Source organism: Duganella sp. GW821-FHT07F09 (assembly GCF_059418705.1).
On the sequence record NZ_JBWKQJ010000012.1, the window covers coordinates 112924 to 170594 of the forward strand.

General features: G+C 65.8%; 47 protein-coding genes (2 of these 47 only partly in view). 16 read left to right on the forward strand and 31 right to left on the reverse strand.

Annotated elements, in window-relative coordinates:
* From crtY to AC07P1_RS27450, 5 genes are all read right to left on the reverse strand, one after another.
* Nucleotides 1-47, reverse strand: the beginning of a protein-coding gene (gene crtY, locus AC07P1_RS27430; protein ID WP_494698812.1) for a lycopene beta-cyclase CrtY. Its footprint begins 1129 nt before the window's first position; the window shows 47 of its 1176 coding nt (coding positions 1-47); its start codon is at nucleotides 45-47; its stop codon lies off the left edge, out of view.
* Nucleotides 44-1378, reverse strand: a complete 1335-nt coding sequence (locus AC07P1_RS27435; protein ID WP_494698813.1) for a glycosyltransferase — start codon at nucleotides 1376-1378, stop codon at nucleotides 44-46. The genes crtY and AC07P1_RS27435 overlap by 4 nt, the downstream gene beginning before the upstream one ends.
* 25 nt (nucleotides 1379-1403) lie before the next feature.
* The gene (locus AC07P1_RS27440; RefSeq protein ID WP_494698814.1) at nucleotides 1404-2354 is read right to left on the reverse strand and encodes a polyprenyl synthetase family protein; all 951 of its coding nucleotides are present in this window, start codon (nucleotides 2352-2354) and stop codon (nucleotides 1404-1406) included.
* Nucleotides 2355-2487: 133 nt separating this feature from the next.
* Complete coding sequence (locus AC07P1_RS27445) at nucleotides 2488-3861, reverse strand: MFS transporter (protein ID WP_494698947.1); 1374 nt, start codon at nucleotides 3859-3861, stop codon at nucleotides 2488-2490.
* 193 nt (nucleotides 3862-4054) lie between these two features.
* Nucleotides 4055-5395 (reverse strand): GH1 family beta-glucosidase, encoded by a 1341-nt coding sequence (locus tag AC07P1_RS27450; RefSeq protein WP_494698815.1) that lies wholly within the window; start codon nucleotides 5393-5395, stop codon nucleotides 4055-4057.
* 237 nt (nucleotides 5396-5632) lie between these two features.
* Here AC07P1_RS27450 and trmB point away from each other — a divergent pair, with 237 nt between their 5' ends.
* Complete coding sequence (gene trmB, locus AC07P1_RS27455; RefSeq protein WP_209725888.1) at nucleotides 5633-6313, forward strand: tRNA (guanosine(46)-N7)-methyltransferase TrmB; 681 nt, start codon at nucleotides 5633-5635, stop codon at nucleotides 6311-6313.
* Between the two features lie 9 nt (nucleotides 6314-6322).
* On the opposite strand, the gene AC07P1_RS27460 is transcribed toward trmB, so the two are convergent.
* Genes AC07P1_RS27460 through AC07P1_RS27475 form a run of 4 tightly spaced genes read right to left on the reverse strand, consistent with a single transcriptional unit; the run spans nucleotide 6323 to nucleotide 9990 of the window.
* Nucleotides 6323-6724 carry a hypothetical protein gene (locus AC07P1_RS27460; protein ID WP_494698816.1) on the reverse strand — a complete coding sequence of 134 codons (402 nt, stop codon included), beginning with the start codon at nucleotides 6722-6724 and terminating at the stop codon, nucleotides 6323-6325.
* A complete protein-coding gene (locus AC07P1_RS27465; RefSeq protein WP_494698817.1) occupies nucleotides 6724-7233 on the reverse strand; it encodes a hypothetical protein in 510 nt (169 codons plus the stop codon). Before AC07P1_RS27465 ends, AC07P1_RS27460 begins: the two co-directional genes overlap by 1 nt.
* Before the next feature lie 39 nt (nucleotides 7234-7272).
* On the reverse strand, nucleotides 7273-9081 hold the full coding sequence (locus tag AC07P1_RS27470) for an amidohydrolase (protein WP_494698818.1): 1809 nt from the start codon (nucleotides 9079-9081) through the stop codon (nucleotides 7273-7275).
* Nucleotides 9082-9093: 12 nt separating this feature from the next.
* A complete protein-coding gene (locus AC07P1_RS27475) occupies nucleotides 9094-9990 on the reverse strand; it encodes a DMT family transporter (RefSeq protein WP_494698819.1) in 897 nt (298 codons plus the stop codon).
* Nucleotides 9991-10094: 104 nt separating this feature from the next.
* Here AC07P1_RS27475 and AC07P1_RS27480 point away from each other — a divergent pair, with 104 nt between their 5' ends.
* Nucleotides 10095-11051 (forward strand): AraC family transcriptional regulator, encoded by a 957-nt coding sequence (locus AC07P1_RS27480; RefSeq protein ID WP_494698820.1) that lies wholly within the window; start codon nucleotides 10095-10097, stop codon nucleotides 11049-11051.
* A gap of 94 nt (nucleotides 11052-11145) precedes the next feature.
* On the opposite strand, the gene AC07P1_RS27485 is transcribed toward AC07P1_RS27480, so the two are convergent.
* From AC07P1_RS27485 to AC07P1_RS27505, 5 genes are all read right to left on the reverse strand, one after another.
* Nucleotides 11146-11661, reverse strand: coding sequence for a DUF1993 family protein (locus AC07P1_RS27485; RefSeq protein ID WP_494698821.1), 516 nt, complete (start codon nucleotides 11659-11661; stop codon nucleotides 11146-11148).
* Nucleotides 11662-11664: 3 nt separating this feature from the next.
* Nucleotides 11665-13488, reverse strand: a complete 1824-nt coding sequence (recQ, locus tag AC07P1_RS27490; protein WP_494698822.1) for a DNA helicase RecQ — start codon at nucleotides 13486-13488, stop codon at nucleotides 11665-11667.
* 25 nt (nucleotides 13489-13513) lie between these two features.
* The gene (locus tag AC07P1_RS27495; RefSeq protein WP_494698823.1) at nucleotides 13514-14353 is read right to left on the reverse strand and encodes an undecaprenyl-diphosphate phosphatase; all 840 of its coding nucleotides are present in this window, start codon (nucleotides 14351-14353) and stop codon (nucleotides 13514-13516) included.
* A 252-nt stretch (nucleotides 14354-14605) separates the two neighbouring features.
* Entirely contained in the window at nucleotides 14606-15343 is a 738-nt protein-coding gene (locus AC07P1_RS27500; RefSeq protein ID WP_494698824.1) for a substrate-binding periplasmic protein, read from the reverse strand.
* A gap of 55 nt (nucleotides 15344-15398) precedes the next feature.
* Nucleotides 15399-16295, reverse strand: a complete 897-nt coding sequence (locus tag AC07P1_RS27505; RefSeq protein WP_494698825.1) for a LysR substrate-binding domain-containing protein — start codon at nucleotides 16293-16295, stop codon at nucleotides 15399-15401.
* Nucleotides 16296-16449: 154 nt separating this feature from the next.
* Here AC07P1_RS27505 and AC07P1_RS27510 point away from each other — a divergent pair, with 154 nt between their 5' ends.
* Nucleotides 16450-16596 (forward strand): hypothetical protein, encoded by a 147-nt coding sequence (locus AC07P1_RS27510; RefSeq protein ID WP_494698826.1) that lies wholly within the window; start codon nucleotides 16450-16452, stop codon nucleotides 16594-16596.
* Here AC07P1_RS27510 and AC07P1_RS27515 read toward each other — a convergent pair.
* From AC07P1_RS27515 to AC07P1_RS27535, 5 genes are all read right to left on the reverse strand, one after another.
* A complete protein-coding gene (locus AC07P1_RS27515) occupies nucleotides 16593-18992 on the reverse strand; it encodes a sensor domain-containing protein (RefSeq protein WP_494698827.1) in 2400 nt (799 codons plus the stop codon). The genes AC07P1_RS27510 and AC07P1_RS27515 overlap by 4 nt on opposite strands.
* 108 nt (nucleotides 18993-19100) lie before the next feature.
* The gene (locus AC07P1_RS27520; RefSeq protein ID WP_494698828.1) at nucleotides 19101-19382 is read right to left on the reverse strand and encodes a YkgJ family cysteine cluster protein; all 282 of its coding nucleotides are present in this window, start codon (nucleotides 19380-19382) and stop codon (nucleotides 19101-19103) included.
* Nucleotides 19383-19394: 12 nt separating this feature from the next.
* Entirely contained in the window at nucleotides 19395-20180 is a 786-nt protein-coding gene (locus AC07P1_RS27525) for an alpha/beta fold hydrolase (RefSeq protein ID WP_494698829.1), read from the reverse strand.
* The gene (locus AC07P1_RS27530) at nucleotides 20177-21193 is read right to left on the reverse strand and encodes a M14 family zinc carboxypeptidase (RefSeq protein WP_494698830.1); all 1017 of its coding nucleotides are present in this window, start codon (nucleotides 21191-21193) and stop codon (nucleotides 20177-20179) included. The genes AC07P1_RS27525 and AC07P1_RS27530 overlap by 4 nt, the downstream gene beginning before the upstream one ends.
* 78 nt (nucleotides 21194-21271) lie before the next feature.
* Complete coding sequence (locus AC07P1_RS27535) at nucleotides 21272-22195, reverse strand: LysR family transcriptional regulator (RefSeq protein ID WP_494698831.1); 924 nt, start codon at nucleotides 22193-22195, stop codon at nucleotides 21272-21274.
* Nucleotides 22196-22288: 93 nt separating this feature from the next.
* On the opposite strand from AC07P1_RS27535, the gene AC07P1_RS27540 reads away from it, so the two are divergent.
* Together AC07P1_RS27540 and AC07P1_RS27545 are read left to right on the forward strand one after the other, a co-directional pair.
* The gene (locus AC07P1_RS27540; RefSeq protein WP_494698832.1) at nucleotides 22289-22729 is read left to right on the forward strand and encodes an ester cyclase; all 441 of its coding nucleotides are present in this window, start codon (nucleotides 22289-22291) and stop codon (nucleotides 22727-22729) included.
* Nucleotides 22730-22845: 116 nt separating this feature from the next.
* Nucleotides 22846-24246: a glycoside hydrolase family 88/105 protein gene (locus tag AC07P1_RS27545; protein WP_494698833.1), complete on the forward strand. Its 1401-nt coding sequence runs from the start codon at nucleotides 22846-22848 to the stop codon at nucleotides 24244-24246.
* Between the two features lie 58 nt (nucleotides 24247-24304).
* On the opposite strand, the gene AC07P1_RS27550 is transcribed toward AC07P1_RS27545, so the two are convergent.
* Nucleotides 24305-24637, reverse strand: a complete 333-nt coding sequence (locus AC07P1_RS27550) for a CzcE family metal-binding protein (RefSeq protein ID WP_494698834.1) — start codon at nucleotides 24635-24637, stop codon at nucleotides 24305-24307.
* Between the two features lie 270 nt (nucleotides 24638-24907).
* Here AC07P1_RS27550 and AC07P1_RS27555 point away from each other — a divergent pair, with 270 nt between their 5' ends.
* Complete coding sequence (locus AC07P1_RS27555) at nucleotides 24908-25909, forward strand: hypothetical protein (protein WP_494698835.1); 1002 nt, start codon at nucleotides 24908-24910, stop codon at nucleotides 25907-25909.
* 33 nt (nucleotides 25910-25942) lie between these two features.
* On the opposite strand, the gene AC07P1_RS27560 is transcribed toward AC07P1_RS27555, so the two are convergent.
* Nucleotides 25943-26899, reverse strand: coding sequence for a LacI family DNA-binding transcriptional regulator (locus AC07P1_RS27560; RefSeq protein ID WP_494698948.1), 957 nt, complete (start codon nucleotides 26897-26899; stop codon nucleotides 25943-25945).
* Nucleotides 26900-27191: 292 nt separating this feature from the next.
* Here AC07P1_RS27560 and AC07P1_RS27565 point away from each other — a divergent pair, with 292 nt between their 5' ends.
* The 7 genes from AC07P1_RS27565 (at nucleotide 27192) to AC07P1_RS27595 (ending at nucleotide 38060) form a co-directional block, all read left to right on the forward strand.
* Entirely contained in the window at nucleotides 27192-29723 is a 2532-nt protein-coding gene (locus tag AC07P1_RS27565; RefSeq protein ID WP_494698836.1) for a TonB-dependent receptor, read from the forward strand.
* A 90-nt stretch (nucleotides 29724-29813) separates the two neighbouring features.
* On the forward strand, nucleotides 29814-31835 hold the full coding sequence (locus AC07P1_RS27570; RefSeq protein ID WP_494698837.1) for a kojibiose hydrolase: 2022 nt from the start codon (nucleotides 29814-29816) through the stop codon (nucleotides 31833-31835).
* A 54-nt stretch (nucleotides 31836-31889) separates the two neighbouring features.
* The gene (locus tag AC07P1_RS27575) at nucleotides 31890-33875 is read left to right on the forward strand and encodes a hypothetical protein (RefSeq protein WP_494698838.1); all 1986 of its coding nucleotides are present in this window, start codon (nucleotides 31890-31892) and stop codon (nucleotides 33873-33875) included.
* A 62-nt stretch (nucleotides 33876-33937) separates the two neighbouring features.
* On the forward strand, nucleotides 33938-35173 hold the full coding sequence (locus tag AC07P1_RS27580; RefSeq protein ID WP_494698839.1) for an ABC transporter substrate-binding protein: 1236 nt from the start codon (nucleotides 33938-33940) through the stop codon (nucleotides 35171-35173).
* Nucleotides 35170-36099 carry a carbohydrate ABC transporter permease gene (locus AC07P1_RS27585; protein ID WP_494698840.1) on the forward strand — a complete coding sequence of 310 codons (930 nt, stop codon included), beginning with the start codon at nucleotides 35170-35172 and terminating at the stop codon, nucleotides 36097-36099. Before AC07P1_RS27580 ends, AC07P1_RS27585 begins: the two co-directional genes overlap by 4 nt.
* Nucleotides 36096-36935 (forward strand): carbohydrate ABC transporter permease, encoded by an 840-nt coding sequence (locus AC07P1_RS27590; RefSeq protein WP_494698841.1) that lies wholly within the window; start codon nucleotides 36096-36098, stop codon nucleotides 36933-36935. The genes AC07P1_RS27585 and AC07P1_RS27590 overlap by 4 nt, the downstream gene beginning before the upstream one ends.
* A 12-nt stretch (nucleotides 36936-36947) precedes the next feature.
* Nucleotides 36948-38060 carry an ABC transporter ATP-binding protein gene (locus AC07P1_RS27595; RefSeq protein ID WP_494698842.1) on the forward strand — a complete coding sequence of 371 codons (1113 nt, stop codon included), beginning with the start codon at nucleotides 36948-36950 and terminating at the stop codon, nucleotides 38058-38060.
* Nucleotides 38061-38773: 713 nt separating this feature from the next.
* Here the strand turns inward: AC07P1_RS27595 and AC07P1_RS27600 are convergent.
* The 3 genes from AC07P1_RS27600 to AC07P1_RS27610 all read right to left on the reverse strand — a co-directional run bounded on the left by AC07P1_RS27600 (nucleotide 38774) and on the right by AC07P1_RS27610 (nucleotide 42696).
* Nucleotides 38774-40816, reverse strand: coding sequence for a diguanylate cyclase (locus AC07P1_RS27600; RefSeq protein ID WP_494698843.1), 2043 nt, complete (start codon nucleotides 40814-40816; stop codon nucleotides 38774-38776).
* 167 nt (nucleotides 40817-40983) lie between these two features.
* The gene (locus AC07P1_RS27605) at nucleotides 40984-42330 is read right to left on the reverse strand and encodes a type II toxin-antitoxin system HipA family toxin (protein WP_494698844.1); all 1347 of its coding nucleotides are present in this window, start codon (nucleotides 42328-42330) and stop codon (nucleotides 40984-40986) included.
* Between the two features lie 3 nt (nucleotides 42331-42333).
* Nucleotides 42334-42696 carry a helix-turn-helix transcriptional regulator gene (locus AC07P1_RS27610; protein ID WP_494698845.1) on the reverse strand — a complete coding sequence of 121 codons (363 nt, stop codon included), beginning with the start codon at nucleotides 42694-42696 and terminating at the stop codon, nucleotides 42334-42336.
* Nucleotides 42697-42967: 271 nt separating this feature from the next.
* On the opposite strand from AC07P1_RS27610, the gene AC07P1_RS27615 reads away from it, so the two are divergent.
* Both AC07P1_RS27615 and AC07P1_RS27620 read left to right on the forward strand, forming a co-directional pair.
* Nucleotides 42968-44923: a sialate O-acetylesterase gene (locus AC07P1_RS27615; protein ID WP_494698846.1), complete on the forward strand. Its 1956-nt coding sequence runs from the start codon at nucleotides 42968-42970 to the stop codon at nucleotides 44921-44923.
* Between the two features lie 44 nt (nucleotides 44924-44967).
* Entirely contained in the window at nucleotides 44968-47448 is a 2481-nt protein-coding gene (locus AC07P1_RS27620; protein ID WP_494698847.1) for a glycoside hydrolase family 95 protein, read from the forward strand.
* 9 nt (nucleotides 47449-47457) lie between these two features.
* On the opposite strand, the gene AC07P1_RS27625 is transcribed toward AC07P1_RS27620, so the two are convergent.
* The 4 genes from AC07P1_RS27625 to AC07P1_RS27640 form a co-directional block, all read right to left on the reverse strand.
* Nucleotides 47458-48084: a LuxR C-terminal-related transcriptional regulator gene (locus AC07P1_RS27625; protein WP_494698848.1), complete on the reverse strand. Its 627-nt coding sequence runs from the start codon at nucleotides 48082-48084 to the stop codon at nucleotides 47458-47460.
* A 45-nt stretch (nucleotides 48085-48129) separates the two neighbouring features.
* Nucleotides 48130-49548: an alginate export family protein gene (locus AC07P1_RS27630; RefSeq protein ID WP_494698849.1), complete on the reverse strand. Its 1419-nt coding sequence runs from the start codon at nucleotides 49546-49548 to the stop codon at nucleotides 48130-48132.
* A complete protein-coding gene (locus tag AC07P1_RS27635; RefSeq protein ID WP_494698850.1) occupies nucleotides 49545-51353 on the reverse strand; it encodes an amidohydrolase in 1809 nt (602 codons plus the stop codon). Before AC07P1_RS27635 ends, AC07P1_RS27630 begins: the two co-directional genes overlap by 4 nt.
* Before the next feature lie 176 nt (nucleotides 51354-51529).
* Nucleotides 51530-52420, reverse strand: coding sequence for a LysR family transcriptional regulator (locus tag AC07P1_RS27640; protein ID WP_494698851.1), 891 nt, complete (start codon nucleotides 52418-52420; stop codon nucleotides 51530-51532).
* Nucleotides 52421-52591: 171 nt separating this feature from the next.
* Here AC07P1_RS27640 and AC07P1_RS27645 point away from each other — a divergent pair, with 171 nt between their 5' ends.
* A complete protein-coding gene (locus AC07P1_RS27645) occupies nucleotides 52592-53467 on the forward strand; it encodes a helix-turn-helix transcriptional regulator (protein ID WP_494698852.1) in 876 nt (291 codons plus the stop codon).
* On the opposite strand, the gene AC07P1_RS27650 is transcribed toward AC07P1_RS27645, so the two are convergent.
* The 3 genes from AC07P1_RS27650 to AC07P1_RS27660 all read right to left on the reverse strand — a co-directional run.
* Nucleotides 53464-54501: a LacI family DNA-binding transcriptional regulator gene (locus AC07P1_RS27650; protein ID WP_494698853.1), complete on the reverse strand. Its 1038-nt coding sequence runs from the start codon at nucleotides 54499-54501 to the stop codon at nucleotides 53464-53466. The genes AC07P1_RS27645 and AC07P1_RS27650 overlap by 4 nt on opposite strands.
* 18 nt (nucleotides 54502-54519) lie before the next feature.
* On the reverse strand, nucleotides 54520-55536 hold the full coding sequence (locus AC07P1_RS27655; RefSeq protein WP_494698854.1) for a LacI family DNA-binding transcriptional regulator: 1017 nt from the start codon (nucleotides 55534-55536) through the stop codon (nucleotides 54520-54522).
* 140 nt (nucleotides 55537-55676) lie between these two features.
* A protein-coding gene (locus AC07P1_RS27660) for a glycoside hydrolase family 3 C-terminal domain-containing protein (RefSeq protein WP_494698855.1) crosses the window boundary here: on the reverse strand, nucleotides 55677-57671 show its 3' portion. Its footprint extends 207 nt past the window's final position; the window shows 1995 of its 2202 coding nt (coding positions 208-2202); its start codon lies off the right edge, out of view; its stop codon occupies nucleotides 55677-55679.

Genomic DNA, 57671 nt, shown 5'->3' on the forward strand with positions numbered 1-57671 from the left:
GCCAGGCCGCCGCCGGCCAGGATCACGTCGTACGGCACGGTGCTCATGCGAGGCCGCTCGCTGCCCGGCGGGCGTGGCTGTCATCGTGCCGGTTCAGGTTCAGCGCCGTTTCGACGATGTCGGCGGCGCGTGGCGTGCCGCCGGCTTGCGCCAGTTGGTCCGAGAGTACGGCAAGCCGCCGCCCGTACTCCGGTTCATCGAGCAGCCGCCGCAAGTGCCTGCCCAGTTGGGCCGCGCCGGCGAAGCGGGGCGACGCGCGCAGGCCGATGCCGGCATGACAGATCCGCGACGCCACGCCCGGCTGGTCGAAGGCGATCGCCAGCGCCAGTATCGGCGTGCGCGCGGCAATCGCGTCCATCGCCGTGTTCAGTCCCGCATGGGAGACCACGGCGTCCGCGCGCGCCAGCACCGCCTGCTGGGGTGCGAATGCGCAGACAGTCGTCGCTCCCTTGGGCCCGGCCCGTTCGACGGCCTGCGCCTGTTGCGGATTCAGCCCTCCGCAATGGGCGACCAGCAGTTGGACGTTCAGACCCCGGCATGCTTGCGCAATGCGCTTGAACAGCACGAAGCGCTGGCCTTGCAGTGTGCCCAGCGAGGCGAAGATGAAAGGGCGGTCATCGGCGATGGTCGGCATGGGATCGATGCGCGGGCCTGACGGCGACGGAATACCGGGAGCGACGTGTCGCAACGGGCCGACATGGTGGAAATTCGCTGGCAAGTGAAGGCGCGGAAAATCGAAGGCCGCCACGGTCTGGCTGATCTGCGCCAGCGGCGACAGGCACTCGTGCAGCATGCCGCGCGCCGGAATGCCCAGGGCGCGCGCCTGCCGCTCGATCACCTTGCGGTGCGGCGACATGAGCCAGTCGTACACGCGGGTGCTGCCTTCGACCATCTTCAACGAGCGCTCGTCGATGCCGAATGCGAACGGCATCACCGGCAGCGGGACGCCTGCTTCGCGGTTGACCGGCAGCGCGCAAGCCACCGATACGAACGGCAGCTCCAGCGCCTCGGCCACCAGTCCGGCCGCCGCCTCCATCTGGTCGCCGAGCAGGGCGTCGATGCGCAGCGCTTCGATCGCGGCGGGCAGTTCGCGGCACAGCATGTCGGTGGTGTCGGCCATGTCGACGATGACCTTGCGCAGTCCCAGCGGGCTGCCCGGATTGGCCGCCAGCCGCAGCGAGGCGGCCAAAGATCCTGGCGGATAGCGCCCCGCGCCGAGCGCGTGGAAGCCGATGCGGGCGTCCGGTATCCACTCGGCGGCGTCGGGCCGGTGCAGGAAGGTGACCTGGTGTCCGCGCTCGATCAACGCCAGCGCCAGCGCCGCCAGGGCGTTGAAATGGCTGTAGAAGGCCGGGGCGACCACGCCGAAATGGGCCATGCGATGTCCTCTCGACGGACGCGCGCTATGGCGCGTGCAGATCGACGACCGGGCCGGCCTTGCGGAACAGGTTCCCGACCAGAAGGCGTGTGCGTTGCTTGCTGCCGATGGCGTCGGTCAGGTAGCCGTCGGCGTCGCGCAGATGCGCGGCCAGGCGGCGTTGGGTTTTTTCCATGCCCAGGGTGGCGGTGATGGTCGCCTTGCCGGCGTCCTTGCCGACATCCTTGCCGGTCAGCGCGCAGTCGTTGCCGGGGACGTCCAGCAGGTCGTCCTTGATCTGGAACGCATGGCCGGCGGCCATGGCGAAGGAGCGCAGCGCTTGCAGCACCCGCTCGTCGGCCTGGGCGATGATGCCGGCCATCTCCACGGAAAGGCCAAGCAGCACGCCGGTTTTCAGTTCGTTGGTGGTGGCGATGTCGTCGACCGAGCGTTGATGGCCGCCGTGCAGATCCTCGAATTGCCCCCGCACCAGGCCCTGGGTGCCGACCGTCTCGGCCAGCGCGCTCACCAGCCGCGTGCGGATCAATGGCGAGATGTCCTTGGTCTGGGCAAGAATGTGGAAAGCGCGGCTGAGCAGGGCGACCGACGCCAGGATGGCGACGTTCTCGCCGAACTGGATGTGCACGGTGGGCTTGCCGCGCCGCAGCCTGGCGTCGTCCATGCAAGGCATATCGTCGAGGATCAGGGAGGCGGCGTGCACCAGTTCGACCGCGCAGGCGGCGTCGAGCAACGCCGGCGACGAGCAGCCGAGGTCGCGCGCGACGAGCATCAGCAACAAAGGACGCATGCGCTTGCCGGTGCTCAGCGCCGCCGCGCGCATGGCGGCCGTCAGCGGGTCGTGCTGCCCGCCGCCGTCTGCCAGAAAGTAACGGATGCGCTCCTCAAGCTCGCGGCGCAGGTCATCGATCTCCGCTTCCGATGGATCGCCGGGGAGTTCCCGCTTGATGCCGTTGAACCGCAGTGTTTCCGTAACCATGCGCAAGTCCCTGTGCCGATTGCATAATGAATTCCCTTGCGGGCCATCATACCGGCGCAAACTTCAACAAACAGGACTTGAATCAATCGTGCGCGTGCCAGCACACACAATAGCGGTTCATCTTTTGGACAGCCTACTCCTTGTTGTGGAACGGCGCGAACCACGTGACCAGGAAAGATGGAATCGTCGCCGCCATCACCAGCCAGAAGTAGTGTACATAACCGAGCGCCTGCTGCAGGTGGCCGCTGACGACGCCGGTGACCAGCATGCACAGGCCCATCAGGCCGGTGCCGAAGGCGTAGTGGGTGGTGGTGTATTTGCCCGGCGCGAGTTGCTGCATCAGGTAGATCATGAAGCCGACCGAGCCGAAGCCGAAGAAGAACTTCTCGATCGCCACGCCGGCGCTGATCAGCCACAGGTTTTCCGGCTGGTAAATGCCCATCAGCAAGAACGTGACGTTCGGAATGTTGACCGCGCAGCACAGCACGAACAAGGTGGAAGGCAGGCCGCGCCGCGCGACATAGATGCCGCCCAGCAAGGAACCCAGCAGCACGGCGATCAGGCCGTAGGTGCCGTAGATCAGGCCCAGCATTTCGTTCGACAAGCCCAGGCCGCCCTTGGCCACCGGATCGACCATGAAGAACGGGCCGATTTTCTCCAGCAGGCCGATACTGAGGCGGAACACGAACGCGAAGCCGACCATCAGCCAGACGTCGCGCTTCTGGAAGAAGGTGACGAAGGAGTCGCGCAGGATGAAGGCCGCCTCGCCTACCGACTTGGGCGCGTTTTCGGCCTTGGCGCCGTCCGGCATCACGCGCAGGTGCCACAGCGCGGTGACCACGGTGATGGCGGCGGCGATGAAGAAGATGATGCGCCACGAGTCGATCCACGCCGGCCCGAACACGCCGGCCTCGTGGTGGAAGTAGTGGGTGTGCAGCCAGCCGCTCAGGTACACCATGCCGCCCGAGGCGACGATGGGGCCGACGTTCCAGCTCAGGCTCTGGATGCCGCAGAACAGCGACTGCGTCTTCGAGTCGAGCGAGGTGACGTAGACGCCGTCGGAGGCGATGTCCTGGGTGGCGCCGACCAGCGACAGTATCCCGAACAGGAACACCATGATGACCAGGTAGTTCGGCAGCGACATCGCCAGCGCGACGGCGCCGAAGCCGATGCCGACGATCAGCTGCGCGCACAGGACGAAGAACTTCTTGGTGCGGTACATTTCAACGAAGGGGGCGAACAGCGGCTTGATGGTGTAGGCCAGGATCAGATAGCTGGCGTATTGCGCGGCGTCGCCGTTGTCCATGCCGAGATTCTTGAACATGATGGACGTGACGCTGGTGAGCATCATGTACGTCAGCGCCATCGAGAAGTAGCCGGTGGGGACCCACAGCATCGGCGTGCCGCGCGCGAACATGGCGCTCAGTAGCGATTTCTGCTCGCCGTTGTCGGGGGGCGCCGGCGGCTTCTGATGCTCTTGCGGCGTGGCGGAAGGTGCGGTCTGCATGGTGTCGTCCTCGTTGTTCTCTGTGGAGTGTAGCACTTGGCTCTGCGGCCAATGGGTAATGCCAGTTCTTGAACGAGCCTGATCACGTAGGGCGGATTAGCGCAGCGTAATCCGCCAGGCTCCGTCGGCGGCTCATGGCGGATTACGCGCTGCGCGCTAATCCGCCCTACGAAAAGCAGGGTATGGCTCTGGTCTAAGCTGCGTGGGCGGCCTGCGGGGCGCGCTGTTGGACCAGGTAATCGCGGTACCACAAGGCGCTGTGCTTCAGGGTGCGCTTCTGCGTCGCGTAGTCGACATGGACGATGCCGAAACGCTTGGCGTAGCCCGAGTTCCATTCGAAGTTATCCAGCAAACTCCAAAGGAAGTAGCCTTGCACGTTCACGCCTTGCAGGCGCGCGTCGTTGAGCGCCTTCAGGTGGCGCTGCACGAAATCGATGCGCGCCTCGTCCGGCACTTCGCCGTCGACGACGGTGTCCGGATTGGCCATGCCGTTCTCGGTGATGTAGATCGGCGGCAGTTCGTATTCGTCGTGGAGCTTGAGCAGCAGTTCGGTCAGGCCGTCCGGGTAGATTTCCCAGCCCATGTCGGTCTTGCCCAGTTTCGCTTCCGGCTGGCGCGGCGGCACTTCGGCGCTGCAGTAGGAGCGGAAGTAGTAGTTCACGCCCAGGAAGTCGATGCGGTGCTGGATGTCCTTGAAGTCGTTCTCGTGGATCTCCGGGCCGTTGTCGCCATAGGTGTCGAGCGCCAGTTGCGGGTACTTGCCCTTGAAGATAGGGTCCATGAACCACTGCACCGAGCGGGCGTATTCGAATTCCGCCATCGCGATGTCGGCGGCGCTGTCGGTGGCCGGATCGGCGGTCCATTGATTGAGTACGATGCCCAGCTTGGCCGAGCTGCCGACCGCGCGCATCGCCTGCATCGCCAGTCCGTGCGACAGCAGCAGGTGGTGCGAGACCTGCACCGATTTTTTCAGGTCGGTCACGCCGGGCGCGAATTGCGAATTACCGTAGCCCAGGTTGGCCGTGCACCATGGCTCGTTGTGCGTCGCAATCGTTTTCAGGCGATTGCCGAAACGGCGCGCCACTTCGGCCGCGTAGTCGGCGAAGCGGTAGGCGGTGTCGCGGTTGAGCCAGCCGCCTTCGTCTTCCAGGCCCTGCGGCAGGTCCCAGTGGTACAAGGTCACGTGGGCGGCGATGCCCTTGCTTTCCAGTTCGGTCAGCAGGCGGTCGTAGAAGGCGAAGCCGGCCTCGTTCCATGCGCCCTTGCCGGTCGGCTGCACGCGCGACCAGGCCATCGAGAAGCGGTAGGCGTCCACGCCCAGGCTGGCCATGATGGCCACGTCTTCCGGGTAGCGGTTGTAGTGGTCGCAGGCGACGTCGCCGTTGGTGCCGTCGATGATCTTGCCGGGCGTGTGACTGAAAGTATCCCAGATCGACGGACCTTTGCCGTCGGCGGTCGCGCCGCCTTCAATCTGGAATGCGCTGGTGGCGATGCCCCAGGTAAACGAGGGTGGGAATTGCGTGAAATCGGTCATTTTTGTCGTTCTAGCAGGTTGAATACGGGGCGGGGAGGGCATTTCGACGTTTGAAAACGATTTCACGCCTCTTTTCACGATTAGACCTCAAGTCACTGTGAGTGTCAATCATTTGCTGATGGCGGCCCGCAGGGGCGTTCGCAGCGCACTGATATAATGTCGCCTCGTTATTTATCAGCTTATCCACCAGCTTCCATCATGTCTTCCGAAACCCCCAAAGACGGCCCGGCGCGGCCGATGCTCTACGACCCCACCGAACACCGCATCCGCAGCTTCGTCACCCGCGCCGGCCGCTTGTCGACCGCGCAGGCGCGCGCGCTGGAGGAGCAGGGGCCGAAGTTCATGATCGGCTACACCAAGGCGCCGCTCGACTACGAACAGGCCTTCGGCCGCAAGGCGCCGGTGGTGCTGGAAATCGGCTTTGGCATGGGCGGCACGACCGCGCACATCGCCGCCGCGATGCCGGAGAAGGACTTCATCGGGGTCGAAGTGCACACGCCCGGCGTGGGCAGCCTGCTCAAGCTGATCGACGAGCAGGGACTGACCAATCTGAAGGCCATCCAGCACGACGCGGTCGAGGTGCTGAACCAGATGATCCCGGACGGCTCGCTGCACGGCGTGCATATCTTCTTCCCGGACCCGTGGCACAAGGCGCGCCACAACAAGCGCCGCCTGATCCAGGCGCCGTTCGTCAAGCTGCTGGTGCAAAAGCTGGCCGTGGGCGGCTACCTGCACTGCGCGACCGACTGGGAGGACTACGCGGTGCAGATGCTGGAAGTGCTGGGCGCCGAAGAGGGCCTGCAAAACACCGCCGACGGCTACGCGCCGCAGCCGGCCTACCGTCCGCTGACCAAGTTTGAAAACCGCGGCCTGAAACTGGGCCACGGCGTGTGGGACCTGGTCTTCACCAAGAAGTAGTTATTTGGACTATTTGGATTGCCGGGCCAGCGCCGCATTGAAGCGCTCGATCACATCGTCCGGCACCATCTTGCTGCACCAGAGGCGGCGTTCGTACTCGCCTTTGTAGATCACGTCCGACATTTTTCCCTTGTCGCCGCGCCCCGGCATATCGACCCAGCTCATCATGCAGGCCGGCTCGCGGTTCTCCTTAAGCAGCACGAGCTGGCGCTTGGCCGGCGTGCGGCGGATTTCGTAGGCGATGCTGGCGGCGGCCAGCGCCTCGGTCACCGGCTTGGCCGCGTCGCCGGCCAATTGGCCTTGCTGGTTGGTGTAGTGGATCCCCGCCCGTTCGCTGTAGTGCACGATCAAGGTCTGGCCGGCGGCCGCGCCGCCCGCCATCGCCAATACCAGTGCGGCCAGTGCCTTCATCACGCCTCCAGCGTCTCCATATCCAGCACCACGACATACGACAGGCGGCCATTTTTCCACACACCGCCGCCCCGCACCTGCGCGTCGCAGGTGGTGATCCGGTCGGCGACTTCTTCTCGCTTCAGGTTGGCGCGGAACGCCAGCGATGCCTTCGGCGACAGGTAGCCGGCCATGCGGCCGGCCAGGAAGACGGCGACGGCGGCGCTTTCATACGGATTGGCGTCGTCGGGCACCAACGTGGCCAGATACGGCACTTTGGCCGGCTGATCGCCATGGTCGCCGGCCAATTCCTTCAGCGTGTTCTGATAGCGCGACTCGTTGACCACTTCGACCAGGAAGCGGCCATCGTCGGACCAGTGCAGCGCCGCCGGCGTGTCCGGCAGTTCCGGCTCGTACGGCGTGGCTGGGCGCGGTGGCAGCACCATCGGCTTGGCGGGATTGGTCTTGATGATCGCGTAGATCACCAGCGCGGTGGCGACGATGATCAACAGGGAGATGGCGAATTGCATGGCGGGTCTGTTCAAGTGCTGGCGTGTGAGGCCGACATCTTAACGCATGCCCTTGGCCTGATACACAATTTTGCCCCCGACGACGGTTTGCAGCACCTTGACGTTGGCGATGTCTTCTTCCGGAATGGTGAAAAAATTCCGGTCCAGGACGATCAGGTCGGCCAGCTTGCCCACTTCCAGGGAACCGGTCAGCGCCTCCTGGCGCAGCGTGTACGCCGCGTTCATCGTGATGGCGCGCAGCGCGGCGGCGCGCGGCATGCCGGGTTGCCTGCCTAGCCGGCCGGCGTATTCCTTGCCGGCGTCCGGCGCGGCGGTGCGGGTCACGCCCACCTTGAGCGCGAACCATTCGTCCAGCGGATCGACCGGCCAGTCGCTGCCATAGGCGATGCGGGCGCCAGCGTCGAGCAGCAGCGCCTGCGGCTGGACGGTGGCGTAGCGCGCCGGTCCCATATAGTCCTTCAATGCGCCGACGGTGTCGGGCGCCGGCTTGGCCCACTGGAACGACAGCACCGGCGTCACATCGAGCTTGGCGAAGCGCGGATAGTCGGCCGGGTCGACGATTTCATCGTGCGCCAGCGCCGGACGCACGTCCTTGCCGGCCGGCGTGGTGCGCAGGTATTCGATCGCGTCCAGCGTTTCGCGCACGGCGCGGTCGCCGTCGACGTGGATGTGCGGATCGATTTTGGCGTTGGCCAGTTCGGTCAGCGTGGTCCGCAGCGCCTCTTGCGTGAAGTAGGTGGCCGGGCCGTTGCTGGCGCCGGGCTGCCAGTCCGGCTTGTCGGCCGTGCCCTTGTTGACCAGATACGGTTCCAGCATGGCGCCGGTGAAGGCGGGCGCCGAGATCACGCCGTCCATGAACAGTTTGGCGTGGCGCACCTGCATCGATGGCGCGACCGTGGTCGGACCCTGGTCGAATTGTTTTTGCTGCTTTAGCAGGTCGGCGACAGCGCTTTGCGGCGTCGCGCCCTTGTCCAGATCGACCAGCACCGCGAAGTGGGCGCGCGCGGTCAGCTTGCCCTGCTTGTGCAGGTCGGTGAAGGCGGTCATCGTCTCCGGATCGGTGTAGGCGTCGAGGAAGGAGGTGATGCCTTGCTTGCGCATCGCCGCCAGCGCGGCGGTGGACGCGGCCAGGTTCTCGGCCACGGTCAGCGGCGGCAGCAGGTTCATCGCCATGTCCTGGGCGGCGTCCTCCAGCAGCCCGGTGGCGTCGCCGCCGGCGTCGCGGGTGATTTTTCCGCCGGCGGGGTCTTTGGTGTCGCGCGTGATGCCGGCCAGTTTGATAGCCTTGGAGTTCAGCTGCACCGAATGGCCGAAGGACGAGCGCACGAGGACGGGGCGGTCGGTTTTCAACGCGTCCAGCGTGGCGGCGGTCGTTTCCACGCCCTCCGGCAGCATCCCTTGCTGGAACCAGTTGACCACCACCAGCCAGCGGTCAGGCCCGGCGGGCTTTCCGCTGCGCTTGTCCTTGTCGATGCACGCCTGGATGCGCGACTGGAACTGGGCGACGGTCAGGGCCTGGTAATCGAGGCTGCAATTGAGCAGGCGGCTGCCGCCCGATTGCGGATGCATATGGCCGTCGATCAGGCCTGGCATCAGCATGCGCCCTTTGAGGTCGATGACTTTGGTGGCTATACCGGTAAGAGGTTTGACGCCGGCATTGTCGCCGACGTAGACAATGCGGCCGGCGCGCACGGCGAGCGCCTGCCGGACGTTGTCCTTGGCGTCGACCGTGTAGACGTAGCCGTTGCGGTAGACGGTATCGGCCGGTGGTTCGGCACCATGCGCCGCGATATGCGCCGAAACAGCGGCCAGTATTGCCAGTCCTGCGAAATAAGCCCTGCTGGTCATGCGTCCCCCGGGTTATGCGGCCTCCATCAGTTTGGTGCGCGGCGCCAGCGGCAGAAACGCCAGCAGATTCCCCGCCAACACCAGCGCCAGCCCGCTCAAGGCCAGCGGCGTCCAGTGGTAGCCCTCGTAAATGGTCGAAATGGTCAGTGCCACGATGGGGAATAATACCGTGGAATAGGCCGCGCGGTCCGGTCCTATTCGGCCGACCAGCAGCAAATACGCGGTGAAGCCGATCACCGAGCCGGGAATGGCGAGATACAACAGCGCGCCCAGATAACGCGGCGAAGGATCGAGTGCGAAGGACATGCCCATCGCCAGGGCGGCCACGCCCAGGGTGGTCGATCCAATCAGCATGGCCCAGGTGTTGGTCAGCGCCGGCGCCAGGCCCAGCGACTGCATGCGACTCGACAGCAGGTTCCCGCACGAGAAGCACAAGGTGCCGGCCAGGGTCAGCGCGAGGCCGAACAGCACCTTGCTGTCGTTCCAGTGGCCTGCCATCTGCGGCGCGAACAGCAACACGATGCCGCACAGGCCGAGCAGGGCGCCCATCATCACCTGGCGGCGGATCGGCCGGCCGAGAAAGATGCGGCCGTTGATGGCGTTCCACAGCGGCGCCGTGGAGAAGATTACCGCTTCCAGACCGCTGGTGACCCATTGGCTGGCGTAGTAAAAGCACAGAAAGTTCAGGCAGAACAGCGTGATGCCCTGCGCGAACAGGTAGGGCCAGGCCTGGCGCGGCGGCCACCAGGGTTTGCGGGTGACCAGCAGGAAGGCCATCAGCACGGCGGCCGCCAGCCAGAATCGATAGGCGATCGATACCGGCGCCGGCACCACGCCCAGTTGGAAGGTGATGGCGATCCAGGTGGTACCCCAGATCAGGACAGTCAGAAGGTAGAGGAAGATATTCATGCCGTCAGCATGCCGGAGCGGCGGCGCCGGCGGCTTGTCTGAAATTGCGCATTTCGCTGCGGGGCCGAGGCGGTGCCACCTGCCCGTGCTAGACTTTACGCATCATGCCAGCACGTTCCTCTCCCAAACCGCAAGCTCCCGCGCCCGACGGGCTGATTTCGCACGCCGTGTTCCGGACGATGTCGGAGACGGACGCGCAGCTGGAGCGCTTCGCCTGGTTGGGCGACGACCTGGCGGTCGCCATCTGGCGGCGCGACACCGAGATCGCCGAGACCAGCTACAACAAGCCGGGCCACCACACGCTGTCGTACTACATGGGCGGCGGTTATCGGACCGAGCGCGGGGAGTTGCCGGGGCTTTATGGCGCGCCGGAGCGGCTTTGCACGCTGCCCGACTGGCACGAGTCGAGCTGGATGGTGCGCGGGCCGCTGCGGTTTTTGCACGTCTATTTTTTGCCCGCGCATTTCACGCGGCGCGCGGTGGTGGAACTGGACCGCGAGCCGCGCGAACTGACGCTGGCCGACCGCACTTATTTCGAGCATGAGCGCATCGGCGCGTTGTGCGCGGGGCTGGCGGAAATGTCTTGGGAGGGGCCGGACGCGCAGCTGCGCGCCAACGAGGTGACGCATGAGACCTTGAGCCATCTGCTGCTGTCGCAATCGATGCCGGCGCCTGCGCAGCGGGTGCGTGGCGGGCTGGCGCCGGTGGTGCGGCGCCGTTTGGCCGACTATATCGAGGCCAATCTGGCGCGGCAGATTTCGTTGGGGACGTTGGCGCGGCTGGCGTGCATGTCGGAGTATCACCTGGCGCGCATGTTCAGGATTTCGTTTGGCATGCCGCCGTCGGCGTGGGTGGCGGAGCGGCGGATCGAGCACGCGCGGCGGTTGTTGAAGACCACCAGCCAGCCCTTGCAGCAGATCGCGGACGCCTGCGGGTATGCGGATTTAAGCCATTTCAGTCACCGCTTCCGCGACAGCGTCGGCGCGCCGCCGAGCCGGTATCGAAGTATCGTGGCGGGAGACGTTGTGACGGGGAGCCGAGATCACCACGGCTCCACGTAGGGCGGATTAGCGCAGCGTAATCGGCCATGCATGCGCAGCCGGCGGCTTACAAATGGCCGATTACGGCGTTCCGCCTAATCCGCCCTACGTGTTATCACGGCAATGCCGGCTTCTCGAACGAAAATCCCGGCGCGTAAATATGATACCCGTCGAAATCGCCCTTGCCGATCGCCACCCCGCGGCTGCGCGCGATCGCGTACACCATGCTCAGGTGGAAATAGAAATTCGGCAGGATATACAAGTTCAGATACTCGTCGGCCGGCAGCGCCAGGTCGGCGAAGCCCGCGCGGTCGTGGCAGATCCGGTCGGCCGGTCCGTTGAATTGCGACGGCGGGATGTCGGCGATGAAGCGCATCGTCTCGACCACCTGCCACTGCAACCCCGCGAACGAGATCTCGTCGCCATTGAAGCTGACCACCGGCACACCGGCCAGCGGACAGCAGCCGCGTAGCGCGAAGTTGGCGGTAGCCCTCACATGCTGCGCGAACGGCAGCATGTCCTCGTGCAGGCGCGCCGCCAACAGTCCGGCGCCGTCTTCGGCCGCCTCGATCTTGCCCAACATCCCGCACAACTGCGCGAGCGAACGATGAAACACCGCGGACGGATGCATGCCTTACTCCATTTCGCTGATCATGGCGACGATCTCGTCGCCGTAGGAGGCCAGCTTCTTTTCGCCGACGCCGGAGATGCCGCGCAGGTCCGACAAGGTGGTCGGCCGCGCCTTGGCGATCTCGCGCAAGGTCGCGTCGTTGAAGATGATATACGCCGCCACGTCGTGCGCGCGCGCCGTCTCCACCCGCCACCAGCGCAGCTTGTCGAAGATCGCCTGCTCGCCGGTCGACAGGTCGCTCTCCACATAACCCTTGGAGGCGCGGCTGGCGCTTTTCTGCTTGACCGGTTTCTGGTACTGCCGCAGCTGCACCTTTTGCCCGCCCTTGAGCACCGGCCGCGCGGCGTCGGTCAGCTTGAGCGAGCTGTATGACTCGTGGTCGACCGTCACCAGTCCCAGCGCGATGGCCTGGCGCAGGATCGCGCGCCATTCCTGCTCGCTGCGGTCGGCGCCGATGCCGAACACCGACAGCGAATCGTGGTGCCAGGTCTTGATGCGTTCCGTCTCGACCCCGCGCAGCACCTCGATCACGTGGCCGGCGGCGAAGCGCTGGTCGACGCGGTACACCGCCGACAGCAGTTTTTGCACCGGCACGGTGCCGTCGAAGGACACCGGCGGAATCAAACAGGTGTCGCAGTTGCCGCACGGCCCGGAGCGCTCGCCGAAGTAGTCGAGCAGGCGCACGCGCCGGCAGCTCAAGGTCTCGCACAGTCCCAGCATCGCGTCGAGTTTGTTGCCCAGCACGCGCTTGAAGGTTTCGTCGGCTTCCGATTCGTCGATCATGCGTCGCTGCAGCACCACATCCTGCAAGCCGTAGGCCATCCAGGCGTTGGCGGGGGCGCCGTCACGGCCGGCGCGGCCGGTCTCCTGGTAGTAGCCTTCGATGCTTTTCGGCAGATCGAGGTGGCAGACGAAACGCACGTCCGGCTTGTCGATGCCCATGCCGAAGGCGATCGTCGCGCACATGACGATGTTTTCCTCGCGCAAGAACTTGGCCTGGTTGGCGGCGCGCTTGGCGTGGTCCATGCCGGCGTGGTAAGCCATCGCGCGCACGCCGTTTTCGTTGAGGAACTCCGCGGTCTCCTCGACCTTTTTGCGCGACAGGCAGTAGACGATGCCGCAGTCGCCGCCGTGCTCGGTGGTGATGAAGTCGAGCAATTGCTTGCGGCCGTTGGCCTTTTCAACGATCTGGTAACGGATGTTGGGGCGGTCGAACGACGAGACGAATTGCATCGCGTCGCCCAGTTGCAGGCGGTGGACGATCTCGGCGCGGGTTTGCGGGTCGGCGGTGGCCGTCAGCGCGATGCGCGGCACGTTGGGGAATTGCTCGTGCAGCACCGACAGCTTGATGTACTCGGGCCGGAAATCGTGGCCCCACTGCGAGACGCAATGCGCCTCGTCGATGGCGAACAGCGCGATCTTGGAGGCCTGGAACAAATTGAGGCAGCGGTCCGTCATCAGCCGCTCGGGGGCGACGTAGACCAGGTCGATCTCGCCGGTGCGCACCAGGCGTTCGATGCGCTGGGCTTCCTCGTAGGTCTGGGTGGAGTTCAGGAAGGCGGCGCGTACGCCGACCTCGGCCAGCGCGTCGACCTGGTCCTGCATCAGCGCGATGAGCGGCGAGATGACCACGCCGACGCCGTCGCGCACCAGGGCGGGAATTTGGTAGCACAGCGACTTGCCGCCGCCGGTGGGCATCAGCACCAGCGCGTCGCCGCCGCCGCTGACGTGGCCGACGATCTCGGCCTGCTGGCCGCGGAAAGCCGGATAGCCGAACACGGTTTGCAGCAGGTCGAGGGCGCGTTCGTTATTTTCCTGGTGATTCATGATGCCACTGCAACTACTCAAAAAGTTAGTCCTTCCAGACGATCACGCCAGTGTAACCTGTGATGAGCACCAGCAGGCCAAAAGCGATGCGATACCACGCAAATATCGTGAAAGTATGGGTGGCGATATAGCGCAGCAGCCAGCGCACGCAGAAGAAAGCGGAAATAAAGGCCGCCACGGTGCCGAGGGTAAACATCGGCAGGTCCGACACCGACAGCAGCGCGCGCGCCTTGTACAGCGAGTAGGCGGAGGCGATCAGCAAGGTCGGAATGCCGAGCAGGAAGGAAAACTCCGTGGCCACCTGGCGCGACAGGCCGAACATCATGCCGCCGATGATGGTGGAGCCGGAGCGGCTGGTGCCCGGAATCAGCGCGAACGCTTGGGCGATGCCCATTTTTAAGGCATCGAGCGGCGTCATGTCCTCGACCGAGTGCACGCGCACGCTGACCGGATTGGCGGCCGCGTGGCGCTCGACGAACAGGATGATGATGCCGCCGACGATCAGCGCGATGGCCACCGGCACCGGCTTGAACAGGTAGGTCTTGAGCAGGTTGCCGAAGATCAGGCCCAGCACGGCCAGCGGCAGGAAGGCGATGCCGATGTTGAGGACGAAGCGCTGCTGGGCGCGGTCGGAGGTCACGCCGGCGAAGGCCTTGGCGATGCGGGCGCGGTATTCCCAGCAGACGGCGAAGATGGCGCCGGCCTGGATCACGATTTCAAAAACATTCATCTGTTCTTCCATGCCCTGAAAGCCCAGCAGGTGCTCGGTGAGGATCAGGTGGCCGGTGGAGGAGATCGGCAGGAATTCCGTGAAACCTTCGACCAGGCCCATGATGATGGCTTTTAGTGCGAGAACAATATCCATGTAATTAAGTAGTTACGCGAGGGAGTTTGAGGGAAAGACGCGATGTTTGTGCCGCCGGGGTCGAAGCTTACCATGTTCGGCGTTGTCTTTTCGTAATCTAACTCAACCGTAATACGAAATTGTGCGGTGCGCAATAAAAAAGCCCGCCGGGCGCATGGCTGGCGGGCTGCCATTCCGTAAACGGCCGTTCGAAGGGGCTTGGGGGGCGTGTTGCGGCGCATCGCGAAGATGCCCGCGAGATAACATTCGGGGTCAGCGCAGCCGCAGCAGCCGCGTCATTTCGCCGTTTTTCTCCAGCGCGTCGAGGGCGGCGCTGACCTGTTCCACGGTGACGTGGCCCTTGCGCGAGACGGCGCAACCGCTCTTGACCTCGCTAACGACCAGCAGGTTGTAGCCGGCCGCCAGCTCGCCTTGGGGGAATTGCTTGTCGATCGACTGGCCCGTGGTCAGGAAATAGTCGAAGCGCCCGGCCTGCCACTTGCGCACCGTCAGGTTGAGCGACGGCGCGTCGTCGCGCACGAAGTCGGCGCCGAGCTTTTGTTCGATGTCCGGGTAGTGGAAGCCGAGCACGGTGCCGACGGTTTTGCCGCGCACGGCCTCGATCGAGGCCGGCGCCGGCACCCGTTTCGAGGCGATCAGCACTTCCGAGGTGGGGATGAAGGTGCGGCTCCAGGCGACGTCGCCCTGGAACCAGGCCGGCAGGTAGCCGCACACGATGTCGCCTTCGCCCGATTCGAGCGCGCTCATCATGCGTTTGCGCGGCAGCCCGATGAAACGCACCTCCATGCGCAGCTGCCTGGCCAGCGCCTTGCCCAATCCCTCCTGGAAGCCGGCCTTGCGGGGAGGATCGGCGCGCCCCGGCGTGTCCTCGATCTTCTGCACGAAGCGCAGCGTCGGCTTCGACGGCTCCGCCGCCATCGCCGTCAACGGCTGCGCGGCCAGCAGGGAAACGGCCAGGGAGTGGAGTAGTGCACGGTATGGTGCGGTCATGCGGCGCGCCCGGAGGTGGATACCCGGCAGAAGGTAGCCCATTCCCAAGGCGCCGTCAATCCAGCGTGCGCTCCATCTCGGCGATCTCGGCGCGCAGCCAGGCGCTGAAGCGGTGGATCTTGCCCAAGCCCCGCTTGCCCGGATTGACCAGCAAGCGATAGCCGCGCCCGTAGGTGGCGGTGAAGCCGGGGATCATCTTCAGCGCGCCGCTGCGGATATCCTCGTAGGCGATGGTGTAGTGGGTCAGGCCGACGCCGTGGCCGGCCAGCGCCGCCTGCACCAGCACCGCCGCGTTGGTGTAGGAGCGTGAAAAATCGTGCTTTCCCTTGAGCAGGCCGTGATCGCGCAGCAGCCTGATCCAATTTTCGGTGGAGTCCTCGTACAGCAGCGGAAAGCGCCGCAGGTCGGCCGGGGTCAGCGCCGTCTCGCCGGGCGCCAGCAAGGACGGGCTGTAGACGGCCACCAGCCGCACGTGGAACAGAAAGTCGGGATCGTCGTTGTCGACCGTCGTGATGCGCAGCGCGACGTCGGTGTTGTCGTCGTTCATATCGACCAGCCGGTCGGTCGAGTCGATGCGGATGTCGAGCTCCGGATACAGCTTGGTGAAGCGGTCGATGCGCTGCACCAGCCATTTGATCGCCAGCGAGTGCGTGGTCGAGATGCGCAGGATTTTCTCCTCGTCGCCGCCCCGCAGCCCCTCGACCTTGGCGCGCAGCTCGCCCAGCACGCGGCGCACCGTCACGGCCAGCTCCTGCCCCTTTTCCGTCAGCGTGATGTGGCGCGGGTGGCGGATGAACAGCTCGAAGCCGAGCGCGGCCTCGAGCTGCTTGACCTGCAGGCTGATCGCCGCCGGCGTCTTGTGCAGTTCCTGCGCGGCCAGCTTGAAACTGCCCCAGCGGGCCGCGCAGTCGAAGTCGACGAGGCCCGACAGGGAACGCAACGGTTTGTTCATGGCATCCTGAGGCTAAGTTTTTCTTATGCATCAATCGAAAATAACTCGTTTGATCGCGTCCGCATGCGGGATGAAAATATACCCCATACGCCGCTGAAACTCCATGAGTAAGATTTTATCGATGGATAGGCGTCAACGAACCCCAGGAGGCATCATGTCCCGCTCCACACCCTTGTCCAATGCGGTCCATCATGGCCGGGGCGCGCGCGCCCAGGCGCCGGCGCCCGCGTCGCGCGCAAAATTGTACGCGCGCGTGTATGCGCAGTGGCTGCGGCTGCTGGCGCAGATGGCGGTGCGCTAGTGGCGCTGGCCATCCGCCTCCAGCAGCTGTTTGAGGGCGCTGGCCGCCAGCGGATGGCTGATGAAGCTGCCCTGTAGTTCGTCGCAGCCATTCTCGCGCAGGAACGCCGCTTGCAGCTCGGTCTCCACGCCGGTGCCGACGACGTCGATTTTCAGATCGTGGCCGACGTCGATCAGCATGGTCGCCAGGGTGCCGTGGTCGCCGTCCGGGGAAATTCCGGTGACCGCCGTCTTGGTCAACTTCAGGTGCGCGGGGCTGAACTTGGGCAGGGTGCTCAAGCTCGTCATGCCGTAGCCGAACTCGTCGATGGACAGCTTGATGCCGGCGTCGTGCATTTGCCGCGCGACGTCCTGGCTCAGCTGCAGGTTGCGCACCAGGTTCCTCTCGTTGACTTCCAGCTCCAGGCTGTCAGCCGGCAGGCACGCCGCCATCAGCCGCCGCTGGATATCGGCGATAAAGTTTTGCTGGCTGATTTCGCGGTAGCCGACATTGACGGACACCAGCACGTTGGCGTAGCCGTCCGCGCGCATGTCGCGCAGGAACTGCACCGCGAGGTCGATCACGCGCGCGCCGATCACGCGCACCATGCCGTTCTCCTCGGCCTCGGCCATGAACGAGATCGGCGTCAGCACACCCAGTTCGGGATGGCGCCAGCGCAGCAGCGCCTCGACCGCGCCGTAGCGCTCCGTGCGCGTGCACAAGCGCGGCTGGAACAGCAAAAAGAGCTGGTCGTTGTCGATCGCCGCGCGCATGTCCGCTTCCATTTTGTGCTTGGCGTCGGAGGACGATTTCATGTCCGCCGAATAGAAGTGCACATCGCTCTTGCCGGCCGATTTGGCGTGGTACATGGCGATGTCGGCCGCCTTGACCAGGTCGACGGGGCAATGGCAGTCGTGCGGATAAATGCTCACCCCGATGGCCGCGCCGATGGCGATCTCGCTGGTGTCGAAGGCGACCGGCACCCGCAGCGCCTCGCGCAGCCGGTCGATCATGCGCAAGGTGTAGCGCAGCGACGGCTGGTCGGCCAGCACCAGCACGAACTCGTCGCCGCTGAGCCGGGCGACGGTGTCGCTGTCGCGCACCGACGCCTGCATGCGCCTGGCTACCGAGGTCAGCACCACGTCGCCGGCCTCGTGGCCGAAGGTGTCGTTGATCAGCTTGAACTTGTTCAGGTCGATCAACATCGTCGCCACCAGCGTCTTGTTGCGCTGGGCGACATGCAGCGCCTGCTCCAGCCGGTCCCACAGCAGGTTGCGGTTGGCCAGCCCGGTCAGCGGATCGTGGTTGACCCGGTGTTCCAGGTGCGAGGTGCGTTGCTTGACGGCGGTGACGTCGTTGATGACCCCGATGTAGTGCGTGACGATGCCGTTGTCGTCGTGCACCGGCGTGATGGTCAGCTCGTTCCAGAACAGTTCGCCGTCCTTGCGCAGGTTGCGGAAGATTACGTTGGCCTCGCGCCGCTCGCACAGGGCCTCGCGCAGCTGCATGCGGGCGTCCTGGTCCAGTCCGGGCGCCGCCATGAAGCGCGAATCGCGGCCCCTGACTTCCTGCGCGCTGTAGCCGGTGATGCGTTCGAAAGCCGGGTTGACGTATTCGATAGGATTGTCCTTGCCGGCGCAGCGGCTGATGATGATGCCGTTGCTGGCCGCGTGCAGCGCGCGCTCGCGCAGGCGCAGCAGGATTTCCTGTTCGTGGCGGCGGGTCATGTCCAACCCGATGCCGCAGACGTAGTGCTCGTCCTCGCAACGGATGCGGGTGCCGGACATCAGGAAGGTGCTGGCCTTGCCGCTGCGGCTGACGAAGTTGGCCTCGATCAGCGACTCCTGGTTCCGGTCGATCACCGCGCGCAGATTTTCCTCGACCCGGGCGCGGTCCTCCTTGTTGAACAGCTGGGACACCTTGAGCCGTTCCAGCTGGCGCGACGTCATTTCGGTCATGCGTTCCAGGTTGCTGTTCCACAGCACGAAGTGGCCTTCGCGGTCGATCACATAAAAGGTTCCCGGAAACAGTTTGATGATCGCGCTGAGCGGCAGCGCGCCGATCATGTCGGCCCTGCGCCGGCCGCCTGGCTGCGCGGCGGCGATATCGATGGCGCAGCCGGCGAGTTGGCCGTCCGGCGCGTACTGCGGCCACAGCCGCATGTGGGCGCGGCGCGGGCGCGCGTCGTCGGCGGCGACGTCGACGGTCCGGCTGCCGCCCTCCGACAGCAGCGCGGCGGCGTCGCGCTTCCAGTCTTCGCGCGCCGCCGGCGCCAGCACGTCGGCGATGTTTTTTGAGCGGCCGTCCGGCCATCCGAACGCGGCGGCGCTTTCGCGGTCCCAGGTCAGGATGTCGCCGTTCGGATCGACGAATAAGACGGTACGTGCATCGTTGCGTTGTTCGTGTTTTTTGCCCATGTGGTCCGCCGCTCGCATGTGAGTGAGCCTGCTCTCGCGGCAAGGCACCCACGGTTGGACAGCGGGGTTGGGACTACGTTCCTTGGCAACGGATGTTTCGCCAAGGCGTCAGTTGGCCGGCGCGGTGGCGCGCTCCAGTTCGTCCAGCCACAGCATCGCCTGCCCGCGGCTGGCGCCGCACATTTCCACGGACGGCTGCAAACCGCCGCAGCAGGCCGGGCGCTCCGGCCTGCCGAAGATGCCGCAGCGGTTGTCGTCCTGGAGCTGGATGCAGCGCACGCCGGCCGGCTTGCCGTTGGGCATGCCGGGGATGGCGCTGGAAATGGAGGGGGCGGTACAGCAGGCGCCACAGTTCGGGCGGCATGCCATCGCCGGTGCGGTCGAGGTCATAGGGCCGGTATTTTACCCGGCTTTGCCGGCGGCCAGCCATTTCCCGATGTGGCCGGCGACCCAGGCGCCGTCGTCCAGGGGCAGGTCGTGGCCGGCGTCGGGATGCTCGCGGTGTTCGGCTTGCCAGGCCTCGGCCAGCCGGCGCGAGCAGCGCGGATCGACCAGCTGGTCGCCGGCGCTGCTCAACACCAGCAGCGGCACGGCGGGCCGCGCGGCCGGGGCGCGGAAGCGCGCGGCCGACCACAGCTGGCGCAGCGCGTTGGCGCGGGTGACGGGAAACTCGCGCTGGTAACCCAGCCAGCGCTTCAGCAGGCCGGCGCGTTCGGCGGCGTCGCCGTGGCGGCTGGTCAGTCGCAGGATCAGCCGTTCCTGCTGGTCGACGCCGCCCCCGAGCAACTGCCTGGCGATGGCGCCATAGTTTTGCCAGCGCAGCCGCTCGTGGAAGCGGCTGTGGGGACGCATGCTGGTGTTGATCAGCACGCAGCGGGTCAGCTCGCCCGGATGGCGGCTGGCCCATTCCACCGCCACCATGCCGCCCAGCGACAGCGCCAGCAGCGAATAGGGCGGGCGCACGCCGCGCGCCAGCAGATCCTGGCGGCAGAACGCCACCATGTCCGCCACCGTCGTCGGGCTGCGCAGCGCGTGCCGCTGGCCGTTGCCGGGCAGGTCGGGGGTGACGACCTCCGCCCCCACCACCGTCTCGGCCAACTGGTTGGGAAAGCGCCCCCAGTGGCGCTGCTCGCGCATCAGTCCGCGCAACAGCACCCAGGTGCCGGCGTCCTCGGCCACGATGCTCATGTGTGATACCACTGCGACAGCGCGCGCCGGTGCTGCACCTTGCGCGCCAGGCCTTCCGGCATCCAGCGCCCATGGCTGTTGGCGGCCCGCATCAGGAAGTCGAACCAGATCAGGTGGCGCCGCAGCACCCGCTGCAAGCGGTGCGCCGCCGTCGGATTGAAGAAGGCGACGCGGTCGAAGATCTGGCGCGGATTTTTCTTCACCCACAGCCACGAGCCCATCTCCAGGGTCAGCGGCAGGAAGGCGCGGTCGCTGCCGGTGGTGCCGTTCAGGTACAGGTAGTCCCACAGGTCGCCATGGGTGCGGTACTGGCGGCTTTGCGGCTCGAACACATAGTTATGATTGGGATAGCTCTGGGTGAACAACTGCTCGAGCGCGCCGATGTCGGCCAGGTGTGGGATCGGCGTGGCCGTGTGGGCGTGCGGGAACCAGATGCGGTCGCGCAGGCCGAAGCCCGAGTGGCAGTCGAGCGCCATGCTGAACTGGCGCGTCAGCAGCTCGCGCGCGACCAGGTCGCACACGGCCTGGCTCTCCGGCTCCATCGGCGCGCCGGCCACGCCGCGATACCACGGCAGGTGGTGGCTGTAGCGCTGGCCGCCCAGCATGAACGGGACTTTTTCCACCGCGCTCAGCGGCGCGTTGCGCATCAGGTCGACGCCCTGCGGATTGCAGCGCGTGGCCTGCCACATGCCGCCGGGATTGACCAAGGGCATGAACACCAGCCGCATCGATTCGAGTTGCTGGTGCAGGGTGCTGTCCCAGCGCAGCCGCGCCAGCAGGCTCTCCAGGAAGGACAGGATGACTTGCGTGCCGATCCGCTCCAGGCCGTGGATGCCGCCGAAAAATCCCAGCGCCGGCACGTCCGGGCTCGGATTGCCCAGCGCGATCGTGTAGACGGGAAACTGGCGGCCGTCCATGGCCACCGTGCAAGGGGTGTTCACTTCCAGATGGCGCCCACCTTCGTCGATCAGACGTTTCAGGGTGATCAGTTCGGGCAGGTTCTTCTCGGGCATGGGCGGACGCAGCTGGGAATATGCCAGCTAGTGTAGCCGAAGTGTCCAGCTTCGCCGTGCCCGCACGGAACGATATTTTCAGTTGCGTAATGGCTCGCACACCAGCGCGATTTGCTCGCGCAGCCAGCGCTGGGCCGGATGGGCGTCGTTGCGGCGGTGCCAGTGCAGCACGAACGGCACCGGCGCCAAGTCCAGCTCGGCCGGTAGCGGCAGCACGGCCAGTGCGCCGCGCAGGCCGCCGGCCCGCACCACGCCCTCCATCATCGTGGCCAGTACGTCGCTGGCGGCGACGATCGCGGGCGCGGCGTACATCTGCGGCAGGGTGATGGCGATGTCGCGCTTGCGGCCCGGCTGCGCCAACCTCACGTCCACGTGGCCGACGCCGTCGCCCTCCGGCGAGACCAGCAGGTGCTGGTGCGCCAGGAAGGCGTCGAGCGCGACGGTCTTCCCGTTCGCCAGCGGATGGCCCTTGCGCGCCACGCAGACGAAGCACTCCTCGAACAGGGGCGTGGTCGGAATGCGCGGCGTGCTGCCGCCCGGCACACCGATGGCGGCATCGACTTCGCCGGCGTCGAGCAGGGCCAGCGCGTCCTCGCGCGCGGTGAAGGCGCGCACCCGCAGCGTGACACCCGGCGCCACCCGCGCCAGCCGCGCGAGCAGCGGCGGCAGCACGACGAAGGCGGGATGGTCGGACAGCCCCAAGGTCAGGCGCAAGGTCGATGTCATGGGGTCGAAGGCCTGGGTGTAGTCCAGGGTGCGCTGGATGCTGGCCAGCGCCTCGCCCAGCGGCAAGGCCAGTTCCAGCGCGCGCGGCGTCGGCTGCAGACCGGCCGCGCTGCGCACGAACAGCTCGTCCTTCAGCAGCAGCCGCAGGCGGGCCAGCGCCGCGCTCATGGCCGGCTGCGTGCGGCCGATGCGCACGCCCGCGCGCGTCACATTGCGCTCGCACATCAGGGCGTCGAAGGCGACGAGCAGATTGAGGTCGATTCCGTGTAAATCCATGGCATGGATATTACTGCATATCCATTATCGATTGGAATTGCGCGGGCTGCGCCGCTACAGTGAAGGTCCCCATCACTCAACCCCAAGCACATCATGACCATGCAAGACAACGGCCTGACCCTGGCCCAGCAGCAAGCCATCGAAAACCTCTACGGCGCCTTCAACGACAAGCGGCCGGACCTGCTCGACCGGGCACTGGCGGTGGACTGGGAGGATATTCCGCTCGGTCCGGACCAGCAGCCCGGGCTGGCGGGCATGAAACCGGTGATCGGGCTGTTCACCACCGCCTTCCCCGACGTGAAGATCACGATCCTCGATATTTTCGGCCGCGACGGCCGCGCCGCCGTGCGCGCGCGCATCACCGGCACGCATCTGGGCGAGTTCCTCGGCATCGCGTCGACCGGCAAGCCGATCGCCATCGCCATCCACGAGTTCCACCACCTGTCGGCCGACCGCATCCTCCGCACCTGGCACCTGGAAGACTGGTTCGGCATGCTCAACCAGGTGGGCGCGTGGCCGCCCAAGGCGGTCTGACCACTTGAAATTGTGGTCTGATAGGTAAACGTTTAATTAGTGCTTGACGTAATGGTCGACCTTGCCTAGCCTTCGTATCGGAGATTAAATTACCGCTATAAATAGAAAGGTTGATAATGAAGCAATTTCCTCGCCGTTTGACCCTGCTGGTGGCCGCCGTCCTCGCCGCCGGCGCCGTTCACGCCGACGGCCCGTTCCGCAATCCCGACAACAAGAGCGTCAACGACGCCGGCGAGGGAACCTATCCGGTCCCCTACAAAAAGCCGACCGAGGCCGAGATCGTCGGCGCGCTCGATCGCGTGCGCGGCTATATCGACAGCATCACGCCGACCCGCATCGTCGACAAGGCGACCGGCAAGCCCATCACCGACCTCAAAAAGCCGGTCGCCGGCGCCGTGTTCGAGAAGTCGCCAGGCGACTTCGGCCTGATGGTGTACGAGATGGGCGTGATCCATTCCGGCCTGCTGAAGGCGGCCGAGGTCACCGGCGACAAGCGCTACAGCGACGTCACCCGCCGCCACCTGCAATTTTTCAAGGACACGCAGCCGTACTTCCAGGCGCAGGAAGCCCAGTTCAAGCTGGGCCGCGCCAACAGCTTCACCCGCTTCCTGGAGCCGCGCTCGCTCGACGACAGCGGCTCGATGTGCGCCGCGCTGGTGCGCGCCCGCTTCGCCAAGGTCGGCCCGGATTTGAAGGGCATGATCGACACCTGCAGCGGTTATGTGCAGAAGAGGCAGTACCGCCTCGACGACGGCACCTTCGCGCGCCAGCGTCCGCAGGCCTCTTCGCTGTGGGCCGACGACATGTACATGGGCATTCCGGCGCTGGCCGAGATGGGCCACCTGACCGGCGACAAGGCCTGGTTCGACGACGCCGCCTCCAACGTGCTGACGATGGCCAAGCACCTGTTCAACGAGCGCAAGGGCCTGTTCACGCACGGCTGGAACGCCAACAACCCGGACGCGCCGCACTTCTACTGGGCGCGCGCCAACGGCTGGGCGGTGTTGTCGATGAGCGACCTGCTCGACGTGCTGCCGAAGGACCATCCGGCCTATCCGAAGGTGCTGGCCCAGCTGCGCGCCAGCCTGCGCGGCATCGCCGAGCTGCAGTCGGGCACCGGCCTGTGGCACCAGATGCTCGACCGTAACGATTCGTACCTGGAAACGTCGGCCACCGCGATCTTCGTCTACGTGTACGCGCACGCGATCAACGAGGGCTGGATCAGCCCGACCACCTACGGCTCGATCGCCCAGGCCGGGTGGATCGGCCTGAGCACGCGCATCAACGCCAAGGGACAAGTGGAAGGCACCTGCGTCGGCACCACCTTCGCCAGCGACCAGGTGTACTACTACAACCGCCCGGTCAGCGTCGACGCGATGCACGGCTACGGTCCGGTGCTGCTGGCCGGCGCCGAGATGGTCAAGCTGTTGAAAAATCCCGCGATCGACATCCAGCACAAGCTGCGCACCTACCACTACATGCCGCGCGAGAGCGGCGCCAAGATCAGCGAGCACTGACCGCCGCGGCTTCCGGTGAAATGCCGACCCGGCCGCCTGGCCGGGTCGGCGCCACCGCTTAGCTGCGGTACAGCGGGTTGGAGGCGACGTAGACCGTGACCTTTTTCGTGAACGTGCCGGCCGGCGCGATCTTGGCCAGGTCGAACGAGGTCTCCTGATGCAAGGTCTGGAAGTGCCAGGTGAAGCTGGTGCCGTTGACCTTGAATTCCACGGTCTCGCCGTTTTCCACGCGGACGTGCTTGGTCTTTTCCGTGATCACGATCTGGCGGTGGGCGCCGGCCGCCGGCGCGGTGGTGCCGTATTTGGCCGTGTCGACGGCGGCCGCGAAAGCGGTGGCGGTCGTGGCGAACAGGGCGGTGACCAGGGCTGCGGTGCGGATCGATTTAAACATGGTGGTAGTTCCTTTAAATTGTGCGACGGTGGGTCCATTCGTGCGGACAGGTTTGCCGGCAGCATTCGATTTGCTGCCGATGAACACAGTATGGGGATGTTGTCGACACCCAAAATCTGCCGACCGGGGGGGAGGGCGTATGCCGGGCGGCATATAAAGGCCGCGATATATTCCCAGAAATGTTGTTAAAAACAGCCGGCCCGCCGTTTCGATCTTATAATTGCCTCCCTTGTCTTCGGTGGCGCCCGTTCGCCCAGCCCCAACGTCCCTATGTTTTTTACCGCCCAGACCGGCGCCCCCGGTGACCATGCCCGCCCGGCGCTCCGCCATCCCACGATGTCCGACTGGCGCGCGCTCCACTGGGGCGTTCTGTTCGCGCTCCTCGGCGCCGCCGCGCTGCTGTTGATGCAGCCGCATTGGGGCCGGACGGTCGAGGACTCGCTGGCCTATTTCAACACCGCCAGATATCTGCGCGGCGAGGCGGCGTTCAGCGAATTGCGCGCGCCCTTTCCCTACCGGCTGCTGATCCCGGCGCTCGCGGCCTACCTGCCGGGAGAGTTGCGCAACACCTTTGCGGTGGTCAACTGGATCGCGATCAGCGTTGCCGCCGGCGCCCTGTCGTGGATCGTCGCCCGCGCCGGCGGGAGCCGCCGGCAGGTCGTCTTTGCCGGTTTGCTGCTGGTGTTCTCGGTGCCGACGTTCTGGTACGCGTCCTACCTGCTGACCGATCCCGGCGCCTTGTGCGCCCGCACCCTGTTCGTGCTGGGCGTGATCACCGGCCAGCCATGGCTGGCCGTCGGCGCCGCGTTGGCCGCGACCGCCATCCGCGAGGAAAACATCCTGCTGCTGGTGTGGCTGCTGGTGTTTCGACGCGTCGGCATCGGCGCCGGCATCGCGGCGTTGGCCGTCGCGGCCGGCTGGCTGCTGTTGGTCCGGTGGTGGTTGTTGCCCGGTCTGCCCAGCTACCTGTGGGTGCCCAGCCTGGGGACGTTGTGGGCCGCGTTGCACGACGTGCGCACCTTGTTGTCGGTGGCCAGCGCGGCGGTCATCGTGCTGCCGCTGGCGGCGCTCGGCTGGAAACACATTCCGCCGTCGCTGACGCCGTTGAAAACCATGCTGTTGCTGATGGCCTTGCCGCCGGCGTACGCGGCCTTGTCGGTGCGGGTGGACGGCCGCGCGATCTGGAGCCTGTATCCGTTCCTGATCCCGCTGGCGGTGTACGCCAGATGGCCGCGCGCCGGCGCATCCCCTCCGCCGGCATCAGGGACATGAGCGCGGTGGTGGGGTACTAACCGGTGTTTGCCGTCACGCCGGCGGCATGCAGGGCGCCGTGGTGGCGCCCAGTTGCAGCGTCACCGGCACGACGATCTCGCGCAGCGGTCCGCCGTTGATTAATTGCTCGGCCAAGGTGATGGCCTCGACGGCGATGCGTTCGATGTCCTGCACCACCGTGGTCAACTCGTACGGCATGCCCGGCAGACCGTCGAAGCCGACCACCGATACTTGCTGCGGCATGCGCAAGCCCAAGTCCTCCAGCGCGCCGATGGCGCCGATCGCCATCTCGTCGCTGGCGCAGAACAGGGCGGTGAAGCGCAGTCCCCCCTCCCAGGCGCGGCGCACGGCGCGGTAGCCGCCCAGCACGGTGAATTGACCGTCCAGTTCCAGCTCCTGGCGCGGCGCGATGCCCGCCTCGGCCAGCGCCGCGCGGTAGCCGTGGCGGCGGTCGACGTCGGACTGCTGGGCCGTTTGCATGCCGACGAAGCCGATCGCCCGGTGTCCCAGGTCGAGCAGGCAGCGGGTGGCCAGCGCGCCGCCGCCGACGTCGTCCGGCACCACGAACGCGGCGTTCGGCTGGTGCCCCAGCACCACCGCCGGCACCTTGCGGCGCGCCAGCAAGGCCAGGCGCTCCTGCACTTCTTCCGTGTTATGCAGCAGCACCGCGTCCGGCAGACGGGCATAGCTTTCCAGCGGCGCGCTCATCTCGACGAAGCGGGTGCCGCGCTCGCCGGCCTGCTGCACCAGCGCGCGCCAGAACAGCGCGAAGTAGGGTCCGGAGCCGCCCTTGGTCAAGGAGATGCCGACGCTGTGGCGCGAGCGCCGGCTCAATTCGCGCGCCGTCGGATCGGGCGTGTATCCGGACGCGTCCATCGCGGCCAGGATGCGTTGACGGGTTTCCTCCGCCATGCGTCCCTTGCCGTTCAGGGCGCGGCTGACGGTGCCCTTCGATACGCCAAGATTCAGTGCGAGTTGGTCCAGCGTCATCTTCACTACGGTTCTCCCGGCCCCCGGCGGACCAAAGCAAAAGCGGCATGATACCGCCATTTTTTCGTTCAGCGGCAAGTGTTGCATATTGCACTGCAAGACAGGAATAAATTGCATTTCATTTTGGAAGCCTGCATAATTATTTCAATGCGCAACCGGTTGCGCAAATTAGAACTACCGGTTGCGCAAGCAAGTTCCAAGGAAATCACACGCCGACGGCGACGATATTCGACGACTCCGCAAGCGGCCACAGATAAAATCGTAGTTAAAAAGATAATAAACGGAGACCAAAATGAAGAATCGCAAACGTTTTTTGCTGTCCACCATCACGCTGGCCGTGCTGGCGCTGACCCAGCAGGCCCAATCCCAGGCCCAGGAAGGCACCCCGGCCGCCGCCCCGGCTCCAACCCCGGCCCCGGCCGCCGACACCAATAGCGCCGGCGCCGACAACGGCGACGACAAGCTCAACCGTGTGGTGGTCACCGGCAGCACTTCGCTCAAGCGTACGGTGCGCGAAAGCTCGGTGGCCGTCACCAGCGCCGACCGCGCCGACCTCGACCGAAAAGCGCCGCGCAGCACCGCCGCCGCGCTCGAACTAATCCCCGGCATGATGGTCGAGGATTCCGGCGGCGAAGTATCGAACAACTACACCGTGCGCGGCCTGGCCGGCGGCGGCCAGAACTTCGTCCAATTGTCCGAGGACGGGCTGCCGGTGTTCTACCATCCCGGGCTGGCCGACACCATCCTCAAGCAGGAACTGTCGATCGACCGCATGGAAGCGGTGCGCGGCGGCACCTCCGGCATCCTGACGGTCAACGGCGCCGGCGCCACCGTCAACTTCATCACGGTGCGTTCCAAGGACGAGCCCGAGGGCGCGCTGCGCCTGACCGGTTCCGACTACGGCACCAAGCGCATCGACCTGCGCTACGGCGGTGCGCTCGGCAACGGCTGGTACGCCGGCTTCGGCGGCTTCTACCGCAGCTCCGACTCGGTGCGCGACATCGGCTTCACCGCCGACCACGGCGGCCTGCTGCGCGCCTATATCGGCCGCAAATGGAGCGATGGCGAGTTCAGCGTCAATGTCAAGGTGGTCAACGACCACAACACCTTCCTGCTGCCGACGCCGTTCCAGAACCCGAACAATCCGGAACCGGTTCCCGGCTTCAACGGCAACTACGGCACCCTGCTGAGCGCCGACAACGGCGTGCAGGCCGGCCGCAACTCCAACGGCATCCAGACCAACGACCTGAACGACGGCGTCGCCACCAAGTCGACCTCGATCGGCTACAACTTCGAGAAGCGCCTGAACGACGCCTTCACGGTGCGCTCCAAGGGCCGCTACACCGATTTCAAGAACGAGTTCAACGCCATCTTCACGTTCGACAACAACAGCATGCGCTCGGCCGCCGACCGCCTCGATCCCGCCACCAACAGCGACATCCGGGCCATGCTGACGCGCTTCCCGGGCACCACGCCGGCCATCCGCGGCGTCGCCAGCGGCACCATCTACGCCGGCGCCGACCTGGCCAACGTCAGCGGCAACGGCCTGCTGACGGACAACATATCGGCCAAGAACCGCGCTTACCGCCAGAACTTCGTCAACGACGTCAGCGTCACCTGGACCACGCCGGGCAACAGCCTGACGGCCGGCCTGCTGACCATCGACCAGGACGAGCAGAATGGCAACGACGGCAACACCCGCTTCCTTGGCGAGGTGCGCAACAATCCGTCGCGGCTGGATATCGTCGCCATCGACGGCGCCGGCAAGGTGGTCGGCCAGCTGACCGACAAGAGCGTGCTGGAGTACAACCCGTGGGGCGTCGGCCTGAGCCGCTCGAAGCTGACCTCGAACAACTTCTACCTGAACGACGAGTACCAGTTCAACGACCGCCTGCGCCTGGACGCCGGCGTGCGCGTGGAGAAATTCAGCTACCGTGCGTGGCGCCCGCAGGGCTCGACGGTGGCGATACCGGGCTCGAGCAAGCCGGACGGTACGGATGCCGACAACATCATGGTCAACAACACCATGCCGGCCTTCAACGGCCAGTACGACTACGTCGACAACGGCGGCTTCCGCCACAGCTCGGTCACGGCGGGTGGCAACTACCTGATCAACGACAATCTGGCCGCCTACGCCCGCTACTCGCGCAGCTACCAGGCCAACAATGAAAACCCGGTGACCAACATCAGCTTCGGCGAGCTGGGCGCGCGCTACCAGCGGCGCGGCTTCTCGGCCTCGCTGACGGCGTTCCGCACCAATTTCAAGAACTACGAGTTCAGCCGACTGCTCGAGGGCGACACCTTGGAAACCCGCGTCGGCGGTGACATCATCGTCAAAGGCCTGGAATACGAGCTGCAATGGAAGCCGGTGCGTTACGCCCGGATCAACCTGAGCGGCGTGGTCCAGCATTCGACGATGAACATTAGCAGCGTCAACGGACCGTCGGCCGCCACCGTCGACACCGGCAGCCTGGGTTCGCACCCGGAGCGCTCGCCGGACCAGAACTTCACCATCACGCCGAGCCTGCTGCTGCCGGATAACAAGGGCGAGATTTACCTGTCCTACCACAAGGTGGGCAAGCGCTACGCCGACGCCGCCAACTCCTTCGTGCTGCCGGCCTACCACACGCTGGCGGCGGGCGCGAGCTACCAGTTGTCGCCGACGCTGACGATGAATTTCAGCGTGCAGAACCTGACCAACACGATCGGCCTGACCGAGGGCAATCCGCGCGCCGGGTTCACCGAGGTCGCCGGTGGCAACTACTTCTTTGCGCGCGCCATCCTGGGCCGCAACATGCAGCTGAGCCTGACGGCCGCGTTCTAAGTGGTGCGTCCTTTTCCGGCCGACATGATTGTCGGCCGGTTTTTTTGCCAGGCATGGCGTTGCGGCGCCGCCTCTGAAGAAAAGTTTTCGATGAAAAAATACCTTAGCATGGCCTTGCTGCTGGTGTGTTCGGCCCTCCAGGCGCAGGACGCCGACGAGTGGACCATCGCCGCCCCCAAGATCGATCCGGCCCGCTACCACGGCGTGACGGTGGCCAACGGCATGATCGGCCTGGTGTCGTCGCCCGAACCGATGAAGGTCCGCGAAGTGGTGCTCAACGGCGCCTTCGACACCTACGGGCGCGGCCGGGTCGACAACATCATGAAGGGATTTAACTTCATGAACATCAACCTCGACGTCGACGGCCAGCGCGTCGACGCCGCCCACGTGACGGGCCTGCGCCAGTCGCTGGACATGAAGCGCGCCGTACTGGTCACCGAATTCGACGTCGGCGACAAGGTGCATGTTCGGCACAGCATCGCGGCGCTGCGCCAGCTACCCTACACGGCGCTGGCCACGGTGGAGATCACGGCGCGGCGCGACAGCGCCGTCACGCCGTCGGCCATGATCGAGGCGCCGGACATCCTGCGCGACGTCAAGAACCTGTACGCGCAGATCGACCGTCCGCACGCGCGCATTCCGCTGATGAGTTCGGTCGGCAAGAGTCCGTCCGGCAAGCACGCCATCGCCGCCGCCGTCAGCTTCATCTTCGATAAAGACGACAAGCCGGACCTGGTGCACGAGGACACCGACTACAACACCCATCTGACCAAGTTCACCAACAAGCTCAAGGCCGGCGCGACCCTGCGCTTCTCGGTGGTCGGCTCGATGATGACGTCGGCGCACCTGGGCGATCCGCACAACGAGGCCGAGCGACTGACCGTGTATGCCGCGCTCGAAGGGCGCGAACGCTTGATGGCCGCCCACCTCAAGGCGTGGGAGTCCTTGTGGACCAGCGACGTCGTCATCGAAGGCGACCCGCAAACCCAGCGCGACATGCGCCTGGCGCTGTACCACCTGTACTCGTTCGCGCGCGAGGGCACGGCGTTCAGCCTGTCGCCGATGGGCCTGTCCGGCCTGGGCTACAACGGCCACGTGTTCTGGGACGCGGAACTGTGGATGCTGCCGCCGCTGCTGGCGCTCAAGCCCGAGCTGGCCAAGTCGATGCTCGAATACCGCTTCCAGCGCCTGGACGCGGCGCGCCAGAACGCCCGCAACCACGGTTTCCAGGGCGCGATGTTCCCTTGGGAATCGGCCAGCGAGGGCTTCGAGGTCACGCCCGTGTGGGCGCTGACCGGTCCGTTCCAGCAGCACATCACCGGCAGCGTCGGCTGGGCCTTCTGGAAGTACTACCAGGTCACGCACGACAAGGTCTGGCTGCGCGAGCGCGGCTATCCGATGCTCAAGGAGGTTGCCGATTTCTGGATCAGCCGCGTCGAGCGCAAGGGGCCGGGCCGCTATGAAATCAACAATGTGATCGGCGCCAACGAGTGGCAGGAGAACATCGACAACAACGCCTTCACCAACGGCATGGCGATCACCGTGCTGCGCTACGCCGGACAGGCCGCGCGCGCGCTGGGGATCGAGCCCAATCCCGACTGGGAGCAGGTGGCGGCCAACATCCCCATCCTGCGCTTCGCGGACGGCACCACGCGCGAGAACGCGACGTATGACGGCGTGCCGATCAAGCAGGCCGACGTCAACCTGCTGGCGTATCCGCTCGACGTCGTCAGCGACAAGGCGCGCGTGGCCCAGGACCTGGCCTACTACGCGCCACGGCTGGCGCCGGAAGGGCCGGCGATGGGGGCGGCCATCGTCGCCACCTTGTACGCCCGCGCCGGCAAGGCCGAGCAGGCCTACACCACCTTCCAGCACAGCTACCAGGGACTGCGGCTGGCGCCGTTCGGCGTGCTGGAGGAGTACCCTGGCGGCGGCAACCCGTATTTCGCGACCGGTGCCGGCGGGACCTTGCAAGCCTTGCTGTTCGGCCTGGGCGGCCTTTATATCGACGACCAGGGCATCCACCAGCGCAAGACGGCGTTGCCCAAGCGCTGGAAGAAGCTGGAGATACGCGGCGTCGGTATAGAGCGTTCGACATTTACGTCGCCCTAGTTATATTCCCGCATACGTTATCAAATCATTTTCACAGGTTCTTGGACTCAATCGATGGAACAAATAATCCCGCTGCCCGAGCCGGCCGAACCGGCCCTGCGCTTCTCCCTGCCGGAGGGCCTGGTCGCCAACGAATTCCTGCGCCAGGGACCGGTCGCCGCCCATCTGTTGTTGAGCTCCGGCGCGACGCCCCGCCTGCTGGCCGCCTTCCCGGCCGGGAACAGCGCCACCGGCCTGTGGTTCGAACCGGTGGCGGCGCCGATGCAATGGAGCGAGGCCGCGCAATTGCGCGCCGTACAAGCGAGAGACGACCATGGCCGCCAGCTGTACGGCATCGCCACCGAGATCGCCGCCGACCACGCCACACTGACGGTGGCCGGCGCCGTGCTCAGCTCGGCCCGCGTGCTGCGCGATTACCAGCACGACCGCCGCCTCCCGCCGGGCGTCCACAACGTGGTGCGCTTCACCGCCGACAGCGTGCGCTGGTCGCGCGACAGGCTCGACGGCGGCCCCGGGTATGCCGTCGTGCTGCAAGTGCTGAACGGCACGGTCGACACCGACGCCCATGGCCGCGTCACCCTGAACGCCACGCCCGGACAAGCCCTGCAACTGCGTTTGACCGCCTTGACGGGCGAGGCGGCGCTGGAGCCGCTGCCGCCGGCGCAACTGTTGCGCGATCCGGATGCCGGCACCCTGCGCGGACGCCAGAGCCTGGCCTTCCTCAGCTACCGCGATAAGCTGCTGGCCGGCTCCTGGCGCTTCAACACCTACTTCGGGCGCGACACCCTGATGTCGCTGCTGTTGCTAATGCCGGCGCTGACGCCGCAGGCCATCGAGGCCGGCCTGGCGTCGGTGCTGGACCGGCTCGATCCGCAAGGCGCCGTCGCCCACGAGGAGGATATCGGCGAGTGCGCGCTGCTGCACGGCAGCGGCGGCGCGCCCGTGTACGACTACAAGATGGTCGACGACGACTTCATGCTGGCGCCGGTGGTCATGGCCTATCTGCTGGAGCAGCCGGGCGGCGCCGAACGCGCGCCGCAGTGGCTGGCCGAGCCCGGCGCCGGCGGGGAGGCGCGTGGCGCCGCGCTGGGCCGCAATTTCCGCCTGGTGCTGCAACTGGCCGGCGCCTACGCGCAGCGGCCCGGCATCGCCACCCTGATCCACCTGAAGCCGGGCCATCCGACCGGCGACTGGCGCGACAGCGTCGACGGCCTGGGCGGCGGCGTGATCTCGCACAACGTCAACGCCATCCTGGTGCCGGCGGCGTTGCGCGCCATCGCCGCGCTGCACGCCAGTGGCTTGCTGGCGCGGCATATGGACGGCGGCGCGGTCCACGCCGCGACCTTGGCGGGCATTTGGGAAGAGCAGGTCCCTGGCTATTTCACCGTTCGGCGCGACGCGCGGGAGGCGAGCGATAGCGTGCAGCGCTGTGCCGCCGAACTTGGCGTGGACGCCGCGCCGGCGCTTGCCAGCCTGGACGGACGGGAACTGGCCTTCGCCGCCGTCGCCCTCGACACCAGGGGGCGGCCGGTGCCGGTGCTGCATTCCGATCTCGGGTTCGCGCTGTTGTTGCAGCAGCCGCCGCCGGCGTCGGTCGAGCGCGAACTGGCCGCCATCATGCGGCCCTTCCCGGCCGGGTTGATGACCGGTGTCGGCCTGCTGGTGGCCAACGGCGCGTACGCCGACGCCGCGCTGCGGCCGCTGTTCGGCCCGGACCGCTACCATGGCGCGGTGGTGTGGTCGTGGCAGCAGGCGCTGCTGGCCGCCGGCCTGGCGCGGCAGCTGGCACGGACCGATCTGCCGGCCGGCACCCGTGCCTTGCTGGTCGATGCCCAGGCCGCGTTGTGGGCGGTCATCCTGCCGACCCAGGACCAGAGCAGTTCCGAATTGTGGTCCTGGGGATGGGAAGAGGGCGGCTATCGCATGCGGCCGTTCGGACCGGACGCCGCCACCGCCGACGAGTCGAACGCGGTGCAGTTGTGGAGCACCGTCTACCTGGCGGTGAGGCCGCCCCCGGACACCAGTACAATGTCCGGATAACAACCCTACGCCGCCGAACACCATGCGCCGATCACGGCCACCGCAGCATCAGGAGACAAGCTATGAACGATCGACCAGGCCGCCGGCGCGCGGCGGTGTTGTGCGCCGCCGTCTTGACGGCGATGGCGGCGCCGGCGCGGGCGGCCGAGTCGGTAACGGTGGCCGTCTGGGGCTCGTCGCCCGCCGAGGTGGCCGCCTTCGACCAGGCGACGGCCGCTTTCACCAGCAGCACCGGCATCGTGGTGCGCAAGCAGGTCATCGAGGACAAGTATCCCGACGTGCTGCGCTCGCGCTTTGCGGCCGGCAATCCACCCGACGTGTTTTACCTGGATGCCCTCGAGGCGCAGTTGCTGATCCAAAGCGACGTGCTCGAACCGCTGGAACTGAGCCCGGCCGACCAGGCCGATTTCTATCCCCAATTCCTGCAAGCCTTCCGCAGTCCGGACGGCAAGCTGTACGGACTGCCCAAGGATTATTCGACCCTGGCGTTGTACCTGAACCCGCGCCTGCTGAAGCAGGCCGGCTACCGTCCCGACGACGTGCCGCGCGACTTTAACGGCCTGATGCGCTTTGCCCAGACCCTGCAGAAGCGCCTGCCGCGCGGCGTGGCGGCGATGATCGTCGAGAAGGATCTGTCACGCCACCTGGCGGCGCTGGAAACCTCGGGCCAGGCGCTGATCGGCGCCGACGGCCGCGCCCACTTCACCGGCAACCCGGCCGCCTACGCCTACCTGAACCAGCTGGTGACCGGCCATGTGCTGAAATACCTGTACTCGCCCAAGGACGACCTGGGCGCCGATTGGCCGGGCGCCGCCTTCGGCTCGCAGCGCACCGTCATGATGATGGAGGGGAACTGGGTGCAGCCCGCCCTCAAGAACGACTACGGCGACGTGCCCTTCGTCGCGCGCGAGATGCCCACCGTGAACCAGCGCCGGCAGACCATGGCCTTCGTGGTCGGCTACGCGGTGCCGCGCGCGGCCAGGAACAAGGCCGCCGGCCTGCGCTTCGCGCGCTACATGACCGGGCCCGGCATGCGCTTGTGGGCCAGCGCCTCGGGCACCTTGCCGACGCGGCGCAGCGTGGAGGCGGCGATGCAGGTGCGCGCGTCGCCGGTGCTGGCGGCCCACGTGGCCGGCGCCGCCTACGCCACGGTGTGGTCGCGCGGGGTCGAACTGCCGGTGCTTAACACCAATTTCGGCAACCAGTTCCTGGCCGCCTTCAACGGCACCAAGTCTTTGCAGCAGGCGCTGGAGAAGGCCGAAACCGTCTCCAACCGTGAAATCGAGCGCCAGCGATGAAGCCGTCCTCCCTTGATACGCCGACGCGGCCGGCGTGGCGTTCGCGCCTGCCGCGCGGCGCCACCATGAGCGCCTACGCCTTCCTGTTGCCGGCGCTGCTGCTGGTCAGCCTGTTCACCCTGGCGCCGATCGGTTACGCGCTGTTCGTCTCGGTGCAGAAGATGGACCTGGTGTCCGGGCACCACACCTTCGTCGGCCTGCGCAACCTGGTCTATCTGGTCGAGGACGACAAGTTCTGGGCCGCCTGCCGCAACACCATGGTTTACGTGGCGGTGGTGGTGCCGCTGCAAACCGGAATCGCGATGGCGCTGGCCTGCGCCGTCAACAGCCGTATCCGTTTCCGCCGCAGCTTCGTCACCTTGCTGTTCCTGCCGACCCTGACCTCGTCGGCGGCGATGACGATGATCTTCATGTGGCTGTTCAATAACAACGGCGTGGTGGTGCAGTTCGTGCAGCAGCACTTCGGCCACAGCGTCAACTTCCTGGGCGATCCCAAATGGGCGCTGGGCATCATCATGCTGATGAACGTGTTCTCCACCATTCCCGGCTTCATGGTGGTGTTCCTGGCCGGCCTGCAGGAGATACCGGCCTCGCTGTACGAGGCGGCGCTGCTCGACGGCGCCGGCCCGGTCAGCCGCCATTGGGAAATCAGCGTGCCGCAGCTGACCCCGATCACCTGCTACGTCGTCACCATGGGGCTGATCGGCTGCTTCCAGGTGTTCGACCAGGCCTTCATCCTGTCCGGTGGCGAGGGCGGGCCGGAGAACTCGACGTTGACCTTCACGCTGCTGATCTACCACTTCGCCTTCAAGAACTACAACACCATGGGCCTGGCATGCGCGCTGGCGGTGGTGCTGACGGTGATCATTTTCTGCGCCACCCTGATCCTCAACCGGTTTGTGCCGCCGGACGGAGCCAACCGATGAACCGCCCCTTCTCCCCCGGCGCGCGCCTGCGGCTGGGCGCCCTGTACGCCGTGCTGGCCGGCTACAGCCTGCTGACCCTGGCGCCGTTCGCCTGGGCGATGCTGACCTCGCTCAAGAGCACCCGCGAGATCGCCGGCGGCGATGGCATCTGGCCTCAAGCGCCGACTCTGGCTGCCTACGAGGTGATCCTGCACGGGCCGTTGTACCAGTGGCTGTGGAATTCGTTCACGGTGGCGCTCTCCGTCACGGTGCTCAACGTCATGTTCAACACCATGGCGGGCTATGCGCTGGCGCGCTTCCGCTTCCGTGGGCGGGGGCTGGTGTTCCAGACCTTGATGCTGCTGGTGATGGTGCCCAGCCAGGTGACGATGATTCCGGCCTACATGATCGTCGCGCGCATGGGCCTGGTCGACACGCACCTGTCGGTGATCCTCACCTCGGCCGTGTCGATCGCCTACATTTTCATGATGCGCCAGTTCTTCATCAACTTCCCGGTCGAGATCGAGGAGGCGGCCACGCTCGACGGCTCGGGGCCGTTCCACCGGTTCTTCCGGATCGTGCTGCCGATGGCCAAACCGGCGCTGGCGACGCAGGCCATCTTCGTTTTCATGGGCATCTGGAACGAGTTCATGAAGCCGCTGCTGTTCATTTCCAGCGTCGACCAGTATTTGCTGACGCAGGGCCTGAACGCGGTGGCCAAGCAGTACGCCAAGTCGTCGTCGTGGAATCTGATCATGGCCGGCTCGGTGATTTCCATCGTGCCGATCCTGATCATGTACATCGGCTTGAACCGGCATTTCCTGAGCATCAACGACCAGTCCAGCGGCATCAAGTAGAACGGAACCCACATGACGCAAGTGAGCCTGCACAACATCGGTCTGGCCTACAACGGCCAGCCCGTGCTGAACGACATCAACCTGAGCATCGCGCCCGGCGAGTTCTGCGTGTTCATCGGCCCCTCGGGCTGCGGAAAATCGAGCCTGCTGCGGCTAATCGCCGGGCTGGAGGCGGTCGGTGGCGGCACCCTGACCATCGACGGCCGCACCATCAACGACGTGCCGGCGGCCGAACGCGGCATCGCCATGGTGTTCCAGAGCTACGCGCTGTATCCGCACATGACGGTCTACGACAACATGGCGTTCGGGCTGACGCGGCAGCGGCTGGACAAGGCCGAGATCGAGCGGCGCGTGCTGGAGGCCTCGCGCATCCTGCAACTGGACGCGCTGCTGGCGCGCAAGCCGGGCGCGCTGTCGGGCGGGCAGCGCCAGCGGGTGGCGATCGGCCGCGCGATCGTCAAGAAGCCCAAGGTGTTCCTGTTCGACGAGCCGTTGTCGAACCTGGACGCCTCGCTGCGCGCCCAGACCCGGCTCGAGATCGCGCGGCTGCACCGCGACCTCAAATCGCCCAGCATGATCTACGTGACGCACGACCAGGTCGAGGCGATGACCCTGGCCGACAAGATCGTGCTGCTGCGTCCGGCCGCCGAAGCGCCGGGGCAGTCCAACGTGGCGCAGATCGGCACGCCGCTGGAGCTGTACCACCATCCGGCCAATCTGTTCGCGGCGCGCTTCATCGGCACGCCGGCGATGAATTTCCTGAATGCCAGCCTGGCCGGCGTGACACCGCACGGCATCGAAGCCACCCTGCAAGGGCGCGGCTGCGACGCGGCCGTCGATGGCGCCGGCATGGCGCCGGGCGCCGCGCTGACCTTGGGCATCCGCCCCGAGCATATGGTGCTGGGGCAGGGCGACCGGCGGGCGAGGATCGTGCACATCGAAGCGCTGGGGGAGCACAGCTATGTGCACCTGCAATGGGCCGACGGCCAGCCGACGCTGATCGCCAAGACGCGGGACGAAGGCCTGCGCCTGGGCGATACGGTGGCGTTCGCGCTACCCGCCGACGCGCTGCACGCCTTCGGCGGCGATGGCGTGGCGCTGCGCCGGCTGCGGCGGGAGCGGTAAGCGGCGAAGTTCCCGGTCATTCCACCCTTGCTTCTCCCGAATCAAGCGTCTGATCGGCGAAGGCAGCTTGATAGGCGGCCTCGATACGCGCCAGTTCGTCATCCGTGATTTCCTTGAACAGCGAACGTTTGCCAACGGAAAGGATGCCCTTGTTTTGATCGTCAGCCGCTCGCTCTCCTCATCAATGGTAATACTGACGACCGTGCGCAGGGGCCTGGAATACGACTCGAGCACCTGATCATAGTCTTTTGGATAGTGCAACATGTAGGCCGAGACGGGCAGCACCATATCAGCCGGGACCAAACCGTCGCGGCCCAGGAAGTCGTGGATCAGAAAGCGGTGGTTCGATCAATCCTGCCATGAGGCCGGACACCATGTTGCCCGGCGGGCAGACGTGGTGCACGATAGGGGCGCGGCCCGGCAGTGACTCTCCGACAGTGTGTGCCTCTACTGAGCCCCTTGACCTTGACAGGGGGATCGTTTGCTCGTCGTGCAGTGGTACTCAATTCGTTTTTAATTTCACAATATTTACGTTAAAACGACGTGCTCCGCTGAAAAAAACGTTCGATTTTTCCTAAAAACGTTTAAAAAATTGGATTTTCGTATAAAAACGTTAAAGCGTGTGGTCTCGGCACCGATCCGAAGCGCATAGCGGCGCTAAGTCATGTTAATCGCGCTTCCTCGATACACATGCGACAGCCAGCCCGACTTGGCTATTTGCTCAGGGCGACCATGTTGTGGTCCTGCGGCGGCTCCGGCGCGCCGCCCAGCACCAGGTTCAAATCCACATAGCCGGCGCGCCAGGCGCGCTCCAGGTCCTGCTCGACCTCCTCCATCGAGGTGTGCTGGAAGTTGTCGAAGCCGCGCACCCCGAAGGCGCGGTTGCGGCCGTTCGCCTTGGCCAGGTACAGCGCCATGTCGGTCAGGTTGACCACCCGCTCCCAGGACAGCGGCACGCCCGCCGGCGCCAGCGGGAACGGCGCGTAGCCGACCGAGACGCACACCGAGATATCGTGCTCCTGGTGGCGCACGGTCTGCGCGGCGATGCCGGCCAGGATGCGCCGCGCGACCTCCTCGATGCGGTGGCGCGGCAGCGCCGGGATGAACGCCAGGAATTCCTCGCCGCCCCAGCGCACGATCATGTCGGTCTCGCGCAGCGCGATGCGCAGGTTCTCGGCGATCATTTTCAGCACCGCGTCGCCGGCGGCGTGGCCGTAGGTGTCGTTGATCTGTTTGAAATGGTCGGCGTCGAGCAGGAACATGGCGCCGACGATGTCGTCGCCGCCGGCGTGGACCGGGGGCTTGTCGTGCGCGCCCACGCATGCCATGGTGTCCTGGAAGTGGCGCCGGTTGTACAGCCCCGTCAGCGGATCGAGGGTCGATTGCGCCTTCAACTCGAGGTTCTTGACCTCCAGGCACGCGTTGGCCTGGCGCACCTTGCGGTACAGCAGGCCGACCACCACCGACGCCAGCGCGAACAGCGCCGCCAGCAGCCACCAGACGCGCTGCTGCTGGCGGCGGTTGTCGTTCTCTTTGCTGAGCAGTTCGATCTGCCGTTGTTTGCGGTCCGCCTCGTAGCGCTCCTGCAGTTCCAGCAGCGCCTGCTGCCGCCGGGTCTCGAACAGCTCGTTGGAGATGGCGCGCTCGCGGTGGTAGGCCGCCACCGCGCCGGCCATGTCGCCGGCTCTTTCAAGCGCCTGGCCATATTCCAGATAGGCTTCCTGCTGGTCGGGTTTGCTGTTGGATTTTTCGAACCATGCCAGGCCGGCCTCGAAGTGCTTTTTGCCTTCGGCGATGCGCCCCATGCCCAGGTAGGCGTGGCCCAGGTTCACCAGCGCGGTCGCGTCGCTGCCGTCGGGGTTGCCGTTCTGCGCCACCCTTAGCGCCTCGCTTGCGTACTGCGCCGCGCGCGCGTAGTCGCGCCGCCTCAGATAACCGTCGGCCAGGTTGTTGAGCGTGGCGTTCAGCCGGTAGGTGGTGCCCAGCTTGCGTATCAAGGCCAGGCTGTCCAGTTGCGCGCGCACGGCGCGTTCGGGCTGGCCGAGGCTGGACTCCACGTAATGTTCGCTAGCCTTGAGCAACACCATCTGGATCGGCAGGCCCTGTTTTTCCGTCATCGCCGTCAGTTCTGCCAGCGTGGCGAAAGCCTTGGCGCGCTCCTTGGTCCGGACATACAGGCCGTTCAGCGCCCGGACGGCGGAAAACAGCTGCATCGGGTCGTCCGGCACGTGGCGCGCGGCGTCGACCGCCACTTGAAAGTTGCCCAGCGCGGTAGGGAAGCGGCCTTGTTCGATGTTGGCGGCGCCGGCCGCGAGCTCGGCCTCGACCAGCAAGGACTTGTCGCCGCCGCGCAACGCCAGTTGCTCCGCTTCGAACACCATCCGGTGACCGGCCTTGAAGTCCTCGCGCTCGTATGCCACCGCCGCCTTGGCCAGCATCCCCTTGGCGACGATGACGTCGTCGCCAAGGGAGCGGCCATAGGCGATGGCCTGGGTGGCGGTCGCCTCGGCCGCGTCGAACTGGCGCAGCTGCCTGCGCGCGACGCTGATCTGGACCAGCAACTCGGCCTGGCTGCGCGCCGGTCCGGTGCGGTTCCGGCTTTGCAGGTCGAGCAATTGGAACAGCGTCCGGTCGGGCGCCAGGCGGATCTGGTCGCGCAGGCCGATGATCCGTGTGTCCAGATCGGAGCCGGCCAGCGCCAGCGGCGGCGTGAACAGGACGGCGGCGGCCAGCACGTACGGCCACGTCCGGTTCAACCACCGCCGATTTCTGAACTCCGCCACTTGACGCCCCCGATCTCTATCCTGGAGAACAGGGTACCGCCGTATCCGAACGGCAAGGATAGGCCCAGGCTGATATTGCAGTAAGGAAAACCCTACGCAGGGCTCGATTCGGCGAAGGACGGGCGCGTTCGCCTTTTTCTTCAAACACCCGGTGGCTGTGCCCGCAGCGTCGCCAGTTGCCGCAGCATCCCCTGCAGAATGCTGTCCGCCACGTCTTGCGGAAACCCGGCGGGAATTCTCCGGTAGGCGTCTTGTACGACCTGCGGCGTTTGGGCGAGCAACTCCCCGATGACGCTTTCGGCTGTCCGGGCGCCCAGGTTCACCCGCCGGGCCATCGCGGACCAGTGGCGGCGTTGAATCCGGTAGGCCTCGTAGTAATTGGTGCTGCCCCGGACCGCCATCGCCAGTTTCGCATCGCGCGGCTGGATCTGGTTCCTTCCGGTGCCAATGATGGGGTGGGCGGACAACACGTCGTACAAGGGCGTCGCGCGGTACCGTCCTCCCGGCAGTATGGCAATGCTGAAGTTCTTCGCGTGGCCATCCGTTGCGATCAGCAGCCAGAATATGAGTTGTGTCTTGTAAAAGTTCAAACGGTCGAGTTCGGCGGCTTCCGAGCCGAGGAGCAACTGCATGATGCGTTCGATGCCCGGGCCGCCTTCGCGCTGGTATTTTTCCAGCGGAGAGCAACCGACGGCCTGGCACATATCCTCTTGCGGCAGGCGCGCTATCCATGTGCCGTCGTCGGAATTCTTGCGGTCGAACCGCTCGACCGCCAATACCTTCTGGTCGTCAAATTGCAGGATGGCCGAGCGTGCGACGGGCAAGCCGAACAACTCCATAATTTGGGCGCAGAGCCATTCGTTCTCCACCGACGTTCGAAAGTCCGCCCGCATGTCGCCGACCAGGCCAAGCGGAAGTTTTAAGATATGTGTGGTGGGCGTGCTTCCTTTCGGCAGCAACCATTGCCCATCGCGCCAGAGCAGGGCGGTTTTTTCCTGTGCGCCGGCGATCGAGAGCCTCAGATCGGCATTGGGCTCCGCACGCGCCAATCCCCCGGCGGCCACCGTGGTCGACCGCAACAGTCTCGCGACACGCTGTTCATCGAGCACGTCGCCATTGATGCTGAACAGATCGTCCGGGACTTGATCGACCGGCAGCAGCTGGGCCGCGCCAACACAGTCGCGGCCGATGGCGGCGAGCAGCTCGAACGGTGACGTTCCTCCGGTTTGATGCCGCTGTGCCAAGCGTCGTCGAATGGGTTCGCTATCCGGCAAAAGATTGTCGAAGTAATTCGTCACCACGTCGCCCGAATAGGCGGCGTTGTCCGGCCGGAACGGCATGGACAAGGACAGCGGGCGTCCTTGCTCGTGCTCGATCCACTGGTCGAAATATTCGAAAGTCGAGGTGTTGGTGGCATTTGTCCATTGTCCCGCTGGAATGCCATTCAGCCAGACGTTGAGGCTGCCCCGGTTACGTGCGCGCGCCATTGTTCACCATGTGGTCTTATCGGACTGATGGATAGCTTGCGGCGGGACCTTGGTCCGGCCCGTCGTTTTGATCTTTGGTTTCTTGACGCTAGAGGGGGCAGGCCGTTGCGCAATCGCGCGCGCGTCGTCGCGACGTTCCCCGGCGGGAGAAACGGGCGGTGAGAAATTGAGTTCGACATCGAGCAGGCGCAGAATGGTGTACAGGCGTTCCACACTCGTGGAACCCAGGTTTGATTCGATTTGCGCATAGCTTTGCTGGGTGATCCCCAGTTTTTCAGCCATCGCCGCTTGTGTCAGGCCGGCACGCTTTCGAAATCCTTGGATAAGCGGTTTCAGCTGATCGATGGTTTGGAGCGGAAATAACATATGCAGGTCCTTGGAGGATGGTGGTTACAGTTTATAGTCTGTTATAAGTAAAAACAATATAAAACCTGTTTTTCGATTTTACAGTTCTGGGGCTGTAAAATAATAATACAGTATAGGGACTGTTAATCGAGGAGCGGCGATGGGAGCGCCCCCACGCTGTCAAAAAATATAATTGAACATCGCGATTTTCGTTATTGGAAAAGCTGGTCCTGGGTTGGAAATACAGCCACACTGCCTGCTGCGAAAACTTTTGCCCATTTCCGACACCCACATGAAAAATCCACCCCGCAGCCGCGTCGTCGGCCTGTTCCTTGTGTTTGCCTCGTCGGTCACCGTCCCGGCGATGGCGCAGACCACGCCGCCCGCGTTCGCGGCCATTTTCGGCGACCATGCCGTGTTGCAGCGCGGCGAACCGTTGACCGTGTGGGGCACGGCCAGCCCCGGCCAGCGCGTGGCGGTGGGCCTGGGCGGCCAAACCGCCGAGGCGATCGCGGCGGCGGACGGAAAATGGCGCTTGAACATGCCGGCGATGCCGGCCGGGGGGCCGCACACCCTGTCCGTCAGCGGCGACGGCGGCGCCACCACGCTCAAGGACATCATGATCGGCGACGTCTACCTGTGCGGCGGCCAGTCCAACATGGCGTTCCCGGCGCGGCTGTCGACCGGCGCGTGGCCCGACTTTCCCGACAATCCGGACCTGCGCTTCGTCAACGTTCAACTCGTCAGCGAAGCCGCCGTCCAGGGCGATCTGAAGCGGCCGCTGGCATGGCAGGCGGTGTCGCCCAAGACAGCCGGCGAAGCCTCGGCGGTGTGCTACTACATGGCGCGTTCGCTGCAACAGCGCCAAAAGGTGCCGGTCGGCTTCATCAATTCGAGCTGGGGCGGCACCACGATACAGGGCTGGATCGGCGCGTCGTCGCTGAAGACCTTGCCGGCCTACGCCAAGCGGCTCGAGGCGCTGGCCGACATGGCGTCGAATCCGGCCAAGGCGATGGCCGACGAGGCGCGCCGGCATCAGCAATGGTGGGAGGCGCACGACCCGCAGGCCAAGGCGCAGCGTAAGTGGAGCGCGCCGGACTTCGACGATTCCGCGTGGCCCGGCCTGACGCCGCAGGGATCGTGGAAGGAAGCCGGCATTCCGGCGCTGGCGGACTTCGACGGCGCCGCCTGGTTCCGCACCACGGTGACCCTGGACGAGGAGCAGGCGCGGGCGGCGAACAAGCTTCAGCTCGGCCCGATCGACACCTACAACAGCACCTGGGTCAACGGCGTGTTCGTCGGTGGCGGCGGCATCGCGTGGGTGTGGCGCGACTATCCCGTACCGGTTGGCGTGTTCAAACCCGGCCGCAACGTGATCGCCGTGCGCGTGCTCGGCGGCGGCGGGCTGACCGGGCAGCCGGAACATCGCGGCGTCAAGACGGACGACGGCCGGTTCATCGCCCTGTCGGCGCCGTGGAAATACCAGGTGGGCTCGCGCTTGAAAGGGCTGTCGCTACCGCCGGCGCCATGGGATGTGCCGACCAGCCTGTCGACCTTGCACAACGCCATGATCGCGCCGCTGGCCGGCTACAAGTTCAAACTGGCGGCGTTTTACCAGGGCGAGTCCAACGCCGGTGAGCCCAAGGAATACGAGACCCTGCTGCCGCTGATGATCGCCGATTGGCGCAAGACCTTCGGCCAGCCGCGCTTGCCCTTCCTGGTGGTCCAGCTGTCGTCGTTCGGTCAGGTCCCGATCAACCCGGTGGACTCGGGCTGGGCGCGCTTGCGCGACGCCCAGGCCAAAACCGTTCGCGACGACCCGCTTGCCGGCCTGGCCGTCACCATCGACGTCGGCGACCGCACCGACATCCACCCGCCGCAGAAGGCGGTGATCGGCGAGCGGCTGGCGCTGGCGGCGCGCGCGCTGGCCTACGGCGAGGCGATAGCGCCCGGCGGACCGGAGGCGGCCGGCGTGACGCGGGCGGGCGAGGATTTGCTGGTGAAGTTCAAAAACGCCGGCGGCGGCTTGCGCACCTACAGCGCCGGCCAGGCGATCGGCTTCGAGGCATGCGCCGGCGCCGATTGCCGGTATGTGCTGGCGGTGGCGCAAGGCGACACGGTGACCTTGAAAGGGGCGAACGTCCCGGGCACGACGCATGTCCGTTATGCCTGGGCCGACGCGCCCTACGTGAATCTCTACAGCGCCGAGGACTTGCCGGCGGCGCCGTTCGAGATGGAGGTCAGGTAAGCGCCCATGGGCCGCTTGGAAATCAGATCAATCTGGAGGATGACTTGAACAAGAAGAAGACAAACGGCGTGGACAAAGGAATTTCGGAAGGCCGTCGGCAGTTGCTGGTATCGGCCGGATTGGCGATGGCGTTTCCCGGACTGGCCGGCGCCACGGTGGTCGCCACCACGGCGGGCGGGGGGCGGGAAAATCTCGGGTTGTGGTACCAGCGCCCGGCCGGCGCCTGGGTCGAAGCGCTCCCTGTCGGCAATGGCCGCCTGGGGGCGATGTGCTTCGGACGGGTCGCCCAGGAGCGCATCCAGCTGAACGAGGACACGTTGTTCGCCGGCGGGCCGTATGACCCGAACAATCCGCGTTCGCTGGAGGCGCTGCCGGCGGTCCGCAAGCTGATCGACGAAGGCAAGTTCGCCGAGGCGGCGGATTTGATCTCCTCGTCGATGATGGCCAGGCCGATGCAACAGATGCCCTATGGCGCGGCCGGCAACCTGCTGCTCGACTTCGCGGGCATCGCGGGCGCCGGCGACTACCGGCGCTCGCTCGAACTGGACAGCGCCATCGCCACCACCCGTTTCACGGACGGCAAGGCGCGGCATCTGCGCGAAATATTCGCCAGCGCGCCCGACCAGGTGCTGGTGATACGCCTGACCGCCCAGGGCGGCACGCTCGATTTCGACCTCGGTTATCGTCATCCGGCCGCCGCCAAGTACGGCGACACCGATTACGACGGCCGCCAGAAAGAGACGGCGGCGCCGATAGGCGTGGCGTGGGACTATCGCGAACCACAGCGCGCCGGCGAGCGCCCGTCCACATTGTCGGTGCGCGCCGACGGTGGCGACGCGCTGCTGGTCGAAGGGCGTAATATCGAATCGTCCGGCATTGCGGCGGCGCTGCGCTACGCGGTGCGCGTGAAGGCCGTCGGCGACGGCACGATCACCGCGCGCGGCGACCGCATCGAGGTGCGCGGCGCAAGTACGGTAACGTTGATCGTGGCGGCGGCCACCAGCCATATCAACTACGCCGACGTCGGCGGCGATCCGCTCAAGACCGTGCGCGCGCAGACCGAGGCCGCCGCCGCCAAGCCGTACACGCGCTTGCGCGCCGCGCACCTGGCCGCGCACCGGAAGCTGTTCCGCCGGCTGTCGCTGCGCATCGGTTCCAGCGCGGGTTCCGAGGCCGCCGCCGCGACGCCGACCAACGAACGCATCGCCGCTGTCGAAGCGCGCCCGGACGCCGCACTGGCGGCGCTGTACGTGCAGTACGGCCGTTATCTGCTGATGTCGTCGTCGCGCCCCGGTAGCCAGCCGGCCAACCTGCAGGGCCTGTGGAACGAGGGCACCAATCCGCCGTGGGGTTCCAAGTACACCATCAACATCAACACCCAGATGAATTACTGGCCGGCCGAATCGGCCAACCTGGGCGAGTGCGTCGAGCCGCTGGTGCGCATGGTGGAGGATCTGTCGGTCACCGGCGCCGTCACCGCGCGCAAGGGCTACGGCGCGCGCGGTTGGATGGCGCACCACAACACCGATCTATGGCGCGCCGCCGCGCCCATCGACGGCCCGAAATGGGGTATGTGGCCGTGCGGCGGCGCCTGGCTGTGCCAGGCGTTGTGGGAGCACTACGAATACAATCCGGACCAGGCCTGGCTGCGCCGCATCTATCCGCTGCTGAAAGGCGCGGCTTTGTTCTTCGTCGATACGCTGGTCGAGGATCCGCAGGGCAGGGGGCTGGTCACGTCGCCGTCGATCTCGCCCGAAAACGAGCATCATAAAGGCGTGGCCACCTGCGCCGGCCCGGCCATGGACCGCCAGATCGTGCGCGATCTGTTTGGCTGGACGCTCAAGGCCCACGCGCTGCTCAAGGATGGCGACGGCGCCTTCGCCGCCACCCTTGAGAGCATGCGTGCCCGCTTGCCGGCCGACCGCGTCGGCGCGCAGGGGCAGTTGCAGGAATGGCTGGAGGATTGGGACGCCGGCGCGCCGGAGCAGCAGCACCGCCATGTCTCGCATTTGTACGGGGTGTATCCGAGCGAGCAAATCAACGTGCGCGACACGCCGGAACTGATCGCGGCGGCGAAGGTGACGCTCAACACGCGGGGCGACAAATCGACCGGCTGGGCCACGGCGTGGCGGCTGGCGCTGTGGACGCGCATGGGCGAGGGTGAGCGCGCCTACTCGATCCTGCAAGGGCTGCTGGGGCCGGAACGCACCTATCCGAACATGTTCGATTCGCATCCGCCGTTCCAGATCGACGGCAACTTCGGCGGCGCGGCGGCGATCCTGGACATGCTGGTGCAATCCTGGGGCGGCGAGATCCACATCCTGGCCGCGTTGCCCAAGGCGTGGCCGGAAGGCGCGCTGCGCGGCGTGCGCGCCAAGGGCGGCGTCGAGCTGGACCTGGACTGGGCCGGCGGCAAGATGAAGCGCCTGCGCCTGCGCGGCAAGCCGCACGACAAGGTGCGGGTGCGCTACGGCGACCGTTTGATACAAGTTGTGCTGGATAAGAACGGGGCGGCGGCGATGTAGCCGTCGGACCTATTTCGCCACCAAGCCGCGTCGCATGGCCAGCACCACGGCGTGGGTGCGTGCCGTCGCGCCCAGCTTGTCGCAGAGGCCCTTGACGTGCGTCTTCACCGTGCCGGCGCCGATGCCCAGCTCCCGCGCGATCGACTTGTTGCACAGGCCTTGTGCCAGCAACTGCAGCACGTCCGTCTCGCGGCCGGTGAGGCCAATGCGGCTGGAGCTGTCGACCATGCAGTGACTCAAGTCGGCGCTGAGATAGTGCATGCCACGGCCCAGTGTACGCACTGCCCTCAGCAGTTGTTCGACGCCGGCGTTCTGCAGCAGGTAGCCGTGCACGCCCGCCATCATGGCCGTGTACACATCCCATTCGCGATCCAGCTGGGTGACAATCAGCACGCGGGAACGCCTGTCCCCAGGGTACGCGCCGGCCCGGTGGCGCATGTGTTCCATCGCGCCCTGGTGATCGAGGATGATGACGTCGGTGTCCGCATGGATGGCTGCGGCGTCATTCGTGGCGATGGTGATGTGCAAGTCGGTCTGCGCCCCGAGCAACGCGGCCAGGCCGGCGCTGACAATCGCGTCGCCATGGGCAATCAAGACATTGAGTTGGTTTTCTTGCTGTGCATCGACGTCACTCATCCGTTTTTTTCCTTAACATTGTATCGAGCGCGGCCCCGGACTTGTTCAGAACCGGTACTGCGCGCTGATGCTGATGAAGCTCAGCGCATCGTCGGCGCCGGTCTGGCGCAGGAACGCGCCGGGCTGCGCGTAGGCGACCACAGCGGTCGACGACCAGCCCGGGGCCGGCGTCCAGGTGGCGCCGAGCGATGCGATGGTTGCGACGTAGCGGGCACGGCTGTTACCGGCGGCCCGCATCAACGTGCCGTTGGGCGCGTAGACGCCGTCGCGCAGGCTGTAACGCCAGAAAAAATCGAGGCTGGCGTTCAGCTGGACCCGGGGCGCGAGCCGCATGGTCAGCGCCGGGTGGATGTTGGCGAAGTTGCGCGGCCCGAGCGTCGCTTCGTCGCCGAAATAATTACCGCGCGGGTAGATCGGGTTGAGGGTGCCGAGGCGGTGGTCGCCGGGGTCCTTGTCGCCGCTGGCGATGGCGAGCAGCAGCGCCGCCCTCGGTTGGCCGGCCATGCCATCGAACGTGTAGCCGGTATCCGTGGCCAGCGACCAGGCGCGGATCCGAGCGTCGCCGAAACTTCCTCCCTGCGCGGCGACTTCCCAGTTCCAGTCCCAGGCTGTGCGGCTGCCGAACAGGCGGGTGCCGAGCGACCAGCGGCGTTCGTGCGCCCCGCCCTGAGTGTAGCGGGCAACGGCGTCGTCGTAATACAGCGCATAGGCGTCCCATGAGGTCACGCCTCCGGTGCGTGTCGCGTAGACGCCATGCAGCGCCTGGGTGCGCGAACGGGCGTCGTCGAAACCGCCCGGACGGTTCTGCCGGGGCGCCGCCGCGAAGGCGTCGACACGCCAGGGGCCGCTGGTGGCATAGACGCGGACCGCTTCGAAGCTGCGCCGCACGTTCGGCCCCTCGCGCGCGTCGATGCTGCGCCCCGATCCGAACTGTAGCTCTTGGATACCGATACGCACGCCCATGCCGCCTTCGCCAGCCCGCGCCGATTGCCATTCGACAAACAGGTTGGTGGGATCGAGCCGGTTCTCGTCCACCGGGGATGGGCCTGCCGCGCGGCCGTTGGCGAACGAGCTGGCCAACTGGGCGAAGCCGCGCCAGTGCTCGCCCAGGCGCAGGTCCGCAAAGACGGAGCCGCGCTGCATCAATACCCCCCATCGGTCCTGGCGTTCCAGTCCGTAGCGAGGATTGCCGGCGTGCTCGTAGCGCAAGCGCAGGTCGCCGCCGATACTGAGGCGCACCCGGTCCGCGACCGGGCGATCCTTCCAGCATGCGTCGCCGTTGCCGTTGCCGTTGCCGATGCCGATGCCGATGCATTGCTGGCGTTGGGCGCCGAAGTCGTCGTCGAAGCGCAATGGCAGGAACTGTGCCGGCGCGGCATCGGTCGCCAGCAGCAAGGGGATGGACAGCCAGGCCGCGCGTATGCCCGCTACCCGCTGGGTCGACACTTTGGGATTGCTGCTCACCGCGCTTGGTAATAGCCGCCGAAGTGTTTGATCGGCGACCAGGCGGGCAGGATCTCCGGCAATACCGGCGCCAGCGATTGGTAGTCCTGCGCGCCGTACACGACCCGGCCATCCATGACGGTCAGGACCGAGGCGATGGACTTGATCCGGGACTCTTCAACCTCGAAGTAGTCCTGGTCCAGCAGCACGAAGTCGGCCAGGTGGCCGGGGGCGATCATGCCCATCTCGGATTCGGCGTTCAAGAACCATGCCGCCTTGCGGGTGAACAGTCCCAGCGCTTCGGCGCGGGACAGGCGGTTGTCCTTGGCCAGCACTTCGGCGCCGGAAACCGATTTGCCCGACACCATCCAGCTGATGCCGACCCACGCATTGAACGAGGCGGCCCGGAAGGCGTCGGTGGTCATCGCCAGCGGGATGCCGCTGTCGACGAGCTGGCGCAGGCGCGGGGTCTGCAACGCCTTGTCGCGGCCGTAGGTCTTGATGAAGCCGTCGCCATGCAGCGCCATCTTGGTGTCCAGGGCGATGCCGCCGCCCAGCGCCTTGACCCTGGCGATGTTCGCGGGACTGATGGTCTCGGCGTGTTCGAGGCTCCAGCGCAGGCCGTCGAGCGGCGTCCTCTGGTTCAGCTGCTCGAGCGCATCGAGGAAAGGCGTGATGTTCTCGTCGTAGCTGATGTGCTCACGGAAGGGAATGCGCCGCTGGACCAGCTTGGAGATGTCCCGCTCCACCAGTTCCCGCATCTTGGCGGGTTCGATGATGATGGCCGGGCGGTCGAAGTTTTCGTGATCGTGCACCTCCGCCGACAGCAACTCGCCGGCGCCCCGGTAGACGTGACCATGCGCCAGTTGCGGGTGCAGGTTGTCCCCGGGACTGATCGGCGCCGTGTTCGTGATCGCCTTGAGCTGCGCGTCCACCATGTTGAAGCCGGCGGCATCGCTGAACTGGATGTCGACGAAGGGCATGCGGATGTTGAGGCGGTTGTCGCGGGCGACGACGTCCACGGTGCGCTGGGCCTTCGGATAACCACGGAAACCGGTGCCCGCATCGACGACGGAGGTGATCCCGAACCGGTTGAGGCTGTGGATCGTGTGGACCAGCGAGCTCACCTCCTCATCGAAGGAGAGCTGGGGGACCATGGTTTCCAGGGCGATGAATGTGAACGTGTAGCCATGGACCACGCCGGTGTACTTACCCTGCTTGTCCTTCTCCAGCTCGGTGCCTGGCAGCATGGGGAACTTGTCGGTGCCCACGCCGAGGGCGTCCATCGCCAGCTGGTTCATGAAGGCGCGGTTGTAGGCGTACTGGACGATCAACGGGCGATCGGGGACGGCCCGGCGCAGTTCCTCCATGGTGGGGAAGCGCTTCTCTTCGAACTGGTAGGGGGACCAGCCGCCGATCACCTTCACCCAGTGGCCTTGCGGTGTCCGCTTGGCTTGCTCGCCGAGCATCGCCAAGGCCCGGCGCAGCGTTGGCACGCCCTCCCATCGCAAGGTGTAGTTGTAGCCGCCCTCGTTGAGCACGTGCGTGTGCGCGTCGATGATGCCCGGAATCAGTCGCCGGCCCCGGGAATCGATGACCCGGGTGTTGGCGTTCTTCAGCGCCAGCACTTCGGCATCCGTGCCGACCAAGTAGATGCGGCCGTTTTTGACGGCGACGGCGGACGCCGCCGGTTGCGCGCTATTCCCGGTGAAGACCTTGGCGTTGTGCACGATCAGGTCCGCGCCCGGCGTCTCTTGCCTGGCTTGCGCATGGGCGTTGCCCAGGCCATTCAGCACCATGAGTCCGATCAGTAGTATTGACTTCAATGCCATTCCCCTTTTTTGATGGAGTTAAACACCACGCGGCACCGGTCCCGGTCGGGGACTCGGCGGCGGCGTGCGTGGAATGGGGAGGATGCTACTGGTTGGGCCCGGCGCAGTCACTGATCAATCTTGCTGTCGGCAGTACGATTCGCTCATGGGATCAAGCGACGGGTTTAGCGCTATGGGCGTCTTGCGACGGAAGGCATCGTTTCGAAATACTCGATCAGCAGCTCGGCCAGCATGCGTACCTTTCTTGCCGGATGCTGGCCGGGTGGCCGGACGACGTATGCCGCCGCCGGCAGCACCGGATAACGCGTCATGACAGGGACGAGCGCACCGGAGCTCAAATGTTCTCGAATGATCATGTCGGGGAGATGGCCGACGCCGAGGCCGGCGACCGCGGCGGCCACCAGCGCCGCGCCGTTATCGGCCTTGAAGCGTCCTTGCGGGCGTACCGATATGGTTTTCTCGCCGTCCAGGAAATGCCACGTTTCCGTACCCTGCATCAGCGCCTGGTGGGCGAGCAGTTCTTCCGGCGTCGTGGGTGCCCCGTGCGCCTTGATATATTCCGGACTCGCCACGGTGGTTGCGTGAACCGGTCCGACGCAGCGTGCGACAAGATTGGAGTCCTGGAGATAGCCGACGCGTATCGCGCAGTCGTAGCCTTCCGCGACCAGGTTGACGACATGGTCGCTATAGCAGGTGTGGATTTGCAGCCGCGGATGGCGTCGTGCCATCTCCGCGAGCAGTGGGGCGAAGTGCGTCGGGCCGAACGTCAGCGGGGCGGCAATGCGCAAGCGGCCGCGCAGCTCGCCGGCGGGGGTGATCGTTTCCCTTGCCAGGTCGACCTCGGCGCAGGCCCGGGCCGCATGGTCGCGGAACGTGGCGCCCGCTTCCGTCAGTGCCGCGCCGCGCGTGGTGCGGGAAAGCAGCTGGACGCCCAAGTCCGCTTCCAGCCTGGCGAGCCGGCGACTGACAATCGACTTGGCGACGCCGAGCCTGAGCGCGGCGGCCGAGATTCCGCCGGCATCGGCCACTTCCACAAAGGTCCGTAATTCTTCGATGTCCAATACAACGCTCCTGTTTCGCCACACTCGCTTTTCCAGAAAGATGCCGCGCGCCGCAGCGCGTTCCTGTTAGCGTCACACAGTTAGTCGGACTGTGCAACTACCGAAGCGATTTTCGCGGTGATACGATCCCTTGTCACATTGAAAAGAAGAGCTCGGGTACATCCGATTTTTATGTCAAAAGCAATCCAACTTCCCGAGAACGTGGCCACGCTGACGACCTCCAGCCGTGGCTGGAATGGCGTGAACGTCGATCTGGTGGAATACACCTGCACGGGCAGCGTCCTGGTGCGACTGGAGCGCAACGAAAGGTCGACCCGGCTCGGCGCCCAGCTCGAAGAGGTCGGCCGGGACCACGCCGAACCCCGCTCGGCGCCCCACATACCCAATCCCCACGCCTACAAGCCGCGACCCATGTGGTTCGTGCCGGCGCAGATGGAGTTGTGGGGACATGCGGCGGAGCCCAGCTACCTCAAGTGTGCGACGATCAGCTTCGACGCGCGCATGCTGCAGGAGCGTCTGGGCATGTCTGGATCGCTGGGAATGATTGACGTTCCGAGGCTACGCTTCTCGGATGACCGGTTGTGGACGCTGATCCGCTTGCTTGCCGAGGCGATCCACTGTTCCGACCCCACCGCGCAACTGTATGGCGATTCGCTCACTGCGGCGATCGCATCCCTGCTTTTCGAACGCCCCAAGGAGGCAAAAGGCGGCAGGGCTGGGCTCTCCGCGATTCAGCTGAAGGATGCGATGAACTTTCTCGAGGCGAAGTTGCCGGCGCGGGTGGAGCTCGCGGCACTCGCGGAATTGGCTGGTTTATCGCAATCGCACTACTGCCGCGCCTTCAAGGCCTCGACCGGGGTGGCGCCGTATCAGTGGCAGTTACAGGCCCGTGTCGAGCGGGCCAAGGATCTGCTGTTGAATACCAATGGCGGCCTGGAGGACGTCGCCGAAGCCACCGGCTTCGCCGATGCGGTGCACTTCGGCCGGACCTTCCGCAAGATGATGGGCGTTACCCCGGCCGCATGGCGGATGGACAGGCTCACTTAGGGGACAGCCGGGCGCGGTCGGGCTGCGCCGGGGGCTTTCGACAACGAGGCGCGCAAGGTCACGCTGAGCGGGAAATCACGCCTCACCGGGCGCCCCAGGCCGTAGCAGCCGTTGAGCAAATAGTTGAGGCCGTTTTCGGCCAGGTCGGCCCACGGGATATGTACCGAACTGAGGCGCGGCACCGTGAACCTGGTGCTGTTGGTGTCGTCGTAACCGAGTACCGACACCTGTCCGGGCACTGCCACGCCAAGCTGCTGGAAGCAGGACAGGGCGCCGATGGCCATTTCATCGTTCGCGCAAAACAGCGCGGTGAAATCGTCATCCGATTCCAGCAACTGCCGGGCCGCCTCCGACCCGCCCGCCGACGTGAAATCGCTCGCGGTCATCCACAGTTGCGCCGTGTCGATGCCAGCCGCGTCCAGTTCGGACAGGAAGCCGGCCAGGCGCTGGGCATTGTCCGGCACGCCCGCCGGGCCGGCGATGACGGCGATCCGGCGGTGTCCGAGGTCCAGCAGGTTGCGCGCCGCGAGGCGCCCGCCGAGCACGTGATCGACAGGGAAGCATTGCCCGGGAATGCTGGCGTACTCATGGTTGATCACCGCCAGGCGCGACTTGTCGGGGCCGAGCGCCACGATATCCGAATCATGCAGCGCATTGCTCATGAGGAGCAGCCCGTCGCATCCCCGTGCCAGCAGGAAATCGACGCCCTCGATCGCCTGTTGGCGCGAGTCGGCGTCGCCCACGCCGAAGGACACCACCATGTTCAAGCCCTCGGCGCGCAGCTCGGAGTAGATGGCTTGCAAGATCGGCGTGTGAAAGGTGCCGTTCAGCGAGGGAATATACACACCGATCATTTGCGAGTTGCCCGAGTGCAGGGTGCGCGCGGCGTGCGAGGGCCGGAAGTCGAGTTCGGCGGCCGCCTTCAGGACCTTGTCCAGCGTGGCGGCGGCGACCGACCCCTTGCCACTGAGGGCCCGCGACGCGGTGCCTAGGCCGACGCCGGCCAGGCGGGCCACATCCTTGATGGTTGCCATGGACTAGTCTTTTCTCTTTCAGCGCGGTGGCGCCACGGCAAGCGATGCCCGGTGCGTGATGCTGAGCGCGAAGTCGCGTTGGACGCGGTGCCCGGCGCCGTAGCAAAGGTTAAATAATTGGTTGAGGCCATTGGCGGTCACTTCGCGCCACGGGACGTGAATCGAGGTCAGCGGCGGTGCCAGATACGGCGCGCTTGCGGTGTCGTCATAGCCCATCACCGACACTTGCTGCGGAATGGACATCCCGGCCTCCTGCAAGCAGGACAGGGCGCCGACGGCCGTTTCATCGTTGGCGCAAAACAGGGCGGTGAACGGGTAGGCCGACCGCAGCAGCGCGGCCGCCGCGTCGAACCCGCCCTCGGACGAGAAATCGGTCTCGGCGATCCACAAGGTATCGGTGGCCACGCCCGCGCGCTCGAGTTCTTCCTTGAAGCCGGCGATGCGGTCGCGGTTGTCGGCCGAGCCGGCCGGTCCGCCGATGATGGCGAATTGCCGATGCCGCAGATCGAGCAGGGCGCGGGCCGCGAGCCGCCCGCCGAGCCGGTGATCGACCGTGAAGCATTGCTCGGAGATCGCGGGGAAGTGGTCGTTGAGCACCACCAGGCGCGCGCGCATCAGACCGAGGCCGGTGATGTCCTCGTCGCGCAACTGGTTGGTCATGGCCAGCAGCCCGTCGCAACCGCGCGCGCTGAGGAATTCGAGCCCCTCGACGGCTTGCTGGTGCGGGTCGGCGCCATTGAGGCCGAACGCGACCATCATTTGCAGCCCCGCGCCACGCAGTTGTGTATTGATGGTGTGCAAAATCGGCGTGTAGAAGGTGCCGTTTGGAACCGGAATATAGACGCCGATGAGTTGCGAGAAGCCGGTCATCAGCGCGCGGCCGGCATGGGACGGCCGGAAATCGAGCGACGCGATCGCCTTCTCGACGCGCGCGACCGTCTCGGGCGATACATTGCCTTGGCCATTGACCACGCGCGAAACCGTTCCCCGGCCCACGCCCGCAAGGCGGGCCACATCCTCCATGGTCGATGCCACCGCGGTCGCCTCCATTGAAAAGCAAGAGCATACTAGAGTGGCAACCAAAAGCAAAGGCGAGCAAAGGCGAGCAAAGGCTCGCAAAGGCTCGCAAAGGCTCGCAAAGGCTCGCAAAGGCGGCCGGGGCGCGCCCGGCGCCGCTACGGCCGTCGAACCGCGATGGTTTTTGCGAGCCGGATGCTGGACGAGGATTCACCCAGCATCACGCCCAGCGGCGCAAGTTCGACCTTCATCGTCTTGGAGGCGGCATCCCAGTACGCCAGCTGGCTCGCTTTGAGTGCAATGCTGACGGTCCGCTTTTCCCCGGGCGCCAGCGTCACCCGCTCGAAACCGGCCAACGCCTGCTTTGGCCGGCCGACTTTCGACGCCGGATGTTTGACGTACAACTGCACCACCGTATCGCCCGTCCGCTTGCCGGTGTTGGCCACATCGGCCGTAACGTTGACCATGCCATCGGCCGGCAGGTACTTGCTATCAATGCGCAAGTTCGAGTATTTGAACGTGGTGTAGCTGAGCCCGTGACCGAACGAATACAGCGGCCGCTCGCGCGCGTACATGTAGGTGCGGCCGTTGCGGATGTCGTAGTCCATCATCGGCGGCAGCGTGGTGGCGGACGTGGGCCAGGTGGTCACCAGATGGCCCCCCGGATTGTAGTCGCCGAACAGGACGCTGCTCAAAGCGCTGCCCTCGTCCTGCGACGCATGTGCCATGTGCAGGATGGCGGGCACGTGCCGCTGCGACCAATCGATGGTGTATGGAAAACTCGACACCAGCACCATGACCGTTTTGGCGTTGGCGGCGCGCACCAGTTTGACCAGCCCCTCCTGCGCGAGCGCCAGCGTCACCCGGTCGCGGCCCTCGCGGCCGTCGCCGGGATCGGCGCATGGCTTGGTGCCGTCCTCGGTCCACTCGTTGGCCATGTTGGGACCGCAGGTCGGGTCGTTGCCGACGATGACGATCGCCACATCCGAAGCGCGCGCCGCCTTCACCGCCGCGCCGTCCTGGTTGTCGGCCGCGTAGTTCACCGTCACCCCCGGACCCGCCGCGCGCCGGATGCCCTCGAGCGGGGTCACCGCGTAGGGCGGGATGCCGCCGTACCAGTCGCCGCGCACGCTATCGGCGAGCGGGCCGATGACCGCGATCGAGCGGATCGCGCCTTTGTCCAGAGGCAAAAGCGGCTTCGCATTCTGTTTTTCATTCTTCAACAGCACGATCGATTCGAGCGCCATTTGCAGCGAGCCGGCGCGATGCGGTTCGCTCAACCACGGCTCCGGCCCGTTCTTGATGGCGGCGTAGGGGTTTTTTTCGGGCGGGTCGATCAGGCCGAGCTTCAAGGTCACCTGGAATTTCCGCCGCAGCGCGGCATCGAGATCCTGTTCGGTGACCAGTTTTTCCCGCAACGCCTGCCGCAGTTCGTCCTTGTAGGTGTCGAGGTATTGGTTGATCCCCGCCTTGAGCGCGGCGGCGACCGCTTCTTTATGGGTTGGATACAGTTTGTAGACCTTGGCCAGATTGGCGATGGCGCCGCCGTCGCCGGAGACCACGTAGGCGCCCCATTTGCCGATCACCAGGCTGTTGAGCACGGGATGGACGCCCATCGGCGTGCCGTTCCAGGCATTGTACGAGGCCATCAGCGCGCGCGCCCCGCCTTGCTCGAAGCCCATGTGGAATGGCGCGGCATAGTACTCCCAGAACAGGCGTTCGTCGAAATTGGACGAGGAGCCGCCACGGCCCTCCTCATTGCTGTTGGCGAGGAAGTGCTTCATCAACGCGGCCGAGCGCCAATACGTCGGATCGTCGCCTTGCAAGCCCATGACGAAGGCCGTCGCCATGGTGCCGGCGAGGAAGGGATCCTCGCTATAGACTTCCTCGCCGCGCCCCCAGCGCGGATCGCGGGCCAGGTCGGCCTGGGGACCCCACTGCATCAGCGATGGCCGCAGGTAACGATCGCTTTGTGTGATGTAGCGCCCCTCGGTGCCCTGGATCTCGCCGGCGCGCCGCACCAGCTTTGGATTCCAGGTCGCGCCCATCCCCGGCGGCTGCGGGAATTGGGTGGTCTGGATGGCGGCCACGGCGGGTTCGGACGAGCCGCGCTGGACCAAGCCATGGATGCCCTCGGAATTGCCGAAACTGGG

Bases quoted from the DNA above. Each gene is read 5' to 3' on its own strand.
- AC07P1_RS27535 (WP_494698831.1), bottom strand. From the start codon at position 22,195: ATGGATTTACACGGAATCGACCTCAATCTGCTCGTCGCCTTCGACGCC.
- AC07P1_RS27650 (WP_494698853.1), bottom strand. From the start codon at position 54,501: ATGGCAACCATCAAGGATGTGGCCCGCCTGGCCGGCGTCGGCCTAGGC.
- trmB (WP_209725888.1), top strand. From the start codon at position 5,633: ATGCTCTACGACCCCACCGAACACCGCATCCGCAGCTTCGTCACCCGC.
- AC07P1_RS27560 (WP_494698948.1), bottom strand. From the start codon at position 26,899: ATGACGCTGGACCAACTCGCACTGAATCTTGGCGTATCGAAGGGCACC.
- AC07P1_RS27550 (WP_494698834.1), bottom strand. From the start codon at position 24,637: ATGTTTAAATCGATCCGCACCGCAGCCCTGGTCACCGCCCTGTTCGCC.
- AC07P1_RS27540 (WP_494698832.1), top strand. From the start codon at position 22,289: ATGACCATGCAAGACAACGGCCTGACCCTGGCCCAGCAGCAAGCCATC.
- AC07P1_RS27510 (WP_494698826.1), top strand. From the start codon at position 16,450: ATGTCCCGCTCCACACCCTTGTCCAATGCGGTCCATCATGGCCGGGGC.
- AC07P1_RS27605 (WP_494698844.1), bottom strand. From the start codon at position 42,330: ATGGCGCGCGCACGTAACCGGGGCAGCCTCAACGTCTGGCTGAATGGC.
- AC07P1_RS27485 (WP_494698821.1), bottom strand. From the start codon at position 11,661: ATGCATCCGTCCGCGGTGTTTCATCGTTCGCTCGCGCAGTTGTGCGGG.
- AC07P1_RS27545 (WP_494698833.1), top strand. From the start codon at position 22,846: ATGAAGCAATTTCCTCGCCGTTTGACCCTGCTGGTGGCCGCCGTCCTC.
- AC07P1_RS27450 (WP_494698815.1), bottom strand. From the start codon at position 5,395: ATGACCGATTTCACGCAATTCCCACCCTCGTTTACCTGGGGCATCGCC.
- AC07P1_RS27530 (WP_494698830.1), bottom strand. From the start codon at position 21,193: ATGCCCGAGAAGAACCTGCCCGAACTGATCACCCTGAAACGTCTGATC.
- AC07P1_RS27515 (WP_494698827.1), bottom strand. From the start codon at position 18,992: ATGGGCAAAAAACACGAACAACGCAACGATGCACGTACCGTCTTATTC.
- AC07P1_RS27525 (WP_494698829.1), bottom strand. From the start codon at position 20,180: ATGAGCATCGTGGCCGAGGACGCCGGCACCTGGGTGCTGTTGCGCGGA.
- AC07P1_RS27520 (WP_494698828.1), bottom strand. From the start codon at position 19,382: ATGACCTCGACCGCACCGGCGATGGCATGCCGCCCGAACTGTGGCGCC.
- AC07P1_RS27595 (WP_494698842.1), top strand. From the start codon at position 36,948: ATGACGCAAGTGAGCCTGCACAACATCGGTCTGGCCTACAACGGCCAG.
- AC07P1_RS27460 (WP_494698816.1), bottom strand. From the start codon at position 6,724: ATGAAGGCACTGGCCGCACTGGTATTGGCGATGGCGGGCGGCGCGGCC.
- AC07P1_RS27465 (WP_494698817.1), bottom strand. From the start codon at position 7,233: ATGCAATTCGCCATCTCCCTGTTGATCATCGTCGCCACCGCGCTGGTG.
- AC07P1_RS27505 (WP_494698825.1), bottom strand. From the start codon at position 16,295: ATGAACAAACCGTTGCGTTCCCTGTCGGGCCTCGTCGACTTCGACTGC.
- AC07P1_RS27495 (WP_494698823.1), bottom strand. From the start codon at position 14,353: ATGGATATTGTTCTCGCACTAAAAGCCATCATCATGGGCCTGGTCGAA.
- recQ (WP_494698822.1), bottom strand. From the start codon at position 13,488: ATGAATCACCAGGAAAATAACGAACGCGCCCTCGACCTGCTGCAAACC.
- AC07P1_RS27445 (WP_494698947.1), bottom strand. From the start codon at position 3,861: ATGCAGACCGCACCTTCCGCCACGCCGCAAGAGCATCAGAAGCCGCCG.
- AC07P1_RS27610 (WP_494698845.1), bottom strand. From the start codon at position 42,696: ATGTTATTTCCGCTCCAAACCATCGATCAGCTGAAACCGCTTATCCAA.
- AC07P1_RS27585 (WP_494698840.1), top strand. From the start codon at position 35,170: ATGAAGCCGTCCTCCCTTGATACGCCGACGCGGCCGGCGTGGCGTTCG.
- AC07P1_RS27570 (WP_494698837.1), top strand. From the start codon at position 29,814: ATGAAAAAATACCTTAGCATGGCCTTGCTGCTGGTGTGTTCGGCCCTC.
- AC07P1_RS27475 (WP_494698819.1), bottom strand. From the start codon at position 9,990: ATGAATATCTTCCTCTACCTTCTGACTGTCCTGATCTGGGGTACCACC.
- AC07P1_RS27615 (WP_494698846.1), top strand. From the start codon at position 42,968: ATGAAAAATCCACCCCGCAGCCGCGTCGTCGGCCTGTTCCTTGTGTTT.
- AC07P1_RS27440 (WP_494698814.1), bottom strand. From the start codon at position 2,354: ATGGTTACGGAAACACTGCGGTTCAACGGCATCAAGCGGGAACTCCCC.
- AC07P1_RS27625 (WP_494698848.1), bottom strand. From the start codon at position 48,084: ATGAGTGACGTCGATGCACAGCAAGAAAACCAACTCAATGTCTTGATT.
- AC07P1_RS27500 (WP_494698824.1), bottom strand. From the start codon at position 15,343: ATGACCGCACCATACCGTGCACTACTCCACTCCCTGGCCGTTTCCCTG.
- AC07P1_RS27470 (WP_494698818.1), bottom strand. From the start codon at position 9,081: ATGACCAGCAGGGCTTATTTCGCAGGACTGGCAATACTGGCCGCTGTT.
- AC07P1_RS27555 (WP_494698835.1), top strand. From the start codon at position 24,908: ATGTTTTTTACCGCCCAGACCGGCGCCCCCGGTGACCATGCCCGCCCG.
- AC07P1_RS27435 (WP_494698813.1), bottom strand. From the start codon at position 1,378: ATGGCCCATTTCGGCGTGGTCGCCCCGGCCTTCTACAGCCATTTCAAC.
- AC07P1_RS27645 (WP_494698852.1), top strand. From the start codon at position 52,592: ATGTCAAAAGCAATCCAACTTCCCGAGAACGTGGCCACGCTGACGACC.
- AC07P1_RS27580 (WP_494698839.1), top strand. From the start codon at position 33,938: ATGAACGATCGACCAGGCCGCCGGCGCGCGGCGGTGTTGTGCGCCGCC.
- AC07P1_RS27480 (WP_494698820.1), top strand. From the start codon at position 10,095: ATGCCAGCACGTTCCTCTCCCAAACCGCAAGCTCCCGCGCCCGACGGG.
- AC07P1_RS27590 (WP_494698841.1), top strand. From the start codon at position 36,096: ATGAACCGCCCCTTCTCCCCCGGCGCGCGCCTGCGGCTGGGCGCCCTG.
- AC07P1_RS27565 (WP_494698836.1), top strand. From the start codon at position 27,192: ATGAAGAATCGCAAACGTTTTTTGCTGTCCACCATCACGCTGGCCGTG.
- AC07P1_RS27575 (WP_494698838.1), top strand. From the start codon at position 31,890: ATGGAACAAATAATCCCGCTGCCCGAGCCGGCCGAACCGGCCCTGCGC.